This is a genomic window from Leucobacter weissii, assembly GCF_017565745.1.
Taxonomy (GTDB): Bacteria; Actinomycetota; Actinomycetes; order Actinomycetales; family Microbacteriaceae; genus Leucobacter; species Leucobacter weissii.
Genome location: NZ_JAGDYM010000009.1, coordinates 112,671 through 168,833, shown reverse-complemented (window position 1 = coordinate 168,833; position 56,163 = coordinate 112,671). Strand labels below are relative to the sequence as shown.

The following is a 56,163-nucleotide window of genomic DNA, read 5'->3' as shown; positions in this document are numbered from 1 at the left end:
GACTCGTCGCCAAGCACCTCGGACGGCTCGCCGCGCCGGGCGACGCGGTCGTCGTCGACGGGATCGAGCTCACCGCCCTCGAGACCGAGCGGCGGCGGCAGCGGCTCGTCGTGGTGGGCGCGCGCTGGGTGGGCGGGGAGACCGGCGATGAGGAGGAGGAGCGATGACGGACACGCCGTTCCGCGCGGGGTTCGTGTCGTTCGTCGGACGGCCGAACGCGGGCAAGTCGACGCTGACCAACGCGCTGGTCGGCGAGAAGATCGCCATCACGAGTCCCAAGCCGCAGACGACCAGACGCACCATCCGCGGCGTGGTGCATCGGACGGACGGCCAGCTCGTCATCGTCGATACGCCGGGCATCCATCGGCCGCGCACCCTCCTCGGCGAGCGGCTCAACGCGCTGGTCGAGGCGACGCTCGGCGACGTCGACGTGATCGGATTCTGCGTCCCGGCGAACGAGAAGCTCGGACCCGGCGATCGCTTCATCAACGAGCGGCTCGACGACTTCCCCCGTGCGAAGAAGGTCGCGATCCTCACCAAGACCGATGAGGCCTCCAAGAACGAGATCATCGAGCAGCTGACCCAGCTCGGCGCGCTGCGGGAATGGGACTCGGTCATCCCGATCTCCGCGGTGACGCGCGACCAGCTCGATCTGCTCGCGGACGAGCTGCTCCGCCTGATGCCCGAGTCGCCCCCGCTGTACGACGCCGGCACGCGAACGGAGGAGCGCGAGGACGACCGGATCGCCGAGCTGATCCGCGAGGCCGCGCTCGAGGGCGCTCGCGAGGAGTTGCCGCACTCGCTCGCGGTGACCGTCGACGATCGCGAGGAGCGGGAAGGGCTGCTCGAGATCTACGCCAGCGTCTACGTCGAACGCGACAGCCAGAAGGGCATCGTGATCGGCAGGGGAGGCTCCTATCTGCGCGATCTCGGCGAGCGCGCGCGCCGCGAGATCGAGGGTCTGCTCGGGCGCCGCGTCTACCTCTCGCTGCGGGTGAAGGTGGCGAAGGACTGGCAGCGGGATCCGAAGGCGCTCGGCCGTTTCGGGTTCTGAGCGACCGGGCGACGCCATCGGGTGCGAGCCTGCCCTGAAATTGCTATGTACGTCGTGTGATCCGGTGCGTATGCTTGAACGCATGGACTACAACGAATCGCTCACCGCCCTGTACTCCGGAACGACCTCGATCTTCTACCTCGTCTTCTACGTGATCTGGGTCATCGCGGCCTGGAAGGTGTTCACGAAGGCCGGCTACCCCGGCTGGCTGGCCATCATCCCCATCGTCAACGTCGTCGTCATCGTCAAGATCGCCGGCTACTCGGGCTGGCTGACGCTGCTCTACCTCATCCCGATCGTGAACATCGTGTTCGCGATCCTCGTGGCGATCCGTCTCGGCGAGCGCTTCGGCAAGGGAGGGGTCTTCTCGTTCTTCCTGCTCTGGCTGTTCCAGTTCATCGGCTTCTTCATCATCGGCTTCGGCGACGCGAAGTACACGCGCCGAGCCTGAGTTCAGCGGCCGCCGCTGAACCCGCCGCCGCCTCCGCCGCCGCTGAACCCGCCGCCGCCGGAACCGCCGGAACTGCTCGACGTGTAGCTGGCCGAGGACTGCAGCGAACTCGTGAACTGCGAGATCGTGCTGTCGAAGGCACCGATGCCGTGGGCCGCGACGGCCGGGTACCAGAGCGGCACGTAGCCGCCGTGCTCCGCGTACTTCACCTCGAGCACCTTGCCCCACTGCTTCTCGAGTTTGAACAGGATCGCGTAGGGCAGCAGCTTCTCGTAGACGTGGATCACGTCCACGGTGCCGTCGCTCTTCCGTTCGGCCCCTTCGTAGGACTGGAGCATCCGCAGACGGTCCGCCTCGGCGACCCGGATGAACTCGCGCACGCCCTCCAGGTACTCGCGGGCCTCGGCGCCCTGGCGGGTGTGCACCCGGTGCTTCCAGACGCCGCCGAAGGCGAACAGCAGCGCCAGTGCCGCCAGAACGATGCCGATCGCGGGAGTCATCGTCTCGCGGGAGGCGAGCACGAAGGCGATCACGATCCCGGACAGCACGACGAGCCCGAGCGAGACGAAGCCGAGGATCCGCGCCACCGGGCTGTACTCCCGTTCGAAGTAGCCGCGATCCTGTGCCGCCTTCTTCCCGGCCTCGGCCAGCGCGCCCATCTGCTCTGCGAACTTCTCGCTCTGCCCGGGCACGGTGAACTGGGCACCCGCCTCGCCGGACGCGAAGAGCGCGTCGACCATCTGCGCGTCGAGCTGATCCGCCGCCAGCGTGGGGTCGAGCAGGCGAAGCCGGGGCCTGCCGGCCTTCGTGCTGAGGAGAGTCCGCTCGGGTTCGCCCTCCTCGATCCTGAGCGCTCCGTTGACCGCGAGGTGCACGATCTGGGCGGAGACGGCGGGGCCCGGCGCGCCCGCGATGGGCGCGGCGAGCAGCGGGGGCAGCGAAGACGGTACGTCGTACTGCGCGACGATCGTGCCGCGGCCGACTCTGCGCTTGCGCCGCATCGATCCCGCGACGGCCGCGGAGGCCACCGCCGTCGCAGCAGCCGCTCCGCCCAGGGCGAGGGGGAGCCCGTCGAGCACGCCGCCGTGCTCGCGGGCGAAGGGCTGGGCGACGCTTCCGGGCTCGAGCCCGATCGCCACCGTGACCCCCTCGAAACGGCTCAACGGGATCGGCGGAATCGTGTAGGACGCCTCGTCTCCGGCCCGCGCGATGGAGCACTCGTCGCGGGAATTCGCCGTGCCGGAGTAGCAGCGCGCGTTGCCGTCGAGCTTCGCCGCGAGCTCGGAGGAGAAGCGGATCTCAGCGGTGAAGGCGGCAATCGACTGCTGATGCTCGAAGTCGGTGAGATCCCAGTAGAACTCATCGGCGGTGCCGTCGTCGCGCGCGAGGATCACATCGCTCAGCGTGTAGCTGATGACGTAGGTCTGCACCCCGTGCACGTAGTCGTCGTCGCCGGTGAGCACCGCGATGAAGCCGCCGTCCTTCTCGGTCCAGAACGGCACCGCCCTGCCGTTCTCGTCGGTCACCCGAAAATCACGGGGATCGGTCGAGGTGCCCTGGTAGTCGAGCGGCAGACCGCGCACGAGGCCCTTGTTCTGGTCGAAGTCGGGGAAGCGCGCGACCAGGGTCTCGGTGACGTGCGCGAGCGCACGTCCGCTCTCGTCGACGCCGACCTCGTATTCCACGTGCCAGCTGTCGTAGCTGAAGTCCTGCACGTCGGCCCGGGCGGGCGCGGCGGCGCCCAGCGCCGCCCCCGTCCAGACGACGGCGAGTGCGAGCAGCAACGTCGACCAGATTCTCCGCATGCGTCCAGCGTACTTCGCCGGGCCCCGAGTGTGGGCCCGAACGGCCCGTTGCGATCCGACGGAAGGGCGGCTCGCGTCCACGGGCGCGGGGAGGGCTCGCGTGGGGGAGCCCCGGCTCCTGCTATAGTGAGATCGTGCTGTGCGGATCGCTTCTCCTTAGCCGCCGCGACGAGTCCTAATCCTCAGGCCTCCCTCGTCGCGGTGTTTGTGCTGGCCGATAGATAGCTCAGGCGAGAGAAGACGAGACCATGAAGAACAATCAACAGCCCTCCGCGATGCCGATCCACAAGTATCGGCCGTATCAGGAGATCATCGGCGTCGATCTGCCGGATCGCACCTGGCCGGCGCAGCGCATCACCGAGGCGCCGCGCTGGTGCGCGGTCGATCTGCGCGACGGCAACCAGGCGCTCATCGACCCGATGAGCCCGGAGCGCAAGCGCATCATGTTCGACCTGCTGGTGCGGATGGGCTACAAGGAGATCGAGGTCGGGTTCCCGAGCGCGAGCCAGACGGATTTCGATTTCGTGCGTCAGCTGATCGAAGAGGACGCGATTCCCGACGACGTCACGATCCAGGTGCTCACCCAGGCGCGCGAGCACCTGATCACGCGGACCTACGAGTCGCTGATCGGCGCGAAGCAGGCGATCGTGCACCTCTACAACTCCACGAGCGTGCTGCAGCGCGATGTGGTGTTCCGGGAGGACAGGGAAGGGATCAAGCGGATCGCTACCGAGGGGGCGAAGCTGTGCGTCGCCAGCGAGCCCATCTGCGAGGGCACGCAGGTCTACTACGAGTACTCGCCGGAATCGTACACCGGGACCGAGCTGGAGTACGCCGTCGAGGTCTGCAACGCCGTGCTCGACATCCTCGAGCCGACCCCCGAGCGCAAGGTCATCATCAACCTGCCCGCGACGGTCGAGATGGCCACGCCGAACGTCTACGCCGATTCGATCGAGTGGATGGGCCGCCACCTGAACCATCGGGAGAACGTCATCCTCTCCCTGCATCCGCACAACGACCGCGGCACCGCGGTCGCCGCGGCGGAACTCGGCTATCTGGCGGGCGCCGATCGCATCGAGGGATGCCTCTTCGGCAACGGCGAGCGCACGGGCAACGTCGACCTGGTCGCGCTCGGGATCAACCTGTTCACGCAGGGCATCGATCCGCAGATCGACTTCTCCCGCCTGGACGAGGTGCGGCGCACCGCCGAGTACTGCAACCAGCTGCGGGTGCACGAGCGCAGCCCCTGGGCGGGCGACCTGGTCTACACGGCGTTCTCCGGCTCCCACCAGGACGCCATCAAGAAGGGCTTCGAGCGGATGGCGGCCGACGCCGAGGCGGCCGGCGTCTCCGTGGACGAGCTGGAGTGGGCGGTGCCCTACCTGCCGGTCGATCCGAAGGATCTGGGCCGCTCCTACGAGGCGGTCATCCGGGTGAACTCGCAGTCCGGCAAGGGCGGCGTCGCCTACCTGCTCAAGTCGGATCACTCGCTCGATCTGCCGCGGCGCCTGCAGATCGAGTTCAGCGCGGTGGTGCAGGCGCTGACCGACAGCGAGGGCGGCGAGGTGTCGAGCGATGAGATCTGGCGGATCTTCCAGGACGAGTACCTGCCGACGACCGATTCCTCCTTCGACCAGTGGGGCCGCTACGAGCTGTTCCGCACCGCGTCGACGAGCGCCGGCGACGGGGTGACCGAGCTCACCGTCGACTACCGGGTCGGCGACGAGCGCGCGCAGATCACGGCGAGGGGCAACGGCCCGGTCGACGCGTTCCTGGTCGCGCTCAACGAGAGCGGCCACGAGGTGACCCTCTTCGACTACGTCGAGCACGCGATGAGCGCCGGAGGCGACGCCGTGGCCGCGTCCTACGTCGATCTCGAGGTCGACGGGCAGCGGCTGTGGGGCGTGGGCATCGACCCCGACACCACCCGCGCCACGCTCAAGGCGATCGTCTCCTCCGTCAACCGCTCGGTGCGCGCGGGGGATCAGCGCGTCCCGGAGGTCGTCGGCGCCTGAGTTGTCGGCGCCTGGAGCGATCGCGAGGACGCGGGGATCGCGGTCTCATCCCTCCGGAGCGTCTTCGCGGCGTGGCTGACAAGCATGCCACGCCGCTCAGCCGCTCATGTGACGAAACCGCGATCCCCGCGCCCTCGCTGCGTTTCGAGAACTTCTCGAGCGTCTTCGTGGGGATCGGCCCGCTGCCGCGCCGGTCCCGGGCCCGCAGATCTTAGAACATATCTTCGAACGCCCGGCGTGGCGCAGGGCGCGATGTCTGGGCTCGGCTCTAGGGTGATCGTGTGATTGCTTCTGTGCGCGGTGAGGTGCTGTCGGCCGGGGCCGGCTGGGTCGTGGTCGGCGTCGGCGGTGTCGGTCTGCGCGTCGAGGTGCCCGGCAGAATCCCGGGACTGCATCCCGGAGAGCCGGTGGCTCTGCACACGCAGCTGGTGGTGCGCGAGGATTCGCTGACGCTGTTCGGCTTCGCGAGCGAGTCGGAGCTCGAGGTGTTCGGCATCCTGCTCGGCGTCTCGGGCGTCGGTCCGCGCAGCGCGCTCGGCGTGCTCACCGAGCTGACGCCCGCGCAGATCGCCGCGGCGGCGGCGCAGGAGGACGAGAAGCCCTTCCGCAAGGTGTCCGGTATCGGGCCGAAGACGGCGAAGCTGATCGCCGTCCAGCTCGGCGGAAAACTGGATCCGCGGCGGTTCGCGAACGAGGGTCTCGGCCCGGAGGCGGACGCCGACGGGAAGGCGGGATCCGAGGATCTCGTCACCCGGGTGCTGGTGACCCAGGGGCTCATCGGGCTGGGCTACGCGGAAGCGCAGGCCGAGACGGCCGTGCAGGACGCCGTCGACGCCGGAGCGCCCGCGGATCAGGCGGGGCTGCTGCGCTCCGCTCTCGCGCTCCTCCAGGCGCCGCGCGGCGGGGCCCGGGCGCCGGGCGCCGGCGGGGCCTCGGGGGGGCGGCGATGACCGACGAGCTCTCGCCGCGGGTCTCGCCGAACGAGCTCGGCTTCGAGGGGGCGCTCCGACCGGCCTCGCTCGAGGAGTTCGTGGGCCAGACCAAGGTGCGCGGTCAGTTGCGTCTGCTGCTCGACGCCGCGACGATGCAGCAGCGCACTCCCGATCACATCCTGCTGGCCGGCCCGCCCGGGCTCGGCAAGACCACGCTGTCGATGATCGTCGCGACGGAGCTCGGCAAGCCGCTGCACCAGACCTCCGGCCCGGCGATCCAGCACGCCGGGGATCTGGCCGCGGTGCTCTCCGCGCTGACGCCGGGGGAGGTGCTGTTCATCGACGAGATCCACCGGATGGCCCGCAGCGCCGAGGAGATGCTCTACCTCGCGATGGAGGACTTCCGGATCGACATCATGGTCGGCAAGGGGGCCGGGGCGACCTCGATCCCGCTCGAGCTCGCCCCCTTCACCCTGGTCGGGGCCACGACGCGATCCGGCCTGCTGCCGAACCCGCTGCGCGATCGCTTCGGCTTCACCGCGCATCTCGAGTTCTACGACGACGGCGAGCTCGCCCAGGTGGTGAGCCGCGCCGCGGCGCTGATCGATTTCGGCATCGCCGCGGCCGGCGTCTCCGAGATCGCGAGCCGCTCCCGCGGCACTCCGCGCATCGCGAACCGCCTGCTTCGGCGGGTGCGCGACTACAGCCTCGTCCACGGCGTGCCGGGCGACGAGGACACGGTGCATCGGGCGCTCAGTCTCTACGACGTCGACGCCCACGGGCTGGACCGTCTCGATCGAGAGGTCCTGCGGGCGGTGGTGGAGCGCTTCGGCGGCGGTCCGGTCGGCCTGTCGACGCTGGCGGTCTCCGTGGGGGAGGAGGCCGAGACCATCGAGGCGGTGGTCGAACCGTTCCTGGTGCGCACCGGTCTGCTCAGCCGCACGCCGCGCGGCAGAGTGGCGACGAGGCGTGGCTGGGAATACACCGGGATTCCCCTGCCCGATGCCCTATAGTCGTAGGGGTTGTGCGCGCACGGCGCACTCGAGTTCTCTCCTGTGAAAGGATCGTCCCACCCTTATGGATCCGATGACGCTCATCATGTTCGGCCTGATCGCGGTGTTGATCATCTTCATGATCCGCAACGGCAAGAAGCGGCAGCAGGCGCAGCAGGAGATGCAGAGCAATCTGGTTCCGGGTGCCGAGGTGATGCTCCAGTCCGGCATCTTCGGCACGGTCGAAGAGGTGGACGAGGAGGACAACCGCGTCACCGTGCGCAGCGGGACGTCGACGATCGTCGTGCACCGGAACGCGGTCGGCCAGATCATCGCCCCGGTCGAGAGCGATGCGTCCGACGACGAGGTCGCCCCCGACGACGACCCGGAGTTCGGAGAGCGCGTGGGCGAGGGCGACTCGACCGCCCAGGGCGAGGCCGAGTCGGCCGCACAGCCGGAGTCCGACGACGAGGGCAAGCCCGAAAAAGCCTGAAGTGCGTCGACGGGGCTCGGCCCCGCGACATGTGATCATCCTGAGCAGTAGAAAGAAGTCGATCCGTGGCGTCCACACCCGCAGTGAAGCAAGCCAGGCGCGCGCTCATCGCACTCCTCATCATCGTCGCGGTGTTCGCGGGCATTCTCGCCATCGGCATCAGCCGTGGCGAGGCGAGCCTGGCGCCGAAGCTCGCTCTCGATCTGCAGGGCGGCACCCAGATCACGTTGGCCGCGCAGCAGACCGACGGCGAAGCCGTGAGCGGAGAGCAGCTGCAGCAGGCCGTTTCGATCATCCGCCAGCGTGTCGATGCCTCAGGCCTCGCCGAGGCCGAGATCACGACCGAGGGCGCGCAGAACATCTCGGTTTCCATTCCCGGACCCGCCGATGACGCGACGCGACAGCGGATCGAGGCCTCGGCGAAGCTGGACTTCCGGCCTGTGCTCAGCGTCGCCCCGGGGGTTGCCGGGACCGACGAGGAGGGCGTCGAGTCGGACGCCGCGGTGGTCGAGGGCGAAGACGATACCGACGCAGCCGAGGATGTCGATGCTGCGGAGGGCGCCGAGTCGGAGGGGGCGGAGGGCGACGCCGCTGCCGATGATGCCGAGAACACCGGCCAGGCCGAGGAAGGCGATTCGGACCGTTCCGACGTGGATCCGGATCCCATCCCGGATACGGCCTACGACGAGGCCTGGCTCACCGAGGGGCTGCTCGCCGAGTTCGACGCCTTCGAGTGCACGCTGGAGTCGGTCGCCGATCTGGGCGATGCACCGGCCGACCGCCCCTTCATCACCTGCGATGAGGGCGGCTACAAGTACATCCTCGGCCCGGTGGAGCTCAGCGGCGAGTCCATCGACGATGCGGTCGCCGAGATGGTCACCACCCAGACCGGTGCGACCACTGGCGAGTGGGCCGTGCAGATGAGACTGGACGACGCGGGCACCAAGACCTTCGGTGAAATCAGCACGCGCATGTACGGCGCCGAGTCGCCGCTCGATCAGTTCGCCTTCGTGCTCGACGGCAGGGTGCTCTCCGCTCCGGCGATGCAGGGGCAGATCCTCGACGGTCGCCCCTCGATCACCGGCGGCTTCACCCAGGAGAGTGCGAAAGCGCTCGCCGATCAGCTCAAGTTCGGCGCGCTGCCGATCGGCTTCACGGTGGTGAGTTCGAACTCGATCTCCGCGACCCTCGGTTCTCAGCAGTTGCAGATCGGCCTGATCGCGGGCCTGATCGGTCTCGTGCTCGTCGCCGTGTACTCGCTCATCGTCTACCGTGTTCTCGGCTTCGTCATCATCGCCTCGCTGGCGGTGATGGGCGTTCTGACCTACCTCGCGCTCTGCATCCTGGCCTGGCGCATGGGTTTCAGTCTCTCGCTCGCGGGTGTCGCGGGACTCATCGTCACGGTCGGATTCACGGCGGACTCCTTCATCGTCTACTTCGAGCGAATACGCGACGAACTGCGCGAGGGCAAGACCATCGAAGGCGCCGTGAAGAAGGGCTGGGAGAGGGCTCGGCGCACGATCTTCATCTCCAAGTCGATCAACGTCCTCGCGGCGGTGGTGCTCTACATCCTCGCCGATTCGACCGTCAAGGGGTTCGCGTTCACGCTCGGTCTCACCACAGTGCTCGACGTGCTGATCTTCGTCGTGTTCACCCACCCGGTGATGCAGCTCCTCGCCAGGACCCGATTCTTCGGTTCCGGGCATCCGCTCTCGGGCCTCGACCCGCAGGCGCTCGGCGCCGTGTACCAGGGGCGTGCTCAGTTCCGAACTCCAGTGCTCGCGACGGGCGGCTCGACGGCTCGGCGCGCTCAGCGTTCTCGGGGAGAGGCGGAGCGGCGGCAGACGCTGGCAGAACGCAAACGCGACGGCTTGACTGTCTCTACGGATGATGGGAACGATTGATGGGTGCGATGAGTAGCTTCGGCAATGACCTGTACACCGGGAAGCTCTCCTTTCCGTTCGTCGGGCGTCGTCGGCTGTGGTTCCTGATCGCGGCGATCCTGGTCGTCGGCTCGGTGCTCGTGCCCTTCTTCCGGCCGATCCAGTTCTCGGTCGAGTTCACCGGCGGTTCCCAGTTCACGGTCTCGCAGGAGACGACGGGTGATCAGGCGCTCGCGACGTCGACGGTGCAATCCGTGGTCGAGGGCGCGGCGACGAAGGTGGTGACGGTCGGCGACGGCACGCTCCGAGTGCAGACCAATCAGCTCACCGACCAGCAGAGCCGCGATGTCACCGCCGCCCTCGCAGAGGCCTTCCAGGTGAGCGAGACGGACGTCAGCGCCTCGTTCATCGGGCCGAGCTGGGGCGCGGACGTGACCAGGCAGTCGCTCTGGGGCCTGGCGATCTTCCTCGCGCTGACCTTCTTGATCCTCGCCCTGTACTTCCGAACCTGGAAGATGTCGGTCGCCGCGATCATCGGGGTGATCGACGTGCTGGTGATCACGGTGGGTATCTACGCGGTGTTCGGCTTCGAGATATCGCCTGCGGCGATGATCGGCTTCCTCACCGTCCTGGGCTACTCGCTCTACGACACCACGGTCGTCTTCGACAAGATACGCGAGAACACGGCCGTACCGGGTGAAGCGAGCGGGCGAACCTTCGGCGAATCGGTGAATCTCGCGGTCAACCAGACTCTGGTTCGCTCGATCAACACGACCGTCGTGGCCGTCCTGCCGACCGGTGCGATCCTCTTCATCGGCGCACTGTGGCTCGGGGCCCAGACCCTCACCGACATCTCGCTGTCGATCTTCGTCGGCACCATCGTCGCCGCCTATTCCACGGTTTTCGTGGCCGCACCCGTGTACGTGCAGCTGCGTCAGCACGAGGACGAGATCAAGAAGAGCGACGCCCGGGTGCTGAAGCTCCGGGAGCGAGCTGAGAGCGAGAGCGGCGCGGAGGAGCCCGACGAAGCGGTAGTGTAGCCTCAGCAAAATGCTGAGGGAGGTGAAGCGGATGTCGACCAACGACGTCGGAGCGCCTGCCGCGGGCTCGCTGCGCCGCCTCGTGCCGCGCATCTTCTCGCGCAGCACGGTTCCCGGCGCGGTGGAGCAGTTGAAGCGCACCGTCCGCACCGGCTGGCCGAAGGCCGATCTCACCATCATCGACCGCGCCTACCGCACGGCCGCGGAGGCGCACAGCGAGCAGAAGCGCCGCAGCGGCGAGCCGTACATCACGCACCCGGTCGCCGTCGCGCAGATCCTCGCCGACCTGGGGGTGGCCCCGGTGGTCATCGCCGCGGCGCTGCTGCACGACACGGTCGAGGACACGGACTACTCGCTCGAGCAGCTCGGCGCCGACTTCGGCGAGGAGATCGCGATGCTCGTCGACGGGGTGACCAAGCTCGACAAGGTCAAGTACGGCGACTCCGCCCAGGCCGAGACGGTGCGCAAGATGATCGTGGCCATGTCGCGCGACATCAGGGTCATCGTGATCAAGCTCGCGGACCGTCTCCACAACGCCCGCACCTGGGGATTCATGCCGGAGGCCTCGGCGAAGCGCAAGGCGCAGGAGACGCTGGAGATCTACGCCCCGCTCGCGCACCGGCTGGGCATCCAGTCGATCAAGACCGAGCTCGAGGATCTCTCCTTCGCGGTGCTGAAGCCCAAGCTCTACACCGAGATCGAGAACCTGGTCACGCAGCGGAACCCCCAGCGCGAGGAGCTGGTGGGGCTCGTCATCGGCGCCATCAACGAGGATCTGCGCGAGGCGCGGATCCGGGGCGAGGTGACCGGTCGGCCCAAGGAGCTCTACTCGATCTACCAGAAGATGATCGTGCGCGGACGCGACTTCGACGACATCTACGACCTCGTCGGCATCCGGGTGCTCGTGCACTCCATCCGCGACTGCTATGCGGTGCTCGGTGCGGTGCACGCGCGCTGGACCCCGATCCCCGGCCGGTTCAAGGATTACATCGCAACGCCGAAGTTCAACCTCTACCAGTCGCTGCACACCACCGTGATCGGTCCGGACGGACGGGCCGTCGAGATCCAGATCCGCACCCACGAGATGCACCAGCGGGCCGAGTACGGCGTGGCGGCGCACTGGAAGTACAAGCAGAAGCAGCAGGGCGGTCCGTCCTCGGACGACATGGCGTGGCTCGCGCACATCTCGGACTGGCAGGCGGAGACCGAGGATCCGAGCGAGTTCCTCGACGCCCTGCGTTTCGAGATCGGCGCGAAGGAGGTGTACGTCTTCACGCCGAAGGGCCGGGTCATCGGACTCCCGGCCGGCGGGACACCGGTCGACTTCGCGTACGCCGTGCACACGGAGATCGGTCACCGCACCATGGGAGCCCGGGTCAACGGCCGTCTGATGCCGCTCGAGACCGTCCTCCAGAACGGCGACGTGGTCGAGGTGTTCACCTCGAAGGCGCAGAACGCCGGTCCCAACAAGGACTGGCTGAACTTCGTCGCGAGCAAGCGGGCGCAGAACAAGATCCGCCAGTGGTTCACCAAGGAGCGCCGTGAGGAGGCTGCGGAACTCGGCAAGGACGAGCTGACGAAGGCACTGCGCAGACTGGGACTGCCGCTGCACCGGATCATGAACTCCGAGGCCATCCAGCAGGTGGCCCTGCAGCAGGGCTATGTCGATGTCGCCGGTCTGTTCGCCGGGATCGGGGAGCACCACGTCTCCGTGCAGTCGGTGATCGAGAAGGTGACGGCGCTCGTCGAGAGCGACGTCTCCGACGTCGAGCCCGCCGCCACCTCGGTGCCGGCGTCGGCCCCGGCCCGGACCGGCAAGCGGGAGGCCACCGCGGGCGTGGTGGTCAAGGGCGCGGCCGACGTGCTCGTCAAGCTCGCCAAATGCTGCACGCCGGTGCCCGGCGACGAGATCCGAGGGTTCATCACCAAGGGACAGGGCGTCTCGGTGCACCGCACCGACTGCGCCAACTTCATCGCGCTGCAGAACCAGCCCGAGCGCCTGGTCGACGTCGAATGGGCGCCCACCAGCAAGAGCGTCTTCCTGGTGCAGATCCAGGTCGAGGCGCTCGACCGCTCAGGGCTGCTCTCCGATGTCACCCGCGTGCTGTCCGAGCACCATGTGAACATCCTCTCGGCCTCCGTGCAGACCTCCTCGTCGCGGCTCGCCATCAGCCGTTTCCTCTTCGAGATGGCCAGCACCACGCACCTCGACCACGTGCTCGGGGCTGTGCGCAGGATCGAGGGCGTCTACGACGCCTATCGCATGAACGGCGCGTGAGGGGCGCCTCCGGGGCGGTCCTCCGTGACGCCGAGGAGACCGGCGAAGCGCTCCCGCGCGCGTCGCAGGTGCGGACGCGTGCGCCGGGCGAGGCTGTGCGCCACGGTCGCCGACCCGCCCTCGATCGTCGTCAGAAGCAGTCGGCAGGCCACGCGCTCCGGCAGATCGAACGATTCCTGCGCGTGCAGCAGGTCGAGCACGGTTCTCAACGGGGTCGTCACGCGGAATCCGCAGAGCCCCAGCGTCTCGGAGTCGGGGCATCGCATGGCGTGGATGCGCAACCAGTCGGTGCTGATGCGCGCGCTGCGGCGCCTCTCCCTGGTCGTGACGCGCAGGGGACGGCCGGGAGCGCGCGCGGCGCCCCAGATCCAGGCCGCGGTGAGGCGGACGGCCACGCAGTCGTCGCCGAGCCATTCGGCGAGCGCGGCCGCGCGGACCGACGGCGTCTCCGGCCAGCCGACGCCGCGCAGGCCCGGCCCGCACGGAACGAGCGTGCCTCGGAGTCGTTCGGCCGACCGCAGGGCGACGGGCCAGAGGTCCAGTCTCGGCGGTGCGGGAGGAAGCGGGGTGGGCATCCCCACAGTCTGCCCGCTCGAGCCGTCGAGCGTGGGCCGTCCGGCGATACCTGTGGATAACCGGCGGCCCGGATCCCCGGAGCGCCGTCAGTCCCCGAGAGCTGCGAGCCAGGACTGCTGAGTGGCGAGCTTCTGCTCGGCCTCTGCCTTGGCCTTGGGGCTCGCGGCGGCGGCGATCTCCGCGGTCAGCTGCTCGATCGAGGCCTCGAGCTGACCGCGGAGGCCTTCGCTGCGCGCCTTGGTCTCGGGGTTGGTCTTCCGCCAGTGCTCGTCCTCGAGCGACTTCACGTGATCCTCGATCTTCTTCAGCCGGCCCTCGACGTCGCGGAGCGCTTCGCGGGGCACCCGGCCGATCTCGTCCCAGCGCAGCTGGAACGCGGTGAGCCGCTTGCGGGCCGCGACGCGATCGGTCTCCTGGAGCAGCGGCTCGGCCTCAGCGAGCAGCGCCTCCTTCGCCTGAAGGTTGCCCGCGTACTCCTCGTCCTGCAGGGCGACCTCCGCCGCCTTCGCCTGGTAGAGCACATCTCCTGCGGCCTTGAAGCGCGCCCACAGCTGGTCGTCGAGCTTGCGGCTGGCGCGTCCGGCCGCCTTCCACTCGTCGAGCAGTCCGCGGTAGGCGGGGATGCCCTCGACCCCGCGCGAGGCGAGCGCCTCGGCGCGGGCGATGATGCGCTCCTTGACGTCCTTGACCTCTTTGTTGGCGGCGTCGACGCGGGCGAAGTGCGCGCGGCGCGCGGTGTCGAAGCTCTGCCGTGCCTTGCGGAACCGCTTCCAGAGCGCGTCCGCCTGGGCCTTCGGCACGCTGACGCCGCCGCGCTGCGCGCTCTGCCAGTCGTTGAACAGCTCCTCGAAGGCGGCACCCGTCTCCTTCCAGCGGACGGACTCCTCCGGCTGAGCCGCGAGCCGCTCCGCCTCGACCACGATGCTCTCCCGCTTCGCGAGGGCTTCGGCGCGGGCGGCCTCGCGCTCGGCGCGCTGCTTCTCCCCGAGCTCGCCGGCCTTGCCCGCCAGCTTCTCGACCCGGCTGCGCAGCGACTCGAGGTCGCCGACCGCGGCCGGCTCGCGGAGCTGCTCCTGGAGATGGCCCACCGCCTCCGAGGCGTCGCCACCGGCGAGCTCGCGGGCGATGCGGGCCTCGAGCAGGGTCACCTGGCCCTTCAGATCCTCGTACTTGCGCTCGAAATAGGCGAGCGCCTCCTCGGGGGTGCCGTCGGGGAACTGCCCCACCTCCCGCTCGGTCTCGCCGTCGCGAACGTAGACCGTCCGATTCTCGTCGACTCGTCCCCAAGGATGTTCGTTCTGGCTCACGGTGCTCACCCGTCGTTCGTCGATGCCGGCGCGTCGGCCGACCGTGCAGTGCTCCTCCACTATGCCATACGGAGCGCCCCGCTCACACGGGAGGGGCGGACAGGGCTGGGATAGCATCGACGCATGGATTCCCCGAGCGGGCCGAGCACGATGAGCGGGCCGAGCACCCCACTCGCGGTGCGGATGCGCCCCCGCACCCTCGACGAGGTCGTGGGACAGCAGCACCTGCTGCGCGCCGGAGCCCCGCTCCGAGTCCTCGCCGAGGCGGAGGGCGCCGCCGGCGCGGTCTCGGTGATCCTCTGGGGGCCGCCGGGAACGGGGAAGACCACGATCGCCCAGGCCATCGCGGGATCGAGCGGACGGCGCTTCGTCGAGCTCTCGGCGGTGACCGCCGGCATCAAGGATGTGCGGACCGTCATGCAGCGCGCGCTCGACGATCGCGATCTCTACGGGGTGTCGACCGTGCTGTTCCTCGACGAGATCCACCGCTTCACCAAGGCGCAGCAGGACGCCCTGCTGCCGGGCGTCGAGAACGGCTGGGTCACGCTCGTCGCGGCGACCACCGAGAACCCCTCGTTCTCCGTGATCAGCCCGCTCCTCTCGCGATCGCTGCTGCTCACCCTCGAGCCGCTCGCCGACGAGGATCTCACCAGGCTGATCGGCCGCGCCGTGCAGGACCCGCGCGGGCTCGGCGGCTCGGTCGAGGTGGAGGACGAGGCGGTTGCGGCTCTGGTGCAGGTGGCCTCGGGCGACGCCCGGCGGGCGCTGACCGGGCTGGAGGCCGCGGCGGCCTCCGTGCTGGCCCGTCCGGCCGCGGCGGAGGAGGGGGCGGAGGGGGCCGACGCGCCGCCTCCGGTCGTCACCGCCGAGGTCGTCGCGGCCTCCATCGACCGCGCCCTGCTGCGCTACGATCGCCAGGGCGACGAGCACTACGACGTGATCAGCGCCTTCATCAAGTCGATCCGGGGCTCCGACCCCGATGCCGCCATCCACTATCTGGCGCGGATGATCGAGGCGGGGGAGGATCCGCGGTTCATCGCGCGCAGGCTCATGGTGCACGCGGCGGAGGACATCGGGCTGGCCGATCCTCAGGCCCTGCCGATCGCGGTGGCCGCTGCGGAGGCCACCCAGCTGATCGGTCTGCCGGAGGCGCGCATCCCGCTGGCCGAGGCCACGCTCTACCTCGCGACGGCGCCGAAGTCCAACGCCGTGATCGTCGCGATCGACGGTGCGATCGCCGATGTGCGCGCGGGGGGATTCGGGCGCGTGCCGAAGCCGCTGCGCGACGGCCACTATCCGGGCGCCAAGCGGCTCGGCCACGGCAAGGGCTACCGGTACCCGCACGACGACCCGCGCGGCGTGGTGACGCAGCAGCACCTGCCCGACGAGCTCCGTGATCGGGTGTACTACCGGCCGAGCGAGCACGGCAACGAGCGCGCGGTCGCCGAGCGGCTGGAGAGGATCCGGCGGATCACGCGGGGAAGTGGCCCTAAGCTGGACGGGTGACGGCCCAGCGCATCAACCCCAGCATCCTCTCGGCGGACTTCGTGAACCTGCAGGCGGAGCTCGAGCGCATCGCGAGCGCCGACCTCGTGCATGTGGACGTGATGGACAACCACTTCGTCCCCAACCTCACGATGGGGCCGCCGATCGTCGAGCGGATCCAGGCGGTCTCCCCGGTGCCCCTCGACGTGCACCTGATGATCGCCGACGCCGATCGCTGGGCTCCGGGCTACGCCGAGCTGGGCGCGTTCTCCGTCACCTTCCACGCGGAAGCCGCGGCGGATCCGGTCCGTCTCGCCCGCCGACTGCGCGAGATCGGCGCCCGTGCCGGGATCGCGCTGAAGCCGGGCACCGATCCCGAGCCCTACCTGGAGCTCCTGCCGGAATTCGACCAGGTGCTCGTGATGACCGTCGAACCCGGCTTCGGCGGGCAGTCCTTCATGTCCGAGACGATGCCGAAACTGCGCCGCTTCGCCGCGGCCAGGGAGGCGCACGGCCTCGACGTCTGGCTGCAGGTCGACGGCGGCATCACGGTCGACACCATCGGGATCGCCGCGGAGGCGGGGGCCGACACCTTCGTGGCGGGATCCGCGGTCTACGGCGGCGTGCCCGAGGAGCGCATCGCCGAGCTCCGCGCCGCCGCCGCGGACCACCGGCACACGGCGCTAGGATAGGTGATCGTGAAAACATTCGATGCGCTGTTCGCCGAGCTCAGCGAGAAGGCCGAGACCCGGCCGGAGGGCAGCGACACGGTCGCGCGTCTCGATGCGGGCGTGCACAGCATCGGCAAGAAGATCGTGGAGGAGGCGGCCGAGGTCTGGATGGCCGCCGAGCACGAGGGCGACGAGGCCTGCGCCGAAGAGATCAGCCAGCTGCTCTACCATCTGCAGGTGCTCATGCTCGCCAAGGGGCTCAGCCTGCAGGACGTCTACCGTCACCTCTGATCCGTCAGTCCCGATCCGCCACCTCTGAAGAAAGACCGAGATATGCTCCGCGTCGCGGTTCCCAACAAGGGCTCGCTGTCCGAGATCGCTGCCGAGATGCTCGCGGAAGCCGGCTACAGCGGCCGACGCGACGCCCGCAAGCTCGTGCATCGCGATGCGCGCAACGACGTCGAGTTCTTCTACCTCCGGCCGCGGGACATCGCGACCTACGTCGGCTCCGGGGCGCTCGACGTCGGGATCACCGGGCGCGACCTGCTGCTCGACTCCGGTTCCGAGGCCGTCGAGATCTCTGCCCTCGACTTCGCCGACTCGACCTTCCGCTTCGCGGCACCGGCCGAGGGCGAGATCCGCGAGATCGCGCATCTCGACGGCAGGCGCGTCGCGACCAGCTATCCCAAGCTCGTCGACGATTTCCTGCGGGAGCGGGGCGTCGAGGCGGTGACGGTGAAACTCGACGGGGCCGTCGAGTCCGCGGTCGAGCTGGGCGTCGCGGACGCCGTGGCTGATGTCGTCTCGACCGGCGCGACGCTGCGGGCCGCCGGGCTCGAGATCTTCGGGCCGGTGATCCTCGAGTCGACCGCGCTGCTGATCGGCGGACCGGAGCGCCGCGAGGGCACCGATCGGCTCCTGCGCCGCCTGCAGGGCGTGCTCGTGGCCCGCAAGTACGTGATCCTGGAGTACGATCTGCCCGACTCGTTGATCGAGGCGGCGACGGAGATCGCGAGCGGCATCGAGTCGCCCACGGTGTCCCCCCTCAACAAGGACGGCTGGGTGGCCGTGCGGGTGATGGTGCACCGCGACGACGCCAACGAGGTGATGGACCGCCTGCACGATCTCGGGGCGAAGGGCATCTTCGTCACCCAAGTGCACGCCGCGCGGTTCTGAGGAGGCCCAGGACGATGAGCGTAGCCGTGCGTGTGATCCCCTGCCTCGACGTCGCCGCCGGCCGGGTGGTCAAGGGCGTCAACTTCCTGAACCTGCGCGACGCGGGCGATCCCGTGGAGCTCGCCGCGCGCTACGCGGACCAGGGCGCGGACGAGCTCACCTTCCTCGACGTCACCGCGACCGTGGACGACCGCAGCACCACCTACGACGTCGTGCGGCGCACCGCCGAGCAGGTCTTCATCCCGCTCACGGTGGGCGGAGGGGTGCGCAGCGCCGAGGACGTCGCCCGGCTGCTCGCCGTCGGCGCGGACAAGGTCGGGGTCAACAGCGCGGCGATCGCCAGGCCCGAGCTGATCGGCGAGATCGCGGATCGCTTCGGGTCCCAGGTGCTCGTGCTGTCGCTCGACGCGAAGCGCTCGCCGCGCACGCCGAGCGGCTTCGTCGTGACCACGCACGGCGGGAGCCGGGAGACCGAGCTCGACGCCCTGCAGTGGGCCGCGGAGGGCGTCTCCCGCGGCGCCGGGGAGCTGCTGGTCAACAGCATGGACGCGGACGGCACGCTGGCGGGCTTCGACCTGGAGCTGACCCGGCGGGTGCGCGAGATCGCCTCGGTGCCGGTGATCGCCTCGGGCGGCGCCGGGCGCCTGGAGCACTTCGCGCCGGCGGTCGATGCCGGCGCCGACGCGGTGCTCGCGGCGTCGGTGTTCCACGACGGGGTCTTCACCATCGGCGAGGTGAAGGACGCGATCGCGGCATCCGGATACCCGGTGCGGAGTGCGACGCGATGAGCGGCGACGTCGCGGACGCGCTCGACGCCCTCGTGTTCGGCCGGGACGGCCTGCTGCCCGCGATCGTGCAGGACGACGAGTCGGGCGAGGTGCTGATGCTCGCCTGGATGGACCGGGAGGCGGTGCGCCGCACGCTGACGGAGGGGCGGGTCACCTTCTGGTCGCGCTCGCGCGGCGAGTACTGGCGGAAGGGCGACACCTCGGGACACCTGCAGTACGTGCGCGGCGTCTCGATGGACTGCGACGGGGATACCCTGCTCGTGCGCGTGATCCAGGTGGGCGCGGCCTGCCACACCGGCACGCGGAGCTGCTTCACCGACCGCGAGCTGCCCGCGGCCCGCTCCGCGCCCTGAACCCGCTCGGCGGGTTTCAGCGCACTCCGCCGATCGCGTCGCGCAGCGCGTCGGCCGAGCGGCCGAAGAGCTCGAGCTCGTTCGCGGAGAACCAGGTCTCGCGCACCGGCGATGCTCCCGCCGCCGTGATGAGCGACGGCACGGAGAGGGCGATCCCGTCGACGCCGTGGAAGCCCTCGAGCACGGTGGAGACCGGGAGCACCGCCTGCTCGTCGCGCAGGACGGCCTCGACGATGCGGGTCGAGGAGAGCCCGATGGCGTAGTTCGTCGCGCCCTTGCCCCGGATCACCTGATAGGCCGCGTCGCGCACGTCGACCGCGATGCGATCCAGTTCCCCGACCGTCAGGCGACCCCCGTCGGGCGTGGCCCACTCCAGGACCGGGACGGTCCCGATCATGGCGCTCGACCAGAGCGGGAACTCGGTGTCGCCGTGCTCTCCGATGATGTAGGCGTGCACGTTGGCCGCCGAGACGCCGGCGCGACGTCCGAGCAGCCAGCGCAGCCGGGCGGTGTCGAGCACCGTGCCGGAGGAGAACACGCGCTCGGCGGGCAGTCCGCTGACCTCCCGAGCGATGACGGTGAGCACGTCGCAGGGGTTCGTGACGATGACGTAGATCGCGCGGGGGGCCACGGCGAGCAGCTGGGGCATCAGCGTCCTGATGATGCCCGCGTTGACCTCCGCGAGCTCCATGCGGCTCTGGCCCGGCTTCTGCTTGGCTCCCGCGGTGATGACGACCACATGCGAGCCCTCGGCGGCCCCGATGTCGCTGCCCCCGACGATGTCCCCCGAGCCGGCGAACAGGGTGCCGTGCGCGAGGTCGAGCACCTCCGCCTCGACCTTGGCGGTGTCGATGTCGTAGAGGACGATGTGCCGTGCCGAGCCCCGGATCAGCGCGGCATAGGCGACCGAGGAGCCGACGGAACCGGCGCCGACGATGGTGATCTTCGAGTTCTCGATGACGGCCATGCGACCATCGTCCCAGAGCCCGGCCGTCTGCGACCAGTGAACATTCGGTGTCGCGGCCGGAGCCGTCTCCCGGGAGGGTGCGCGCGGTAGGGTGATGGGGTGAGTCTTACCACCAGCCGAGACGCCTTCGAGGCGGCGAGAACCACCCATCGCGTGATCCCGGTCTGCCGTGAGATCTTCGCCGACGCCGATACGCCGGTGAGCATCTATCGCAAGGTCGCGGCCGACCGCCCGGGCACCTTCCTGCTCGAGAGCGCCGAGCAGGGCGGCGTCTGGACCCGGTTCAGCTTCGTCGGCGCGGGCAGCTTCGGCGTGCTGGGCGAGCATGACGGTCGAGCCCGCTGGCGCCCCGATCCGCGGAACGGGCTCGAGGAGCTGCGGCTCCTGCCCGGCGGCGTGCGGGGGCTCGCACCGGTCGAGGCGCTCCGCGCCGTCTACGAACGCTGGCGGCAGGCCCCCGACCCCGCGTTGCCGCCTCTCGCGAGCGGATTCGTCGGCTATCTCGGGTGGGACACGGTCCGGCAGTTCGAGCATCTGCCCGCGCAGCCGCCGACCGGCCCGGGGCTGCCGACGCAGAGTCTCAGCTTCGTCTCCGAGCTGGTGGTGATCGACCACCGCGAGGGCAGCATCGTGCTGCTCGCGAACGTGCTGAACGACGAACAGGCCGGCGGCGCCGACGAGCAGTGGGCGGAGGCGCAGCAGCGGCTCGATGACCTCCAGGAGGCCCTCGCCGCGCCCCTGGCCTCACCCCTGGGAACGCTCGACCGCGAAGCGCTGCCCGCCGCCGAACGGCTCACCGACGAGGCCGACTATCTCGCTTCCGTCGAGGCGTCGAAGCGCCACATCGTCGACGGAGACGTCTTCCAGGTCGTGATCTCGCAGCGATTCGACCAGCCGTGCACGGCGGCCCCCCTCGACGTGTATCGCGTGCTCCGCCACCTCAATCCGAGCCCCTACCTCTACCTGCTGCAGCTCGAGGACGACACGGGCCGGCCGTTCTCGGTGGTCGGCTCGAGTCCCGAAGCGCTCGTCACGGTGCAGGACACGGGCCACGTGATGACCCATCCCATCGCCGGATCCCGGCCGCGCGGCGCGACCGTCGACGAGGACCTGCAGCACGAGCGAGAACTGCTCGCCGACGAGAAGGAGCGGGCCGAGCATCTGATGCTCGTCGACCTCGCCCGCAACGACCTGCTCCGGGTCTGCGATCCGACCAGCGTCGAGGTGACCGAGTTCATGCGGATCGAGCGCTTCAGCCACATCATGCACATCGTCTCCACGGTGGAGGGCTGGCTGCGAGAGGATCAGAACCCGGTCGACGCGCTCCGCGCCACCTTCCCCGCGGGCACGCTCAGCGGGGCGCCGAAGCCGCGCGCCCTGCAGATCATCGACGAGCTCGAGCCCGTGCAGCGCGGCGTGTACGGGGGAGTGGTGGGCTACTTCGGCCTGGGCGGTGCCGCGGATCTCGCGATCGCCATACGCACGGCGACCATCCGGGGCGGCGTCGCGATGGTGCAGGCCGGCGGCGGCATCGTCGCCGATTCGGTGCCGGAGCTCGAGGACCAGGAGTCGCGCAACAAGGCCGCGGCCCCGCTTCGTGCGGTCGCCATCGCGAACACGCTGGCCGAGTTCCGGGGGACCGAGCGTGCGTAGCAAAGCCGTCCTGCTCCTCGCCATCGCGCTCGCCGCCGCGCTCGCGCTCGCGGCGGCGACGCAGCCCTGGGTCGTCGTCTCCTTCACCGAGGGCTCCGCGGCGTTCGACTGGCTGGAGCTCACCGGGCAGCAGCTGAACCCCTCGCTCTCGCCGATCGCTCTCGCCGGGCTCGCCGCCGCCCTCGCGCTCACCATCGCCGGCCCGGTCTTCCGCCGGGTGCTCGGCGCGCTCGTCCTGCTGCTCGGGGCGGGGCTCGCGGCTCTGGGCGTCTTCAGCCTCATCGATCCGCGCGGCGGCGTGAGCTGGTCGGTCAGCGAGGTCACCGGCATCACCGGCGATGCGCAGTACGGGGTCATCCGCGACGTCACCGCCACGAGCTGGCCGTCCGCCGCCGTCGCGGCGGGCGCGGTGATCGCGCTGCTCGGCGTGGCGGTGCTCCTGCTCGGGGGACGATGGAAGGCCGGCGGACGCAGATTCCGTTCGGACGAGCGCCCCCCGGCGCCGGAATCCGGGAGAGAACCGGATCGCATCTCGGACTGGGACGCGCTGAGCGGGGGCGACGACCCGACCCGGTCGCAGGAATGAGCCCGCAGAAGGTAGAGTGAGTACGAACGGTTCTGCTTCGAGGAGATTCATGAGCACCCAGCACGGAGACCCTGGCCACGGCGACTCGCCCGCTGCATGGACGGCGGTGATCGTCATGCTGCTCGGTATCGCGGCCGGCACGGTGGCATTCTTCCTGCATCAGGCGTGGCTGGTGTGGGTCTGCGTCGGCATCGTCGTCGTCGGCGCTCTGCTCGGATTCATCCTCTCGAAGGCCGGTTACGGCGTGAACGGGCCGCGGTTCAAGCCGAAGGCGCACGACTCAGGTGCTTGAGCAACTGCTCGCCGGCTCCCTCGAGGACTCGCGGGCGAGGCGTCAGCTCAAACCGGTCTCCGTGGTCGAGGCCGAGGCGCTGGACAGGCCTCCCGCGATCGACGCGCTCGAGGCACTGGCGCCGTCCGAGACCATCAGGGTGATCGCCGAGGTGAAGCGGGCCAGCCCGTCGCGGGGCGATCTCGCGGAGATCGCCGAGCCGCAGACGCTCGCCGCGAAGTACGAGGCGGGCGGTGCGAGCGCGGTCAGCGTGCTCACCGAGGAGCGTCGCTTCAAGGGCTCGCTCGCCGATCTCGAGGCCGTGCGCAAGGCGGTGAGCATTCCCGTCCTGCGCAAGGAGTTCATCGGCGAGGAGTATCAGATCCTCGAGGCCCGAGCCGCGGGCGCCGATCTCGTCCTGCTGATCGTCGCGGCTCTGCAACAGGAGCTGCTGGAGCGGCTGTACGCCTTCACCAGGGAACTCGGCATGACCGCGCTGGTAGAGGCGCACAGCGACGAGGAGGTCACCCGTGCGGTCGATCTCGGGGCTCAGCTGATCGGAGTGAACGCGCGCGACCTGCGCACCTTCGAGCTCGATCGCGAGCTGTTCGGCCGGGTCGCCGATCAGATCCCGGCCGGCGTCATCCGGGTCGCCGAGTCCGCCGTGCTCGATGTGAGCGACGTGATCCGATATCGGGAGGCTGGAGCCGACGCGGTGCTGGTCGGCGAGGCGCTCGTCACCGGCGATCCGCTCGCAACGCTGCAGAGCTATCTCGGCGTATGACCGGGGAATCGTCTCAGGCGTGAGCGGAATGTCGTCTCATCGCGGAAGCGGAATGTCACAGACAGGCGGAGGGCCGATGGCAGAGGGTACCCATTCCGGGGCGTCGTTGCGGGAGCAGCGGGGCCCGTTCTTCGGCGACTTCGGCGGCAGGTTCATGCCCGAGTCCCTGATCGCGGCGATCGACGAACTGACGGAGGCCTACGAGCGCGCGAGACGCGACCCCGAGTTCCTCGCCGAGCTGGCCGGCCTTCTGCGCGACTACGCCGGGCGTCCGTCCCCGGTCACCGAGGTGCCGCGCTTCGCGGAGCAGGCGGGCGGGGCCAGGGTCTTCCTGAAGCGCGAGGACCTGAACCATACGGGATCGCACAAGATCAACAACGTGCTCGGCCAGGCGCTGCTCACCCGGCGGCTCGGCAAGAGCCGGGTGATCGCCGAGACCGGCGCCGGCCAGCACGGCGTGGCGACCGCCACGGCAGCCGCGCTGTTCGGCCTCGAGTGCACCGTCTACATGGGCGAGGTGGACACGGAGCGGCAGGCGCTCAACGTCGCCAGGATGCGCCTGCTCGGCGCCGAGGTGGTGCCCGTGACCACGGGCTCGCGCACGCTCAAGGACGCCATCAATGAGGCCTATCGCGACTGGGTGGCGAGCGTCGAACGGACGAACTACATCTTCGGCACCGCTGCGGGGCCGCACCCGTTCCCTGCGATGGTGCGCGATTTCCAGCGCGTGATCTCGGAGGAGGCCCGGGCGCAGCTGCTGGAGCGGATCGACCGTCTGCCGGACGCGGTCATCGCCTGCGTCGGCGGCGGATCCAACGCGATCGGCATGTTCGACGCGTTCCTCGACGATCCCGGGGTGCGCCTGTACGGCGTCGAGGCCGCCGGCGCCGGCGTCGACACGGAGCAGCACGCCGCCTCGATCGAGCGCGGACGGCCGGGGATCCTGCACGGCGCCCGCAGCTACGTGCTGCAGGACGAGGACGGCCAGACGATCGAATCGCACTCCATCTCGGCGGGTCTGGACTACCCCGGGGTGGGACCCCAGCACGCCTGGCTGGCCGACATCGGCCGCGCGGAGTACATCCCCGCGACCGACGACGAGGCGATGCAGGCGCTGCGCCTGCTCAGCAGCAGCGAGGGGATCATCCCGGCGATCGAGTCGGCGCACGCGCTGGCGGGCGCGATCCGCGTGGGCCGCGAGCTGGGGCCCGACGCCGTGATCGCGGTGAGCCTCTCCGGTCGCGGCGACAAGGACATGGAGACCGCAGCCCGCTACTTCGGCCTGATCGATGAGAGCGGGACGGGATCGTGAGCGCCCGCGACTCCGCGGTATCCGCAGCGATCCGCGCCGCGAAGGATCAGCGCCGGGGCGCGCTCGTCGCCTATCTCCCGATCGGTTTCCCCGATCTCGACACCGGCGTGGAGGCCGCGATCGCGGTCGCTCGGAACGGCGCCGATGTGATCGAGCTCGGCGTGCCCTACAGCGACCCGGTGATGGACGGCGTCGTGATCCAGGAGGCCACCCGTGCCGCGCTCGAAGCGGGTTTCCGGGTGGGCGACGTGTTCGAGGCGGTGCGACGGGTGCGCTCAGCGGTCGACACCCCGGTGCTCGTGATGACCTACTGGAACCCGGTGCTCCAGTACGGGGTGGATCGCTTCGCGGCCGATCTGGCCGCCGCGGGCGGGGCCGGGCTGATCACGCCCGACATCACCCCGGATTCCGCGGCCGAGTGGATGGAGGTGAGCGAGCGCCACGGCCTCGATCGCGTGTTCCTCGCGGCGCCGAGCTCGAGCGATGAGCGTCTGGAACTGGTCGCCCGCAGCAGCACGGGCTTCGTCTACACCGTCTCGACCATGGGCATCACCGGCGAGCGCGCGCAGCTCGACGCCGCGGCCCGGCGGCTGACGGGGCGCCTGCGCGAGCACGGCGCGGATCTCGCCTGCGTCGGGATCGGCATCTCGAGCGCCGAGCAGGTCGCCGACGCGCTGGGCTATGCGGACGGCGCGATCGTCGGCACGGCCTTCGTGCGCGCGCTGCGCGACGGCGGGGTCGACGGTCTGGCCGAGGAGGTCCGCGCGATCGCCGCGGGCACCGCCCCGAGCAGGGGAACACCCCGCTAGACTGGGGTCTTGTGCGTCCGCGCACATGCCCCACGCGAGCACGCCGAAGCGAGAAAGCCGAGCATGATTCTTCCGCTGAGTATTCCCAGTCCCGACGTGCAGTTCCTGCAGATCGGTCCGCTGCGGATCTATTTCTACGCGCTCTGCATCCTCACCGGGATCGTGCTCGCCATGGTCTGGACCGGTCGGCGCCTCACGCGTCGCGGCGGCGAGCGGGGGGCCGTGATCGATTTCGCGGTGTGGGCCGTGGTGCTCGGCATCGTCGGTGCGCGTCTCTACCACGTGGTCACCCACTGGGGCGACTTCTTCGGCGAGGGGAAGAACCCGCTCGAGATCTTCGCCTTCTGGAACGGCGGGATCGCCATCTTCGGCGCGCTGCTCGGCGGTGCGATCGGCGTGCTGGTGGCGTCGCGGATCACGGGGATCCGTTTCTGGTCCTTCGCCGACGCGCTCGTGCCGGGCATGCTGCTGGCGCAGGCCGCGGGGCGTCTGGGCAACTGGTTCAATCACGAGCTCTTCGGCGGCCCGACCACGCTCCCCTGGGGGCTCGAGATCGAGAGCACGAACGCGGCGTTCCCGGTGGGGCTTCCGACGGATACGCTCTTCCACCCCACGTTCCTCTACGAGATCCTCTGGAATCTTCTCGGCATCGTCGTGCTCCTCGCGATCGAGCGCAAGTGGCGACCGCGCTGGGGCATCTTCTTCGGCGCCTATCTGGTCTGGTACGGCGTCGGACGCTTCGTCATCGAGGGGATCCGCGTGGATCCGAGCTTCATCCTCCTCGGTCTCCGCACCAATCAGCTCACCGCGCTGATCGCCGTGCTCCTCGGAGTGATCATCATCGTCGTGCGACGCTGGCGCCACGTGGGGATCGAGACCTCGGTCTACCTGCCCGGGCGCAGCAATCCGAGGGACTCCGTCGACGAGGCGACCGCCGATCCCGACGAGTACTATCACGTGCTCGGAGACTCCGCAGCGGTCGAGCCGGCGGCCGAGGAACCGAGGATCGAGGACCCCGACGCGGACGAGACCGCGGCAGCGCCCCCGTCGGCGCCGTCGGAAACCGCCGCTGGGCCGGACGCCCCCGAAACCGAGACCGCCAAGAGCTGAGTCCCGCGCACGGCACCCCGACACGAAAGGCTGAAATCATGCGTCACGCGAAGATCGTCGCCACCTGGGGGCCAGCGGTTTCGAGCTACGACCACACGCTCGACCTGATCCGCGCGGGAGTGAACGTCGCCCGGCTGAACATGTCGCACGGCACGTACAACGTGCACGAGGGCATCTATCGGAACATCCGGCGTGCCGAGAACGAGGTGGGTCGTCCGATCGCGGTGCTCGCGGATCTGCAGGGCCCGAAGATCCGGCTCGCCACCTTCGCAGACGGCCCCTATCAACTCGAGGCGGGGGACGAGTTCGCGATCACCACGAGGGACGTCGTCGGCGATCGCACGATCTGCGGGACCACGCACGCGGGACTCCCGGGGGACGTGGCTCCCGGGGACCCGCTGCTGATCGACGACGGCAAGGTGGCGCTGCGAGCGGTGCGCGTGACCGAGGACACGGTCCACACCGTGGTCGAGATCCCGGGCACGGTGTCGAACAGCAAGGGCATCAACCTGCCGGGGGTCGCGGTGAACGTCCCCGCGCTCTCGGAGAAGGACGAGGACGATCTGCGCTGGGCGCTGGGCCTCGGAGTCGACTACATCGCGCTGTCCTTCGTGCGCGATGCCGCAGATGTGGTGCGCGTGCACGAGATCATGGCGGAGGAGGGCGTCTCGCTGCCCGTCATCGCGAAGATCGAGAAGCCGCAGGCGGTGGACTGTCTCGAGGACATCGTGAAGGCCTTCGACGGCATCATGGTGGCGCGGGGCGACCTGGGCGTGGAGCTGCCGCTCGAGCAGGTTCCGCTCGTGCAGGCCGAGGCCGTCGCGCTGGCGCGTCGCAATGCGAAGCCGGTGATCGTCGCCACGCAGGTGCTCGAGTCGATGATCGAGAACCCGAGACCGACCCGGGCCGAGGCGAGCGACTGCGCCAATGCGGTGCTGGACGGCGCCGACGCGGTGATGCTGTCCGGCGAGACGAGCGTGGGCGCCTACCCGGTGCAGGCGGTGCAGACGATGGCGCGGATCATCGCCGCCACCGAGGAGCATGCGCTCGACCGCATCGAGCCGCTCGGCACGAGCCCGCAGACGCAGGGCGGAGCGCTCACCCTCGCCGCGGCCGAGGTCGCCGAGTTCGTCGGTGCGAAGTACATCTGCGTCTTCACCGAGTCCGGCGACACGGTGCGTCGCATGTCGCGGCTGCGCAAGCCGATCCCGATCATCGGCTTCACCCCCCGCCGGGGAACCAGGCGCCGGATGGAGCTCACCTGGGGCGCGCGGAGCTACGAAGTGGACCGGGTGGGCTCGACCGACGAGATGTTCGAGCAGGTGGACGAGATCCTGCTCGGACACGGCCGTGCCGAAGTCGGGGACAAGGTGCTGATCGTCGCCGGTTCGCCTCCCAACGTGGTCGGCACGACGAACACGCTCCGCATCCACCGCATGGGCGAATCGACCGGTCGACTGGCCGAGGCGGGCCCGCGCAAGCACACGGTCGGGCGCGGCCGAATCTTCGCCTGATCCCACGTCGGTCACGATCCGAACCGGATCCCCGTTTCGGCGATGCGTTCGGTCGGCGCGGGGGCGGCGCCCCGCTCGTCCGGCGAGGACGCCACCGCCGCCCGGTGAAGACCCCGCTCAGCGTCGTTTCACGATGATCCGCTGCTGGGCGGTCGCCTTGGCGTAGTTCTTGTCACCGACGAAGACGGCCTTCACCCGGGAGGACGAGCGCAGCGTCTTCAGGCGCACGGTGAAGGTCTTCGAGTTGCCGATGACCCGCTTCGTGGCGACGCGCTTGCCCTTCTGGTACAGATTCACCGTTCCGCGAAGCGCGGCGCCTCCGGCCACGCGCTTCACGGCGATCCTGACCGTCGCGCGGCTTCCCGGCCTGACCGATTTCTTCGCAGTGAGCCTCAGCCCCGGCTTGGACTTCGCGACCCGTAGACTGCGCGCGGCCGACCTCGATTCCGCCCACTGCGGGTCGGCGGGTGCATAGACGGCCCGCAGGGCGTGGCCGCCGGCGGCCAGGGATCGACTCAGCGGGATCCGTGCGCTCGAGGAGTCGCCGCTCGCGGGGCTCAGCGTCGCGGTCCCCAGGATCGCGCTGCCTCGGCGCAGTTGGACACGGCCCTCGGGAACCGAGCCGCTGGAGGTCACCCGGATCGTCGCGGTGACGGGGGAGCCGTGCCTGCTGCTCGTGCGCGAGAGCGAGAGACTGGTGCGCGTCTCCGCGGCAACCGTCCCGTCTCCGTCGTCCGTCTCGCCGCCCGCTGCCCGCGCCGCCGACACTCTGGTGCCGAGCCCGTGGGCGTCGAGGAAGACGAGCCCGGTGGCAACCGTCAGACCGGTCCGGTCCGTCTCGATGCGTCCGAGCGTCGCCGTCGCCGTGCCGCCGGGCACGGTGAAGACGGTGTCCGGCTCGATCGCCCCTGCCTCGACCGCGATACCGAACACCGTGCCGCCGTCGCTCGTGACCGTGGCCTTCCCGTCGACGACCTCGGTCGTGAGGTTCGTGAGATCGATGGCGAGATCGGTGTTCGGGAAGAGTCGCAGACGGCTCACCGACGATGCCGCGCCGTGCTCGTTCAGCGCGACGTCGAGCCCGCTCGCCGAGATCTGATCGGCGCCGCCGTCTCCGACGGTCTCCGCATTGCGGCTGAGCATCGTGCCGCCCTGTTCGCTCGCGACCACGGGCGCGGCCGTCACCCGGGAGGCGCCGGTGGCTTCGACTCCGAAGGCGTGCCACTTGCCTGAGAAGTCGGTGCCGTCGGGGATCTCTCCGGGACCCGGGCCGGGATCCGGCTCCCCCTGGTGGGGCGGGATCGTGATCTGGCCGAGAACCACCGAGGGCCAGGCGCCCGTGAGATCGACGTAGCGCAGAGCGTTGACGGTGACACTGCCGTCAGCCCCGGTGATCCGCTCGTTGACGTAGACCTGGAGCACGGGCTCCTGCCGATCGTCCACCTTGGTGTAGATCACGCCGTTCTGGGCGTTGATCCAGCGGGCATCGACGAAGACCGCCGAGCTCGGGTCGGCGAAGCTCACTGAGGAGTTGCCCTCGGCATCGACCGAGAGGCTCAGCCCGTAGACGCGCAGCGCGCTCGCGCGGTACTCCGGGAACGACTCGACGGTCGCGAACTGCTCGAACGCATCGATCGACAACTGCGCCGAGCCGTCCGCCGCGGTCGCCAGCACGACGTTCGAGGCACTGGCGCGCACGCCGTCCGCCTGCAGAGCCCGAGCGCTGGCGGAGGCGGCGCCAGGGGTGTCGATCGTCGGGGCGGTATCGAGCAGGCGCGTCCCGTCGGCGGGATCGGTGATCTGCACGCCTGCGGCACGGAACGGCGCGGACTCCTGCTGAGCGAACGCGGTGGTGCTGACCTGACCGAGCCGCAGGGTCGACACCTCGTACTGGTAGCTGTCGTCCGAGATCGTGAGGCCCGTGAGCGTGGTCGTGCCGTTCGAGTGCGCCGTGGAGTTCAGGCGGAGCACGGTGTTGGTCGTGCGCCCCCCGCTGTCGGGCACCCGGTAGCTGAAGTCCTGCCTGCCCCTCGCCTGTCCGGTGATGTCCTCGTCGCCGACCTTGAGCGAGTCGAAGGAGACGAAGGAGCGCCCGTTGGGGGCGATGCTCACGCGGAGCCCGGTGACCGTGACCGGAACCCGGCCCCGAAGGCCGAGCACGGCGTCTTCCACCTCGGTGGTCGCGCCGGTCCCTCCCGCGCGGGTCTCGGTGTTCGCGACGCGGATGTCGTAGCCGTTCTTGATGCCGTCGACCGTCGTGTTGTCGTAGTGCGCGAGGGTCGCCCGCTCCGTCTCGCCCGAGTTCCAGGTGACGGCTGCGGTCGGCGCCGTGACGGTGCCGCCGTCGATGTCCCGGATCGCGATGCCGGACGCGGCGGTCTGCGGTGCGGCGGGTTGGTCGGCGGCCGCCGGGGTGCTCGCCGTCGGGGAGAGTCCCGCCGCGAGGCCGCTCATGAGGAGCGCTCCGCTGAGCGCGAGCGCCAGGGTTCGTCTGAGTGACATGGGTGTCGCTTCCTGCTTTCTATCGTTGGGTTTCGCCGAAGAGTTCGAAGAACGCCGCTCCGCGGGGCACGCCCAGACCGGTGACCTCGTCCCAGCCGACGCCGGTGCGGAGGGATTGCGGGCTCGCGTCCCACGCGTAGATCGTCTCGGGCCACAGCTGTCCCCGTCTGGAGGGGAGGTTCGACCACACGGCGGCGTCCTGATGTCGGATGTCGCGGATCGCCGCGGTGCCCTGCAGCCGATAGAGCCAGGGCGTCGCGAGGCCGATCCGCAGCCCTTTCTCGGCTTTGGCCATGGACACCATGGAGGCGACGATCGGCGTCGCGAGGCTCGTGCCGCCGATGGAGCGGTACGCCGTGCCCTCGCCCGTGGTCGTGTACACGGTGAATCCGCTCGTCGGGTCCGCGAGTGCGGCGACGTCGGGCGTGTGCCGGTAGCTGGAACCGCTGTCGAGGCCCGATGCGGCATCCTGCCAAGACGGTGCGCGGTAGCTGGAGGACGAACCCCCGCCGCTGCCGCTGTCGAAGCCGGGCGGGATGAGGCCGCCGGTGCGGGCGAAGAACGGCTTCGAGGCCCAGCCGGTCATCACGGCGAGCGAACCGTCCCTGCGCAGCCCCGCGCTCACCCCGCCGACCGCCGTGACGTAGGGGCTGGAGGCCGGGGAGGTGACGTCGAGTTCCGGGTGGTCGCCCTCGTGGGTGTAGTCGCCGTCGTTCCCCGACGCGGCGAACACCGACACCCCGTTCGCCGCGGCCTGGACGAGTGCGCGGTTCAGCAGCTCGCGGTCGTCGGCCGTGTCCGACTTCTCGCGCGAGCCGAACGACAGGGAGAGGACGTCGACGGTCTGCGATCCCGCCGCCTCGAGAATGGTGGAGAAGAGATCCAGCGAGCGGCAGCTGTTCGCCCCCCAGTAGACGATCCGGGCGTCCGGGGCTATGGCATGCGCCGCCTGCACGTCGAGGTGCTGCTCATCCGTCCAATTGGCCACGCCGCCGCACACGCTTTCGTCCGGATCGTCGGGTGCGTGCACGACGTACTGGCCGGGGCGCAGGGGTTGGGCGCCCGCAGTCGTGAAGTACTCGTTCGTGTTCGCCTCGACCGCGGGGTCGTCGTAGGCGGCGATGATGCCGATTCTGGCGCCGGTCCCGGTGATGGAGTCCGGAACGCCGTGGATGATCCGCAGGTCGCGCGGAGCGTACCCGCAGAGCCAGTTCGAGCGGAGCTCGTAGGCGGCGTTCGCCGGCCAGGACGCCGTCAGCCGCTCACCCCAGTAGCGCGAGCAGGCGTCGGATGTTCTGGGCGTTCCGGCCGCCGACGAGGGGCTGCGCCGCGATTCCGCGTCGGGAGACCTCGGCTCGGGCGTCGGGAGCAGATCCGTCGCCGTGCTCTCGGCCTCGTCGTCCGGCTGCTCGTGGGCGCCCGTGTTGAGCGGTTGATAGTGGTCGGCCTGGACGGAGCCGGCGACGCCGCGGATGTCTTCCGCCAGCGCCCGGGGGATCGACGGGGTGGTGCGGGGGTGCACGATCTGCGAGCCGCGATGGTCGACCCTGACGAGCGGCGTCCCGAAGGCGCGTTCGAAGCCGGCGGCGTCCCCGCTCACCGGAAGGGTGCCGGCTGCGGAGGTCCCGGGTTCGAAGCGGAGTCCGGCTGCCCGGAGCCAGGAGGCGATCGTGTGCGGCACGACGTCCTCGGCGGCATCCTCCGGCAGCAGCAGACGGAGCGACACCGGGTGATCGTCCGCGACGCCGACGGACGCCGTGGTGTCGGGACCGGACTCGAGAACGGCTCCGGAGAGCGCCACCCGATTCGATGCGCCGTCCGCCGATTCGAAGGAGGAGAGGGGGATGCCCGACGAGCCGAGGGCGAGTGCGGCGATGAGGCCGCCGCACAGCAGCGCGGCGCCGATCCTGGAGGAGAGCACGGACGATCCGATCCTTGGTGACTGCAATTATGATAATGAGAACAAATATCAATAATACCGAATTCTCGTTTCCCGTCCAATCCGGGTGGGCGCGCACGGTGCGTTAGGCTGTCTGTTTAGGCCGGATTGGCGGAATTGGCAGACGCGGCGCACTCAAAATGCGTTGCCTTCGGGCGTGGGGGTTCAAGTCCCCCATCCGGCACGGGCGATTGAGCCGAGTGGAAAGCAAGCTCGCTTGCTTAACCGAGGCGATTGAAGCCCGTTGATTGAGCGGTAGCGAAGAGCACGGACGATTGAGCCGAGTGGAAAGCAAGCTTGCTCGCTTGACCGAGGCGATTGAAGTCCGTTGGTTGAGCGGTAGCGAGGAACACGCGCGGGCTCCCGGCCTGACGCGCGATATATATGACTCAGGAGTAGACTGGACAGCATGACCGAGCAGAACACCGAGCCGGCGCGGCGTGTCGTCGTCGCAGAGGATGAGTCGCTGATCCGTCTCGATATCGTGGAGACGCTCCGCGACAACGGATTCGACGTGGTCGGCGAAGCCGGCGACGGGGAGGAAGCCGTTCGTCTCGTCGAGGAGCTCCGACCCGATCTGGTGGTCATGGACGTGAAGATGCCCAAGCTCGACGGCATCTCCGCGGCCGAGCAGATCAACAAGGAGAACATCGCCCCGGTGGTGCTCCTCACCGCTTTCAGCCAGCGCGAGCTGGTGGAACGGGCCGGCGAGGCCGGGGCGCTCGCCTACGTGGTGAAGCCCTTCACTCCTGCGGACTTGATCCCCGCCATCGAGATAGCGCTGTCGCGGTTCCAGCAGATCGTCACCCTCGAGAACGAGGTCGCGGATCTCGCGGAGCGCTTCGAGACCCGAAAGCTCGTGGACCGGGCGAAGGGCATCCTGAACGAGAAGATGGGGCTGACCGAGCCCGAGGCCTTCCGCTGGATTCAGAAGGCGTCGATGGACCGCCGGCTCACGATGCAGGACGTCGCCAAGACGATCATCGATCAGCTCGGACCGAAGAAAGCCGAGTGAACCCGCATCAGGCGGCCGCGCCGCTGTGATCGGGTTCACTCGGCTCTGCGCGAGCGGAGCGGGTCGCAGGGCCTGCCCGGAGGCCTACCTGCAATCGTTGCGGGGCGCGGAGATTCTGCGACTGTGTCCGCTCCGCTCACTCCGCGCAGAACGACGAGAAGCGCACACTGCGACGAGAATGATGCTCCGCCCCTGTCGCGGAGGGTGCCTCTCGTGCCGGGGTGCCATTCTCGCAGCAGGGCACGCGGCCCCGCGCGCCGAAGCGACACGGACGGGACGGGACGGGGTGTCGCTCGCCGGCTCGCGAACCCATGGACCGATCACGACGGCGTGAAAGTCTTGTAGAAGTTCGTGATCCGGATCGTTGAGCAGCGGCTACCGCGCTCGTCGGTGACCGCGATCTCGTGAACGGTGAGCGATCTGCCGACGTGTATCGGTCGGCAGACGCCCGTCACGACCCCCTCCGTAGCGGAGCCCGTGTGCGTGGCGTTGATGTCGACGCCGACGGCCACATGGCCCTCCGGCGCGAGGTAGTTGGCGTGCATGGAGCCGAGTGATTCGGCCAGCACCACATAGGCGCCCCCGTGCAGGAGTCCGATCGGCTGGGTGTTGCCCTCCACCGGCATCGTGGCTACGGCGTGCTCGCGATCGAACTCGGTGATGACGATGCCCATGCGGTCGGCGAGCGCGCCGACGCCCCGGCTCGCGATCCAATCGAGCCCGGCATCGGCGTCGGAGGGGGGCTGGGTATCGCGGAGCTCGCTCATCCCCCCAGCCTACTTCGCAACGCCGTCCGGCACCCCCCTCGTGCGGATCCGGTTCGGACGAAAGCCGCGTCCGGCTTGTAGGCTGGGCCTGTGTCGAATACCTCGCAGCCCACGCTGATGCTCATCGACGGCCACTCGCTGGCCTTCCGGGCCTTCTACGCGCTCCCGGTGGACAGTTTCCAGACGCACAGCGGGCAGCATACGAATGCGATCCACGGCTTCATCGCGATGCTCATCAACCTGCTCGGCAACGAGAAGCCCGACGCCATCGCAGTGGCCTTCGACATCTCGCGGCACTCGTTCCGCACCGAGGAGTACCCGGAGTACAAGGGCACCCGCGGCGAGACCCCTCCCGAGTTCAAGGGACAGGTGCCCCTGCTCCAGGAGGCGCTGCACGCCATGGGGATCCGCACGCTCGAGAAGGAGAACTACGAGGCCGACGACATCCTCGCCACCCTGGCGACGCGCGGGGCGGAGAGCGGATACCGCGTGCTCGTCGTCAGCGGGGACCGGGACACGATCCAGCTCGTGGACGACCGGATCACCCTGCTCTACCCGTCGAAGCAGGGGGTGAGCGAGCTCACCCGCTACGACGCCGAGCGCGTGATGGAGCGCTACGGCGTCCGGCCGGAGCAGTATCCGGAGATCGCAGCGCTGGTCGGCGAGACCAGCGACAATCTGCCCGGCATCCCGCGGGTGGGAGAGAAGACGGCCGTCAAGTGGATCAACCAGTTCGGCTCGCTCGAGGAGATCCTCCGGAGGCAGGACGAGATCGGCGGCAAGGTCGGCGAGAGTCTGCGTGAGAACGCCCACCACGCGATCCGCAACCGACGGCTCAACCGGCTGGTGCGGGATGTCGAACTCGCGGTGTCGCTCGACGAGCTGGACCGCGGTGAGGTCGACATGGCCGCGGTGCAACGGGTGTTCTCGAAGCTCGAGTTCCGCACGCTGCTGCAGCGGGTCGGCAAGCTGGCGGGCGCGGACGTCCCGACGGGCTCCGACGGCGACGCCCCGGGCGCGGCGCTGGCGCCCGCGCTGCCGGAGACGAGGCGGCTGCTCGACGAGGAGCTGGGCGACTGGCTGGCGAAGGCCGATGCTCCGGCGGTGCATCTCGCCCAGGGGTACGACGGTCTCGAGGTGGGCATCGCGACGCCGGACTCCACGGTGCTGCTCGACTGGAAGCCGGGCGGACGGGATTACGCGCCCTTCGAGGAATGGCTCGCCTCGGACGCGCCCAAGGTGTTCTTCGACGCCAAGGCGCAGACGCGGCTCGCCGCCGAGGCGGGGGCCTCGGTCGGCGGCATCGATACGGTCGGAGGCATCGCCGGCGACGGGCTGATCGCGGCCTGGCTGATCCGCCCCTCGACCCCGGAGAAGACGCTCGCGCAGGCCGTGCAGCGCTTCCTCGGCGAAGAAGTACCGGAGCCCGACCCCAACCAGCTGCTGCCGGAGGAAGACGACCGCGCCGGAGCCGATGCGCTCGCGTGGTACATCGTCAGGGTGCACGCGGAGATGCTGGCCCGCTTCGAGGGCGGCACCGCGGGGATCTACCGCGACATCGAAGTGCCGCTCGTCCCCGTGCTCACCGCGCTGGAGAACCGCGGCGTCCAGATCGACGTCCCGCTGCTGCGCGCGCACGAGGCCGAGCTGCGCGATCGCGTGCGCGAACACGAGCGCGCGGCCTTCGACGCCATCGGCCGAGAGGTCAACCTCTCCTCCCCGAAACAGCTGCAGGAGGTGCTCTTCGACGAACTCGACATGCCGAAGACGCGCAAGACCCAGCGGGGATACACCACGGATGCCGCCGCGCTCGCCGAGCTGCAGGAGAAGCAGCCGCATCCGTTCCTCGACGCGCTGCTCGCCCACCGCGACGTCAACAAGCTCCGTCAGATCGTCGAGACGCTGATCAAATCGGTGCGGGACGACGGCCGCATCCACACGACGCTGCTCCAGAACGGCGCGAGCACCGGCCGTCTCGCCTCCGCCGACCCGAACCTCCAGAACATCCCCGTGCGCAGCGAGGAGGGCCGTCGCATCCGCGAGGCCTTCATCCACGCCCCGGAGTACGAGACCCTCATGACCGCCGACTACTCGCAGATCGAGATGCGGATCATGGCGCATCTCTCCGGCGACGCGGGCCTGATCGAGGCGTTCATCGAGGGGGAGGACCTGCACCGCTTCGTGGGGGCGCGGATCTTCGGCGTGCCCCCGGAGGAGGTGACGAGCGAGATGCGGGCGAAGGTGAAGGCGATGTCGTACGGCCTCGCCTACGGGCTCTCGGCCTTCGGACTGTCCAAGCAGCTCGGCATCAGCCGTGGCGAGGCCGAGCAGCTGATGAACGACTACTTCGCGCGATTCGGCGGCGTGCGCGACTATCTGCGCTCCGTCGTCGAGCAGGCCAAGCGCGACACGTACACCGAGACGATCTTCGGGCGGAGGCGTCCGTTCCCCGACCTGGCGAGCCCGAACCGCGCACTGCGCGCGAACGCCGAGCGCGCGGCGCTCAACGCGCCGATTCAGGGCACCGCGGCCGACATCATCAAGATCGCGATGGCGCGGATCGAGCGGCGGATCCAGGACGCCGGGCTCGGGTCCCGGATGCTGCTCCAGATCCACGACGAGCTGATGTTCGAGGTCGTCTCGGGGGAGTGGGAGCCGCTCGAGGGCATCGTGCGCGAGGAGATGGGCTCGGCCGCGGAGCTCTCGGTGCCGCTCGAGGTGCAGCTGGGCTCCGGGCCGAACTGGAACTCCGCCGCCCACTGAGGTGCGCGACGGCGTGCCCCGCGGATCACGTCGCACGAACGGCCGTGTGATGCGGGCGGGGACGACCGTTCGTGCGACGTCGAACGGCGGGATCCGGCGCTCGGTGGTCGGCATCCGTCTTTTGGATGAAGTTCACGCGATCGGCTGGATGCATCGGAGGACGTTTTCCTAGTGTGGTCTCATGACCGTACGGAGATCGAATGCATCGGACCGGCTCTTCCGCTGGACGAGGTGGGCGGCCCCGCTCGGGGGGATCGTGTTCGTCGTGCTGTGGTGGCTCGGCGAGGCCGGCCGATGGCGGCTGGAGGATCGGCCGTTCGCGTTCGTGCTCATCGGTGCGGCGATCGCCCTCGCACCGTTCTTGCCGCGCGTCTCGCTCGCCTCCCTCGTGGTGGTCCCCGCGCTGCAGGCACTGGGGCTGATCGCCGGGCCGACGTCGAATGACTGGCCGGTCTACCTCGGCTTCGGGTTGGTCCTCGTCGTGGTCGCGATGCACGACGAGCGGAGGCTCCGGCTGCGTGCGGCGATCACGGGCGTGTTCTGCTCCGTCGCCGTGAGCGCGCTGATGGTGGCGCCGGATCGGGTGGCGGCCCTTCTCGGCGTCGGCGGGGCGCCCGACACGGCGCACGGGTGGGCGTCCTGGGCGGGAGGGATTCCCGCGGGCGGGATCCCGGCGTCGGTCGAGGTCGTGCTCGCAGCACTGATCCTGCTCGTCGGCAGCTGGGGACTCGGCGCCGCGCTGCGATACTGGCGGCGCGAGCAGCAGGCTCGCGAGGTGCTCGCCGCCGCCGAGCGGGAGCTCGCCGCGAGCGAGACGGCCCGTCTGCTGACCGCGCAGCGCCAGACCATCGCCGATGACGTGCACGACGTGCTGGCGCACTCGCTGACGGTGATCATCGCGCAACTCGACGGGGCGATCGCCAGCGGGGCGGACCACCCGGTGCTGGAGCGCGTCAGCACGATCGCTCGTGAGTCGCTCGTCGATGTGCGCGCGCTGATCGAGCGGCTGGACCAGGGCGAATCGAGCGGGGAGGCGGCCCCTTCGCTCGAAGATCTCGACGTCATGATCGACCGCTTCGCCGCCGCCGGCCTTCGGATCGAGCTGCGGGAGTCCGGTCCGCGCCCGGAACTCGCGGACGGACTGCAGCTGACGGTGCGGCGCATTCTGCAGGAGTCGCTCACCAACGCGCTCAAGCATCAGGGACGCGGGGCCCGAGTCGGCATCGGTCTCGATTGGCGCGGCGATCAGCTGGCGCTCCGCGTGTTCTCGGCGGGAGGCCTCTCGAGCGCGGAGATCGACGCGCCCGAACCGGCGCAGGGCGCCGATGCGGTTGCGGAGTCGCGAACCGGCATCGGCATCGGCAGCATGCAGACCCGAGCGCGCATGGCGGGCGGTTGGCTCACGGCCGAGGCGGACGGCGACGAGTTCATGGTCACGGCCGTGCTCCCGCAGCGTGTCGTCGCCGAGACGGTGCTGCGATGAGCGGGCCGATCCGGGTGCTGCTGACCGACGACCAGCCGCTGTTCACCTCGGGCCTCCGGCTCGTCATCGACGCCTGGCCCGGGCTGCGCTGCGTGGGCGAGGTGGCCGACGGCGCGGAAGTGATGCCCGCGCTCGCGGCCGAGACCGCCGATGTGCTCCTGCTCGACCTGCGCATGCCGCGTCTGAACGGCCTGCAGGTGCTGCGTCGCATGCCGCCGGAGACCGGCACTCGCACGATCGTGCTGACCACCATCCGCGACCGGCGCGCCCTGCTCGAAGCGCTCCGGCTGGGAGCGAGTTCCTACCTCACCAAGGACGCGCGGCCCGAGGTGCTGCTCGACACGATACGCCGGGTGCACGAGGGGGAGACCGCGGTCGGGTCGGCGGATCTCCTGGAACTGCTGGAGACCGAGCAGGATCGGCATCGGCTGGCCGAGCCCGTGCTGCCCGGTCTGACTCCGCGGGAGCGGGAGGTGTTCCTGCTCTGCGCCCGCGGGCTCAGCAACGCCGAGATCGCCGCGGAGCTCACGGTGGCCGAGGCGACGGCGAAGAGCCAGCTGCGGAGCGTCATGCAGAAGCTGGGGCTCCGCAGCCGCGTGCAGGTGGCGATCCACGCCTACGAGCACGGCATCGCCCGCCCGGCGGTGCGCGCGGATCGAGGATGATGAGGATCAGGAGGGCGTCCGGAGCGCAGACCCGTGCCTCGCGCGGCGTGACGAGCGCGGGTCTCCGCGCCACGGCCCTTCGCGGTCACCTCGCACGGCTTCGACGAGCAGCTCATGACGGTCCTCTGCGCTGCCGCGCGGAGCCCGTTCTCCGCCGCTTCGGAGCCCGGTGAGTGCGGTCGGAGCGCCTATCGTATGAACTTCAGGTGAAATCGAACTGCATCCGCCTTGGTCTTCCGCGTCCGATCAGGGTAGGCTGGAGCGTCACATGTGTGACGAATTCACTATGTCCACGCGCGGGACGAGGGATCCGGCGTCGGAACGTCGACAGCCGGTACTCGCGTGCCCCGCCTGATTCCCTGTCCATTCTGGAGACCAATTTCATGACGAACGCAACGACCGAGCAGGCAAGCAAGCAGGTCGCTATCAACGACATCGGCTCTGCCGAAGACTTCCTTGCCGCGGTCGAGGAGACCCTGAAGTTCTTCAACGACGGCGACCTCATCGAGGGCACCGTGGTGAAGATCGACCGCGACGAGGTGCTGCTCGACGTCGGTTACAAGACCGAGGGCGTCATCCCCTCGCGCGAGCTGTCCATCAAGCACGACGTCGACCCGGGCGAGGTCGTCGAGGTCGGCGACGCGGTCGAGGCGCTGGTTCTCCAGAAGGAGGACAAGGAAGGCCGCCTGATCCTCTCGAAGAAGCGCGCGCAGTACGAGCGCGCCTGGGGCGATGTGGAGCGGATCAAGGAGACCGAGGGCGTCGTCACCGGCACCGTCATCGAGGTCGTCAAGGGAGGTCTCATCGTCGACATCGGCCTGCGCGGCTTCCTCCCGGCGTCGCTCATCGAGCTGCGGCGCGTGCGCGACCTCTCCCCGTACCTGGGCCAGGAGATCGAGGCGAAGATCCTCGAACTCGACAAGAACCGCAACAACGTCGTGCTGTCGCGCCGGGCGCTCCTCGAGGAGACCCAGTCCGCGAGCCGCTCGTCCTTCCTCGCCGAGCTCAAGCCCGGCCAGGTGCGCAAGGGCGTCATCTCCTCCATCGTCAACTTCGGCGCCTTCGTCGACCTCGGCGGCGTCGACGGCCTGGTTCACGTCTCCGAGCTCTCCTGGAAGCACATCGACCACGCCTCCGACGTGGTCGAGGTCGGCCAGGAGGTCACCGTCGAGGTGCTCTCGGTCGAGCTGGACCGCGAGCGCGTCTCGCTGTCGCTCAAGGCCACCCAGGAGGACCCGTGGCAGGTCTTCGCCCGCACCCACGCGATCGGTCAGATCGCCCCGGGCGTCGTCACCAAGCTCGTGCCCTTCGGCGCGTTCGTGCGCGTCGCGGACGGCATCGAGGGCCTGGTGCACATCTCCGAGCTCTCCGACCAGCACGTCGAGCTCGCGGAGCAGGTCGTGCAGGCGAACCAGGAGGTCTTCGTCAAGATCATCGACATCGACCTGGAGCGCCGCCGCATCTCGCTCAGCCTCAAGCAGGCCAACGAGGGCGTCGATCCCGAGGGCACCGAGTTCGACCCGGCGCTCTACGGCATGACCGCCGAGTACGACGAGAACGGCGAGTACAAGTACCCCGAGGGCTTCGATCCCGAGACCCAGGAGTGGAAGGAAGGCTTCGAGACCCAGCGCGAGCAGTGGGAGCAGGAGTACGCCGCCGCTCAGGAGCGCTGGGAGGCGCACAAGAAGCAGGTCGGCGAGACGCTCGCCGCTCCTGCCGCAGCCGCGCAGGGCGGCGGGGACGACAGCTCCTCGGACTTCTCGGGAGACGTCTCCTCCTCCGGCGCGCTCGCCGACGATGAGGCGCTCGCCGCGCTCAAGGCGCAGCTCGAAGGCAACTGATCCGCTGAGCGCCTTCGTGGTTCGGGCCCGGCTTCTTCACGGAAGCCGGGCCCGAACCCGTTCCGTACGCCCGCGAGCTCCGCTAGGTCGCGGTCCCCGCCCCGGCCCGGGACGCGCGGTCCCGCCGCGCAGCGAGCCCTCGCCTCAGACGGCGGATGAGGAGCACGATCAGCGCGACGGCGCAGACCAGTGCGAGGAGCGGGACGATCACCGCGAGGATCGTGAGGAGCGCCGCTCCGAGATCCTCCAGCGCGCTCGAGACGGCCGCCCCGGCCCCCGCGGTGAGCACGTTGAGCACCGGTCGTGCGACGGCCTTGAGCAGGTGGGGGATCAGCGCCACGACGGCGCCGAGCACGAACGGCCAGAACTGGGACGAGCCGACGAAGGCGGCGGGGTCGGCGACCGCGACCGTCTCGCTGGAGGATCCGGCCGAGAAGACGAGCCCGCCCGACGCCGGGCGCACCACGGTCTGCAGCACGTCGTTGACGCTGTCGAGGGCCGGCACTTTGTCGACGATCAGCTCGACGAGCAACAGCACGCCGATCACGCCGAGCGCCCAGTCGTTCTCGAGCCAGGCCCACCCCTCGGGCAGCTGCACCATCTCCGTGAAGCGCGACAGGAGGCCGATCCCGAGCAGCGGGATGTAGGCGTTGAGTCCGGCCGCGCTCGCGAGGACGGTTCCCGTGATGATCTCGAGCATGCGTCTCCTCTCGGGGGGAAGTTTAGCCCGTCGGGCCGGACGCTCGGACCGAGCCGCTAACCTGAGAACCATGAAGCTGGTAGCGCTGAGCGGGGGCATCGCCTCGGGCAAGTCGACCATCGCCGCGAGGCTCGCGGAGCTCGGGGCGGCGCACATCGACGCCGACGGGCTCGCGCGCGAGGTGGTCGAGCCCGGAACGCCCGCCCTCGCCCGGCTGCGCGAGCGGTTCGGCGAAGAGGTGATCCGCTCCGAGGGCTCGCTCGACCGCGCGGCGCTCGCGAGGCGGGTGTTCGGGGATCCCGGAGCTCTGGCGGAGCTGAACGGGATCGTCCATCCGGCGGTGCGAGCGCTGGCCGCCCGCCGGATCGCGGAGATCGGGACCGCGCGGCCCGACGCGATCGTGATCTACGACGTGCCGCTGCTCGTGGAGGGCCGGGTCGATCAGGACTGGGATCTCATCGTGATCGCGGAGGCGCCGGACGATCTGCGTCTCAGGCGCCTGGTGGAGCTGCGCGGGCTTCCGGAGGACGAGGCGCGGAAGCGCATCGCGAGCCAGGCGAGCAACGAGGAGCGCCGCGCCGTGGCCGATGTCGTGATCGATACGGGCGGCAGCCTGGAGCAGACGCTCGACCAGGTGGACGCGCTCTGGGAGCGTCTGAGCGTCTGAGCGCGCGATCGCCCGGAGGGTCAGAGGACCGGGGCGCCGCCGTGCCGACGGCTCAGATCCTCGAGAACTCGGCCAGCCAGTCGAGTTGGAACTGCGCGACCGCGGCGATGACGAGGTAGTTCACGACCACGATCACCCAGACCCAGCCGTGAGCGGCCTGTGCGAAGCGGCGTCCGCGCTCGCCGATCGGGATGTCTCCGACGGCGAAGGGCCGGACGAGGCCGTTCCACCACAACGGGATCATCACCGCCCAGATCACCATGCACCAGGGGCAGAGCGTGAAGATCTCGAAGATGCTCTGGTACTGGAGCCAGCTCACCAGCACGAAGCCGCCGAGCAGGCCGATCTGGTAGACCCCCCAGAACCAGGGGGCGAAGCGGGCTCCCGCGAGCGTCGCCACACCGACCGCGATGGGGGCCACGAACGCGCTGACCCCGATGATGGTGTTGCTGAACCCGAGCACCGAGCCCTGCCACGAGCCCATGTTGGGGCCGCAGGTGACGAGGAGGCTGACCGCGCAATTGGGGATGTAGTCGGGTTCCTGGAGCGTCTTCAGATACTCCGTGAGCAACTCGAACGACGCGAACCAGCCGATCAGCCCGAGCAGGATCGAGAAGATGGCGAAGCCGCGACTGCGCGCGGCTACCGGGTGGTTCTCTGCCGATACGGAAGGAGCGCTCATGCCGCGATCCTACTGGCCCTGTCTGAACGTGCCATAATGGTGAGCGATGCCCGACACCGAAGCGTGTCGGGCACGAAGCAGTCTTTCGGTCGCGCGATGCGACCAGCGGTCATGGACATGGCCGGGCGCCTGGCACCAGCCGGCGCGCAGATGAAGTGCAGCGGCGGAGACGCCGCCAGAACGGTTTCCGGGCGACGCGCAGTCGAGCCGGGCTATAAGGAGTACACCAGCGATGGTGAATGATTCAGAATATGACGAGACGACCACGGCCGAGGCGGACCATGCGGCATCCGCGATCGACGAGGGGGCGATCGCTCCCTCCGAGCCGGGGGCGCCGGCCGAAGCGGGTTCCGATGAGCAGGGGCGCGTGGCGGAGACGGAGCGCACGGAGCCAGCCGGGGCCGAGGCCGCTCCCGCCGCCGCGGGGGAGGAGACGACCGAACCGGAACCGGTGGTCGCCGAGGACGGCCGGGCTCTGGTGGTCTCGCTGGCGGAGCTGACGCCCGAGGAGCGGTTCCGGGCGACCGCTCGACTGGTGTTCCTCGCCCCGGATGTTCCCCCGGTGCAGCCGCGCCAGCGCCGCAGCGCGCTGCGGCAGCTCGACGATCTGCTGGATCAGCGCTTCATCGAGGATCCTCAGGACGCGGCGGAGGAGCGCGGTCGCGCGGAGGAGCGCGAGGGCGGGCAGAGCCGCCGCCGCGGGCGGCGGCGCACGAGTCAGGCCGGCGATGACGACGCGCCGCCCGTGAAGCAGAAGCGCCAGGCCCCGCAGGTCACCGAGCCGCAGAAGGTGAAGGGGTCGACGCGGCTCGAGGCGAAGAAGCAGCGCCGCCGCGAGGGCCGCGACGCCGGGCGTCGCCGGCGCCTGGTGATCACGGAGTCGGAGTTCCTGGCGCGTCGCGAGGCCGTCGAGCGCGAGATGATCGTGCGCACCACCGCCGGTCGCATTCAGATCGGCGTGCTCGAGGACGGCGTGCTCGTGGAGCACTACGTCGCCCGCTCCGCGGAGACCTCGATGATCGGCAACGTCTACCTCGGCCGGGTGCAGAACGTCCTGCCGAGCATGGAGGCCGCGTTCGTCGACATCGGTCGCGGACGGAACGCGGTGCTCTACTCCGGCGAGGTCGACTGGTCCGAGTTCGAGGGGACCAACAGCGCGCGTCGGATCGAGAACGCGCTCAAGCCCGGCGACCAGGTGCTCGTGCAGGTGACGAAGGATCCGGTCGGTCACAAGGGTGCCAGGCTGACCAGCCAGATCTCGCTTCCCGGCAGATTCCTGGTGTACGTGCCCGGGGGCGCCATGAACGGCATCTCGCGGAAGCTTCCCGACACCGAGCGGGCCCGCCTCAAGAAGATCCTCAAGGAGGTGCTCCCGAGCGGTGCGGGCGTGATCGTGCGCACGGCGGCCGAGGGCGCCACCGAGGAGCAGCTCACTCACGACGTGCAGAGGCTGACCAAGCAGTGGGAGTCGATCCAGAAGCGCGTCGAGCGGGGCGGGGGACCGGTGCTGCTGCACTCGGAGCCCGACATGCTGATCAAGATCGTGCGGGACGTGTTCAACGAGGACTTCCACCGTCTCGTCATCTCGGGCGAGGAGACCTACCGGACCATCGAGGACTATCTCTCGCAGGTCGCACCGGAGCTGCTGGAGCGCGTCGAGGCCTACACGGGCGAGCGCGACGTCTTCGGCGAATACCGCATCTCCGAGCAGATCGCGAAGGCGCTGGATCGGAAGGTCTGGCTGCCCTCCGGCGGCTCGCTGGTCATCGACCGCACCGAGGCGATGACGGTGGTGGACGTCAACACCGGCAAGTTCGTCGGCTCCGGCGGAAACCTCGAGGAGACCGTCACGAAGAACAACCTCGAGGCCGCGGAGGAGATCGTGCGCCAGTTGCGACTGCGCGACATCGGCGGCATCATCGTGGTCGACTTCATCGACATGGTGCTCGAGTCGAACCGGGATCTGGTGCTGCGGAGGCTCGTCGAGTGCCTGAGCCGGGACCGCACCAAGCATCAGGTCGCGGAGGTCACCTCGCTCGGTCTCGTGCAGATGACCCGGAAGAAGCTCGGGCTCGGGCTGCTGGAGTCGTTCAGCGAACCCTGCGAAGTGTGCGCGGGCCGCGGCATCATCGTGCACCACGAGCCGATCGCCAAGCACCGTTCCGAGAACGGCTCGCGGGGGAAGCGGAAGGGGGGCTCGGGCTCCCAGCCCTCGGGCTCGGTCGGGCAGACCCACGCGATCACCGATGAATCCCGCACCATGCTCGCCAAGATCGCCGCGAGCACGATCACGGGCGCCGCGGACCACGGTGGGTCGCCGGCCGAGGCGGACCCGGCCGGCGACGAGACGAAGGCTGCTGCGGAGGCGCAGACCGGGAAGCAGAGCCGGAGGCGCCGGGCTCCGAAGCAGGAGACCGCGGCGAAGGAGTCGGAGCCCGCCGAGGTCGTCCGGCCGCGGGAGCAGCCGGTCTCGCCCGACGATCTCCTCGGATCGGTGCTCGATGCGCTGCCGCCGGCCCCGGCGCCGGGAAAGCGCCGCCGGGCGGGGCGCCGGGCGAGCTCTCTGCCGCTCGTGACCCCCGGCTCGGACGCGGACCCCGCCTCGGACGATGACGGCGCGTCGCTCATTTGACCGGTCGCGGTCTGTGCGGTAGAGTTGGACGCTGGTGCTGCCCGTTTACGGGTGGCGGATCCCGGGCCCGGGTGCTCGGATCGTGTTCGCGGTGAGCAGGTGCGCGAACGTGTGGAATCGTACTTTCGAAGAAAAAGGTGAGACGTGGTTTACGCAGTAGTGCGCACGAGCGGTCGGCAGGAGAAGGTCGAGGTCGGATCGATCATCACCGTCAACCGCGTTTCCGGTGACGACAAGGGCAAGCTCCAGCTCCCGGCCGTGCTGCTCGTCGACGGCGATCAGGTCACGACCGATCCGGCAGCGCTCGCGAAGGTCAAGGTGACCGCCGAGGTGCTCGACGATCTCCGCGGACCGAAGATCGTCATCCAGCACTACAAGAACAAGACCGGCTACAAGCGCCGCCAGGGTCACCGTCAGGACCTGACCCGCATCAAGGTCACCGGCATCAAGTAGCCGATACTCACGAACGATTCGAAGGAGCTAGAGAGACATGGCATCTAAGAAGGGCGTCGGCTCGAGCAAGAACGGCCGCGACTCGAACGCGCAGCGCCTCGGCGTGAAGCGCTTCGGCGGCCAGCAGGTGAACGCCGGCGAGATCATCGTCCGCCAGCGCGGCACGCGCTTCCACCCCGGCTCGAACGTCGGCCGTGGCGGCGACGACACGCTGTTCGCGCTCGCCGGCGGCGTGGTGGAGTTCGGCGCGAAGGGCGGCCGCAAGGTCGTCAACATCGTCGCCTCCGTCTGAGCGGGGCGATCATCAGCGAGGCGGGCTTCGGCTCGCCTCTTGCTGTATCCGAGGGAAGAACACGACTATGGTGACCTTCGTCGACCATGTGCAGGTGCATGTGGCGGCCGGGCGCGGCGGAAACGGCTGCGTCTCGGTCAAGCGCGAGAAGTTCAAGCCCCTCGCCGGCCCCGACGGCGGCAACGGCGGGCACGGCGGCGACATCGTCTTTCTCGCCGATCCGCAGGTGACCACGCTGCTCGAATACCACCGCCGACCGCATCGCAGTGCGGACAACGGCGGATTCGGCATGGGCGATTTCCGCTCCGGGATCAACGGCGGCGAGCTCGTGCTGCCCGTGCCGATCGGCACGGTGATCAAGGACGAGTCGGGCGAGACGCTCATGGACCTCGCGGAGGCCGGAGACCGCTTCGTCGCGGCCCAGGGCGGCATCGGCGGGCTCGGCAACGCGGCCATAGCGAGCGCCAAGCGGAAGGCCCCCGGCTTCGCCCTCCTGGGGACCGAGGGCGGCTCCGGAACCGTCACGCTCGAGCTGAAGACGATCGCCGATGTGGCGCTCGTCGGCTACCCGTCCGCAGGCAAGTCGAGCCTCATCGCCGCGCTGAGCGCGGCCAGGCCGAAGATCGCCGACTACCCGTTCACCACGCTGCACCCCAACCTCGGCGTCGTCCAGATCGCCGAGCACCGGTTCACCATCGCCGACGTTCCCGGTCTGATCGAGGGAGCGAGCGAGGGCCGCGGTCTCGGCCTCGACTTCCTGCGCCACGTCGAGCGCTGCAGCGCCCTGCTGCACATCCTCGACTGCGCCACGCTCGAGCCGGGGCGGGATCCCCTGTCGGACCTCGACGTGATCCTGGGGGAGCTCGGGGCCTACCCGGTTCCCGAGGGGCAGACGCCGCTGCTCGAGCGGCCCCAGCTGGTCGCGCTGAACAAGATCGACGTCCCGGAGGCGGCAGAGCTGGCCGCGTTCGTGCGGCCCGATCTCGAGGCGCGCGGCTACCGCGTGTTCGAGATCTCCACGGTGTCGCATCGCGGTCTGCGCGAGCTGAGCTTCGCGCTCGCCGAGCTCGTGGAAGCGGAGCGCGCCCGCATCCGCTCCGAGGTCGAGGAGCGGCCCAGAGTCGTCCTGCGTCCGCGAGCGGTCGACGAGAGCGGTTTCCGCGTCGTGGTCGAGGGCGGGAGCCACGGCAAGATCTACCGCGTGCTCGGCGCCAAGCCGGAACGGTGGGTGGAGCAGACCGACTTCGCGAACGATGAGGCGGTCGGCTACCTCGCCGATCGCCTGCAGAAGATCGGCATCGAGGACGCTCTCGTCAAGGCCGGCGCGACGGCGGGCTCCACCGTGGTGATCGGGCCGGGCGCCGGAGTGGTGTTCGACTGGGAGCCCTCCGTGACGAGCGCGGCGGAGGTGCAGATGGGCGCCCGCGGCTCGGATCTGCGCGTCGACGCCTCCCCGCGCCGCACCAACAAGGAGCGTCGCGACGAATACCACGAGCTCATGGATGCGAAGGCCGAGGCGCGCGCCGAGCTCGAGCGCGAGAGGGAGGCCGGCATGTGGAGCGAGGAGTCGTGAGCGAGGGGATCGAGCCCGGGGGAACGGCACCGCGCTTCGCTGCACGACGGGTCGTCGTGAAGGTCGGCTCGTCCTCGGTGAGCGGAGAGAACGCCGCGCAGATCCCGACGCTCGTCGATCAGCTGGCCCGTCTCCACCGGTCCGGGGGCGAAGTCATCCTGGTGTCGAGCGGAGCTATCGCGACCGGGGTGCCCTTCATGAGACTGGACGGGCGTCCCGACGATCTCGCGACCCAGCAGGCGGCGGCAGCGGTCGGGCAGAACATCCTCGTCAATCGCTATCAACGCGCGCTGAGCGTCCACGACATCGTGGCCGGTCAGGTGCTGCTCACCGCGAACGACATCGAGAATCCGACGCACCGGGGCAACGCGAAGCGCGCGATCGAGCGTCTGCTCCAGCTCGGCATCATGCCGATCATCAACGAGAACGACACGGTCGCGACGCACGAGATCCGCTTCGGCGACAATGATCGCCTGGCCGCGCTGGTGGCGCGGCTGATCGGCGCCGATCAGCTCGTGCTGCTGTCGGACGTGGACGCGCTCTACACCGCGCCCCCCACGACGACGGGGGCGATCCCGATCGCGCACGTCGCCCACGGCGACGAACTCGCCGGTGTGGAGATCGGCGCGGCGAGATCCGGCTGGGGCACGGGAGGCGCGGCGACGAAGGTGCAGGCGGCGCGGCTCGCGGCCGACGCGGGCACCGAGGTGCTGCTCACCGAGACCCGGCTGTTCGCGGCGGTGCTCGACGGCGAGCAGCACGGCACCACGTTCGAGGCGGCGAATAGGTAGAGTAAAGGGATGAGCAACGATCCCTTCCTCGACCGTCTCTCTCGCGCGCGAGAGGCCGCGCGTCGCCTGGCCACCGCGACGGCCGCGCAGAAGAATGCGGCGCTCGAGGCGATCGCCGCTGGAATCGAGGGCTCGGTCCCTCGGGTCGTCGCGGCGAATCGTCTCGATCTGGAACGCGGCCGCGAATCGGGGCTCACCGAGGGGCTGCTCGACCGCCTGACCCTCGACGAGTCGCGGTTGCACGGGCTCGCCTCCGCGGTGCGCGAGGTGATCGCGCTGCCGGATCCGGTGGGGCAGATCCTGCGGGGGAGCACCCTCGCCAACGGCATCCAGATCAGTCAGGTGCGCGTGCCCTTCGGCGTGGTCGGCGCGATCTACGAGGCCCGGCCGAATGTGACCGTCGACATCGCCGCGCTCGCGCTGAAGAGCGGCAACGGCGCGGTGCTCCGCGGCGGCACTGCGGCAGAGCAGTCGAACCGCGTGCTCGTGGAGCTCATCCAGGAGGCGATCTCGGGCGTCGGGCTCGACGGCGACGCGGTGCAGACCGTCGACGAGTTCGGGCGGGAGGGCGCCACGCGGCTCATGCGCGCCCGGGGGTACGTGGACGTGCTGATCCCGCGGGGCTCCGCCGGATTGATCTCGACGGTGGTGCAGGAATCGACCGTTCCGGTGATCGAGACCGGTTCGGGTATCGTCCACGTGTTCGTCGACGCGAGCGCGGACGCCGATACGGCGGTGGCGATCGTGGAGAACGCGAAGACGCACCGCCCGAGCGTCTGCAACGCCGCCGAGACCCTGCTCGTGCACCGCGACGCAGCCGATCGCCTGCTGCCGCGGCTCGCGAAGACGCTCCTCGACCGCGGCGTGGCGCTCTACGGGGACGAGCGCACCCGCGGGCTCGCCGACGGGCTCTCCCCGGCGGAAGAGTCCACCTGGGAGACCGAGCATCTCGCCCTCGAGATGGGCGTGCGGGTCGTGGACTCCCTCGACGAGGCTCTCGCGCACATCGAGCGGTACTCGACCCGGCACACCGAGGCCATCGTCACCGAGGACTACGAGAACGCCCAGCGCTTCCTCGCCGAGGTCGACTCCGCTGTCGTCATGGTCAACGCCTCGACCAGGTTCACCGACGGCGGCGAGTTCGGGTTCGGCGCGGAGGTGGGCATCTCCACGCAGAAGCTGCACGCCCGCGGTCCCATGGGACTGCAGGAGCTGACCAGCACGAAGTGGCTCGTCCGGGGCAGCGGGCAGATCCGCTGATACTCCGACGGAGATCGGTGCGCGGGGTGCGCAACGAGAAGCTCCCGAGCCGGTACACTTGGTGCAAAAGATCAACGATCACCGTAGGAATGCCGGAGTACTGATGTCTATTCTCGCCACTGCCGTTCTCGCCGCCGAGGAGGGCCATCACGTCGTCAACGAGCTCTGGTTCCCCGCTCCGCTGTTCGGCGTCATCATGTTCATCCTGTTCGTCGCCATGGCGGCGGTGACCTTCAGCTTCCGAGACGTCGCGAACCGTCACGCGGAGAAGGCCGAGGCCTATGCGCGTGAGCACGGCGGCGAGGGAGAGCACCACTAGAGGCGCGATGACGCGCCGTCGCCGGATCGGTGTCATGGGCGGCACCTTCGATCCGATCCATCACGGTCACCTCGTCGCCGCGAGCGAGGTCGCCCACAGCTTCGAACTCGACCAGGTGATGTTCGTCCCCACCGGCGAGCCCTGGCAGAAGACCGGAGTGACCGATAGCGAGCATCGCTACCTGATGACGGTCATCGCGACCGCGTCGAACCCGAGGTTCACCGTCAGCCGGATCGAGATCGACCGTGCCGGCCCCACCTACACCGTGGACACGCTGCGCGATCTGCGGGCGGCCATGCCCGACGTGGAGCTCTTCTTCATCTCGGGCGCCGACGCTGTGGCGCAGATCATCAGCTGGAAGGACGTGGAGGAGCTCTGGCCGCTCGCCCACTTCATCGCGGTGTCGCGGCCCGGCCACGAGCTCTCGCTTTCTGGATTATCTGATGAACACGTAAGCTTGTTGGAAGTGCCTGCTTTGGCGATCTCATCGACCGACTGCCGCAGCCGTGTCGCCCGCGGCTATCCAGTCTGGTATCTCGTGCCCGATGGAGTGGTGCAGTACATCGCCAAGCACGACCTGTATGCGGAAGAAAGTGACGACAGCGAATGAGTGAGCAAGAAGCGGATCGGCCGCTGACGCGGCGCGAGCGCCGCCTGCGCGGATTAGGCGTGGAGGCGGAGACCGCCCCTCCGGTGGCCGAGCAGCAGCCGACGGCGGAGGCGGCCGCAGCGGCGGCGCCCGGTCCGGGCGATGACGCCGGGATCGAGATCTCGCCGCTCGACGAGCACGGTCGCCCCCGGACCCGACGGGAGATCCGGCAGCTGCGCGAGCAGTTGCTGGCCGAGCGCGGCGCGGCCGCGCCGCCGGCTCAGGAGGCCCCCACTCAGGCGGCCGAGGCGGAGCAAGGGCCAGAGTCCGTCGCTGACGAGTTCGATCCGCGGCTCGCCGAGACCCAGGCGTTCACGGTGCAGGAGTCTCGGGAGGCGGAGGCGGCCGCGCCGCCTGCCGCAAAGCCGACTGCGGATGATCCCTCCGCCGGGCCGCTGCCGGCTCCGTCCGAGCCCCCCCAGGACTCGCCTGCGACGGCGGCAGAGCCGCCGGTCGGGGAACCGCCCGCGCAGCCGGTCGACGGTGCTGCGCAGGCCGATGACGGGACGGTGCGGCCCGATGGCGCTCCGAAGCAGGAGCGGGGATACTCGTTCCCGGACATCGCCCCGCTCGAGGAGAACGTCTCGGTGTTCGACGATCCCGGCGGGCGCGCCGCTGCCGCCGGGGGCGCCGAGAGCCCGGGGGCCTTCGACGATCTGATCTCGCGCGCGGTCGCGCAGGAGGGTGCCGCGGCATCGACCAACAGCTCGGCGCTCATCCTGCCGAATCTGCCGGAGACCACGGGGCTCTCCGGCCCGCTCGGCGAGACCGGGGAGCTGTTCGTCACCGGATCGATCGAGCTGCCCAAGTCTCTCGGCGAGACCGGCGGTCATACGGCGTTGCATGACTCCGTCGAGCTGCATCCCGACTCCGACGACGATGAGGCAGAGGTGGTTCCCGCCGGTGGGATCGCGCCGGTGTCGGCTGCGCGGGCGGTGAGCGCCCGCGTGACGGAGGGGCAGGTCGTGGCGAAGACGACCAAGGAGAAGAGCAAGGTGCCGCTTGCGCTGATCCTCACCGGAGGCGGTCTCGTGCTCGGCGTGGGTGCCCTGCTCGCGTGGGCGGCGAGCAGCGGCCTGTTCGGATGAGCGCGATGCCGTCGACTCCGGACGTGCGCGCGCAGCTCGAAGCGGCTGTTCGCGCTGCCGATGGGAAGGGCGCCACGGCGCCGGTGGCCCTCGAGGTGGGCGATCTCTTCCCGCTCGCGGACGTCTTCCTCCTGCTCAGCGGAGGCGTCGAGCGCAACGTCCAGGCCATCGCCGAGAGCATCGAGGATCGGCTGGCCGGGCTCGGTATCGACGCGCTCCGACGCGAGGGCCGCGAAGGCGGCCGGTGGGTGCTCCTCGATTTCGGTGATCTCATCGTGCACGTGTTCCACCAGGAGGAGCGGGACTTCTACCAGCTCGAGCGGCTGTGGAAGGACTGCCCCGCCATCGACGTGTCTCCGTACCTCGGCGGCGCAGCCGATTTGCAGGAGCAACCCCCACCTGGTGTAGAGTAGGAGAGTTGTCGGGTGAGCATTCGCCCGACTTCCCGGGTCTGTGGCGCAGCTGGTAGCGCACCTGCATGGCATGCAGGGGGTCAGGGGTTCGAGTCCCCTCAGATCCACTCGCTCCGCTCGCGGCTCTTCGTTCGGACTCGCCACGGAATCCGGTGAAAGCGATGCTTTCGCCTTTGGGGATTCCGTGCCCCCCCCCCCAGGTCCACCAGGGTCTCGCAAGTCGAATCTTGCCGCTGATGAAGACCGCTTGGCGGCGGGTCGGAGGCGAGTTCGAGGCTGTCGCCGTGGTCGTGTGAGGTGACCGCGTTCACGGCCGGCGAGGCTTCGAAAGTGACGTTCTCCTCGTCGTCGATGATGGTTCTGGTGAAGAGCGCGTGGTCGAGGATGCGCCGTTCGGCGGGTTCGCGTTCTGGTCAGAGGTCGTCTCGCCGCCGGTGAGGACCTCTAGGAGCTTGTGCAGCCCGTTCTAGGCGTCGGCGTAGCGCTCGTGGAGCCGGTCGAGTCGTGCGCCGATCTCAGCGATGGCGTCGTGCATCCGGTCCTGTCCGCTTTTGCGCAGGTCGACGGGGATCGCGTCGGCGTCGTGGGCGTGGACGCGTTTGAGCCGTTCCGCTTCGAGGGTGAGCCGGACAGGAGAGGAACACTCCCGGAAGATGGCCGCCTCGAAGTAAGGGCCGGTCCTCACTCGTGCGGAATAGAGACCGATCGCCGCAGGTTGCGAGGTGGTGACGACGGTCGAGATGAGGAGGGTTCGGAATGCTGGCATGGACGACGACTCCCGGCGCACCCGGCGGGCTGACGCTGAGCGAGGTCGCAGAGCCCTCTCCGCTTCCGCACGAGGTGCTGGTTCGCGTCGAGGCGTTCGCTCCGAATCCCGGCGATCTCGCCGCCCTCCCCGGCGCTCCGACCGGGTCGGTCCCCGGCTGGGACGGAGCCGGCATCGTGCTCGCGGCCGCCGCCGACGGCGCAGGACCGCGCGTTGGCGATCGTGTGCTCTTCCTCGGGCTCGGCGCCCGCGGTTGGGCGCAGCGCCGCGCCGTGCCTCACGCGACCACCGCCACCGCCCCGCCCGCCGCGGAATCGGAACGCCTCGCCACGCTCCCGGTCCCTGCGACCAGCGCCCTGCGCGCCCTGCGGAGACTCGGGTCGATCCTCGGGCGACGCGTCTTGATCGTGGGCGCCACGAGCGCGGTCGGGCGGATCGCCGTGCAACTCGCCGCCCGCTCCGGCGCGCACGTCGTCGCCGTCGCACGCGACGCACGCCGGCACGCCGCCCTGCGTCGCCTCGGTGCGCAGGAGACGCACACCACCCTCTCCTCGGTGGCATCTCGCGTCCACGGCACCATCGACATGCTCGGCGGGCAGCACCTCGTCGACGCCTACGCCCTCCTCGAGCCAGGCGGCACCGTCATCGCACTCGGCCACTCAGCCGGTGCGGAGGAGCACTTCCCCTCCGGCGCGTTCGTCGCCGATCCCACCACATCCGGGCGTTCGATCACGAGCTTCTTCCTCGGGTCGGAACCCGACCTCGCCGCTGAGATGGCCTCCCTCGCGGCGGACGAGCAACTCGAGGTCGGCGACGTCGACCCCCGCGCATGGACCGAACTCGCGAACTGGATCGAACAGGGGGCGCCTCGACCGTCCGGAAGGGTGGTCTTCCGCGTGGCCCACCCCGATGCTCCCAGCTGACCCCTCCGAACGAGCTTCGTCAGCGCCCGAGGCCGGTGCGCATCGAACTCGGGCGGTGTCGGTCATGCGTGTGCTCCTGTGGCGGTGAGCGGGGTGAGGAGGATCCCCGCGAGGGCGAGTGCTGCGGTCAGGAGCAGACCGGTGGTGAGGGTCTGGTCGGTGATCGGCGCATCGTGTGCGGCGGCGGCGACGATCGCGGCGATGATCTGAGTGGCGAGGATGCCGCCGATGCTGCGGGCGATGCTGTTGAATCCGTTCGCAGCGCCGGTGCGCGTGACCGGGACGTGGGTGGCGATGAGGCGGGGCTGGGAGCCGAACACGAAGCCGGTGCCGAGCCCGACCAGGGCGTAGCAGACGACGTGCTGCCAGATCTGGGCGTGCCAGAGCGTCAGTGCGAGGGTGGCGAGCAGGATGAGGCCGGCGAGGGTGATCGTGCCGCCGAACCCCACTGATCCCGCGTCGGTCTGCACCGTCGGTGCCTGCGCCCAGAGCGGGAGGAGGAGGTAGAAGGGGAAGGAGATCGCCCCGATCAGCAGTCCCGAGACAGACTGCTGGCGGTGCGGCGATATGCTGCGCCTGACGATCGCGAACGACAGAGGCAGGATGCCGAGGGAGACGCCCTGCACGATCCGCGCCGCGATCAGCACGATCGTGCTCGGCGCGATCATGGCCGCGATCCCGCCCAGTGCTGCGAGCAACAGTGCGGCGAGCAGGCCGCGGCGCGGCCCGTGCGTGTCGCCGAGCGCGCCGAGGACCGGGCTCAGGATCGTACCGGAGAGCAGGAACCCCGACACGATCCAGGCGCCCACCGCCGGGGTCGCGCCGAGATCCGTCTGGATGGTCGACAGCGCTGGGAACACCAGCGTCTGCGCCAGCGCGTACCCGAAGACGGCGAGGGTGAGTGCTGCCGAGACCGCGCTGTCGCGTGCGGCTATCGGGGGCGCGGTTTCGGCTTGCGTTCTGCTCATGCCAGTACGGTAGGCAAGAGGCTTACCATGGGGAAGTACGCACTTTGCGCTCACGGCCCGACCCCGAGGTAAGGACGGCGGCAGACCATGGCCAGCATCACCGCGATCGATCCGTCGACGAACGCCTTCGACGGCGACTGCACCGGCCGCATCGTGCTCGACCAGCTCACGAGCAGGTGGGGATTCCTCATCCTCGTCGCCCTGCGCGACGGCGAGCATCGCTTCTTCGAACTGCGCAACCGCATCCACGGGGTCAGCGAGAAGATGCTCTCGCAAACCCTCCGGGGCCTCACCGGGAGCGGCCTGGTCGAACGCCACGTGATCCCGACCGTCCCGCCCGCCGTCAGCTACACCCTCACCGATCTCGGCCGCAGCGCCGCAGAACCCCTCGCGGGCGTCTTCGACTGGCTCAGCGACCACGCCGCCGAAATCGCCGAGCACCAGCAATAGCGGAAGCAGGCCCGCACGATCCCGCGGAGCCCGGGTTGAGCTCGCACGCGTCTTGCAAACGAGGACTCAGCACATCGTGAGAGCCTTGATGCATGGCCTCTCCCCAGACACTCGACGACGCCGATCGGCGTCTCGTCGCCCTGTGGGCGGCTGACTGCGCCGAGCGGGTTCTGCCGCTGTTCGAGGCTGAGGCTCCGGACGACGACCGGGCACGAGACGGCATCGAGCGGACACGCGCGTATGGGCGCGGTGAACTC

Annotated in this window: 54 protein-coding genes and 2 tRNA genes (2 of these 56 running past the window's edge); 45 read left to right on the top strand and 11 right to left on the bottom strand. The window is 69.6% G+C overall.

Annotation, left to right across the window (positions count from 1 at the left end):
* The 3 genes from J4H92_RS08415 to J4H92_RS08405 form a co-directional block, all read left to right on the top strand.
* Positions 1-167, top strand: partial view of a hemolysin family protein gene (locus J4H92_RS08415; RefSeq protein ID WP_208097729.1) — the 3' end only. The gene continues 1,132 nt to the left of window position 1, outside the view; the window shows 167 of its 1,299 coding nt (coding positions 1,133-1,299); its start codon lies beyond the left edge, outside the window; the stop codon is at positions 165-167.
* A complete protein-coding gene (gene era / locus J4H92_RS08410; RefSeq protein WP_208097728.1) occupies positions 164-1,054 on the top strand; it encodes a GTPase Era in 891 nt (296 codons plus the stop codon). The genes J4H92_RS08415 and era overlap by 4 nt, the downstream gene beginning before the upstream one ends.
* Positions 1,055-1,136: 82 nt before the next feature.
* On the top strand, positions 1,137-1,505 hold the full coding sequence (locus tag J4H92_RS08405) for a DUF5684 domain-containing protein (RefSeq protein WP_208097727.1): 369 nt from the start codon (positions 1,137-1,139) through the stop codon (positions 1,503-1,505).
* A 2-nt stretch (positions 1,506-1,507) separates the two neighbouring features.
* On the opposite strand, the gene J4H92_RS08400 is transcribed toward J4H92_RS08405, so the two are convergent.
* On the bottom strand, positions 1,508-3,310 hold the full coding sequence (locus tag J4H92_RS08400; protein ID WP_208097726.1) for a DUF2207 domain-containing protein: 1,803 nt from the start codon (positions 3,308-3,310) through the stop codon (positions 1,508-1,510).
* Between the two features lie 248 nt (positions 3,311-3,558).
* On the opposite strand from J4H92_RS08400, the gene leuA reads away from it, so the two are divergent.
* From leuA to J4H92_RS08365, 7 genes are all read left to right on the top strand, one after another.
* A complete protein-coding gene (gene leuA / locus J4H92_RS08395) occupies positions 3,559-5,325 on the top strand; it encodes a 2-isopropylmalate synthase (protein WP_208097725.1) in 1,767 nt (588 codons plus the stop codon).
* Positions 5,326-5,606: 281 nt separating this feature from the next.
* A complete protein-coding gene (ruvA, locus tag J4H92_RS08390) occupies positions 5,607-6,275 on the top strand; it encodes a Holliday junction branch migration protein RuvA (RefSeq protein ID WP_208097724.1) in 669 nt (222 codons plus the stop codon).
* Entirely contained in the window at positions 6,272-7,270 is a 999-nt protein-coding gene (gene ruvB / locus J4H92_RS08385; RefSeq protein ID WP_208097723.1) for a Holliday junction branch migration DNA helicase RuvB, read from the top strand. The genes ruvA and ruvB overlap by 4 nt, the downstream gene beginning before the upstream one ends.
* A 64-nt stretch (positions 7,271-7,334) precedes the next feature.
* On the top strand, positions 7,335-7,742 hold the full coding sequence (gene yajC / locus J4H92_RS08380) for a preprotein translocase subunit YajC (protein ID WP_208097722.1): 408 nt from the start codon (positions 7,335-7,337) through the stop codon (positions 7,740-7,742).
* Positions 7,743-7,807: 65 nt separating this feature from the next.
* Positions 7,808-9,646, top strand: coding sequence for a protein translocase subunit SecD (gene secD / locus J4H92_RS08375; RefSeq protein ID WP_208097721.1), 1,839 nt, complete (start codon positions 7,808-7,810; stop codon positions 9,644-9,646).
* Positions 9,646-10,665: a protein translocase subunit SecF gene (secF, locus tag J4H92_RS08370; RefSeq protein ID WP_208097720.1), complete on the top strand. Its 1,020-nt coding sequence runs from the start codon at positions 9,646-9,648 to the stop codon at positions 10,663-10,665. The genes secD and secF overlap by 1 nt, the downstream gene beginning before the upstream one ends.
* A gap of 31 nt (positions 10,666-10,696) precedes the next feature.
* Complete coding sequence (locus J4H92_RS08365) at positions 10,697-12,943, top strand: RelA/SpoT family protein (protein WP_208097801.1); 2,247 nt, start codon at positions 10,697-10,699, stop codon at positions 12,941-12,943.
* On the opposite strand, the gene J4H92_RS08360 is transcribed toward J4H92_RS08365, so the two are convergent.
* Together J4H92_RS08360 and J4H92_RS08355 are read right to left on the bottom strand one after the other, a co-directional pair.
* Entirely contained in the window at positions 12,922-13,518 is a 597-nt protein-coding gene (locus J4H92_RS08360; RefSeq protein ID WP_208097719.1) for a hypothetical protein, read from the bottom strand. The two genes, J4H92_RS08365 and J4H92_RS08360, sit on opposite strands and share 22 nt — an antisense overlap.
* A gap of 87 nt (positions 13,519-13,605) precedes the next feature.
* Positions 13,606-14,826, bottom strand: a complete 1,221-nt coding sequence (locus J4H92_RS08355) for a DUF349 domain-containing protein (protein ID WP_341783041.1) — start codon at positions 14,824-14,826, stop codon at positions 13,606-13,608.
* 123 nt (positions 14,827-14,949) lie between these two features.
* On the opposite strand from J4H92_RS08355, the gene J4H92_RS08350 reads away from it, so the two are divergent.
* Genes J4H92_RS08350 through hisI form a run of 6 tightly spaced genes read left to right on the top strand, consistent with a single transcriptional unit; the run spans position 14,950 to position 19,299 of the window.
* Positions 14,950-16,332, top strand: a complete 1,383-nt coding sequence (locus J4H92_RS08350; protein WP_243752146.1) for a replication-associated recombination protein A — start codon at positions 14,950-14,952, stop codon at positions 16,330-16,332.
* A complete protein-coding gene (rpe, locus tag J4H92_RS08345; RefSeq protein ID WP_208097717.1) occupies positions 16,329-17,003 on the top strand; it encodes a ribulose-phosphate 3-epimerase in 675 nt (224 codons plus the stop codon). Before J4H92_RS08350 ends, rpe begins: the two co-directional genes overlap by 4 nt.
* Before the next feature lie 6 nt (positions 17,004-17,009).
* Entirely contained in the window at positions 17,010-17,273 is a 264-nt protein-coding gene (locus J4H92_RS08340) for a phosphoribosyl-ATP diphosphatase (RefSeq protein WP_208097716.1), read from the top strand.
* Positions 17,274-17,315: 42 nt separating this feature from the next.
* Positions 17,316-18,158, top strand: coding sequence for an ATP phosphoribosyltransferase (gene hisG / locus J4H92_RS08335; RefSeq protein ID WP_208097715.1), 843 nt, complete (start codon positions 17,316-17,318; stop codon positions 18,156-18,158).
* A 14-nt stretch (positions 18,159-18,172) separates the two neighbouring features.
* Positions 18,173-18,946 carry an imidazole glycerol phosphate synthase subunit HisF gene (hisF, locus tag J4H92_RS08330; protein WP_208097714.1) on the top strand — a complete coding sequence of 258 codons (774 nt, stop codon included), beginning with the start codon at positions 18,173-18,175 and terminating at the stop codon, positions 18,944-18,946.
* A complete protein-coding gene (hisI, locus tag J4H92_RS08325) occupies positions 18,943-19,299 on the top strand; it encodes a phosphoribosyl-AMP cyclohydrolase (protein ID WP_208097713.1) in 357 nt (118 codons plus the stop codon). Before hisF ends, hisI begins: the two co-directional genes overlap by 4 nt.
* 16 nt (positions 19,300-19,315) lie before the next feature.
* Here the strand turns inward: hisI and J4H92_RS08320 are convergent, their stop codons facing one another.
* Positions 19,316-20,266, bottom strand: a complete 951-nt coding sequence (locus J4H92_RS08320) for an L-lactate dehydrogenase (RefSeq protein ID WP_208097712.1) — start codon at positions 20,264-20,266, stop codon at positions 19,316-19,318.
* 99 nt (positions 20,267-20,365) lie between these two features.
* On the opposite strand from J4H92_RS08320, the gene J4H92_RS08315 reads away from it, so the two are divergent.
* The 8 genes from J4H92_RS08315 to pyk all read left to right on the top strand — a co-directional run bounded on the left by J4H92_RS08315 (position 20,366) and on the right by pyk (position 28,305).
* Complete coding sequence (locus tag J4H92_RS08315; protein ID WP_208097711.1) at positions 20,366-21,919, top strand: anthranilate synthase component I; 1,554 nt, start codon at positions 20,366-20,368, stop codon at positions 21,917-21,919.
* Complete coding sequence (locus J4H92_RS08310) at positions 21,912-22,505, top strand: Trp biosynthesis-associated membrane protein (RefSeq protein ID WP_208097710.1); 594 nt, start codon at positions 21,912-21,914, stop codon at positions 22,503-22,505. Before J4H92_RS08315 ends, J4H92_RS08310 begins: the two co-directional genes overlap by 8 nt.
* 49 nt (positions 22,506-22,554) lie before the next feature.
* On the top strand, positions 22,555-22,797 hold the full coding sequence (locus J4H92_RS08305) for an HGxxPAAW family protein (RefSeq protein ID WP_208097709.1): 243 nt from the start codon (positions 22,555-22,557) through the stop codon (positions 22,795-22,797).
* On the top strand, positions 22,790-23,560 hold the full coding sequence (trpC, locus tag J4H92_RS08300; RefSeq protein ID WP_208097708.1) for an indole-3-glycerol phosphate synthase TrpC: 771 nt from the start codon (positions 22,790-22,792) through the stop codon (positions 23,558-23,560). The genes J4H92_RS08305 and trpC overlap by 8 nt, the downstream gene beginning before the upstream one ends.
* Positions 23,561-23,636: 76 nt before the next feature.
* A complete protein-coding gene (gene trpB / locus J4H92_RS08295) occupies positions 23,637-24,872 on the top strand; it encodes a tryptophan synthase subunit beta (protein ID WP_243752145.1) in 1,236 nt (411 codons plus the stop codon).
* Positions 24,869-25,681, top strand: a complete 813-nt coding sequence (gene trpA, locus J4H92_RS08290; RefSeq protein WP_208097706.1) for a tryptophan synthase subunit alpha — start codon at positions 24,869-24,871, stop codon at positions 25,679-25,681. Before trpB ends, trpA begins: the two co-directional genes overlap by 4 nt.
* Positions 25,682-25,744: 63 nt before the next feature.
* Positions 25,745-26,791 carry a prolipoprotein diacylglyceryl transferase gene (lgt, locus tag J4H92_RS08285; protein ID WP_208097705.1) on the top strand — a complete coding sequence of 349 codons (1,047 nt, stop codon included), beginning with the start codon at positions 25,745-25,747 and terminating at the stop codon, positions 26,789-26,791.
* A gap of 38 nt (positions 26,792-26,829) precedes the next feature.
* Entirely contained in the window at positions 26,830-28,305 is a 1,476-nt protein-coding gene (pyk, locus tag J4H92_RS08280; RefSeq protein ID WP_208097704.1) for a pyruvate kinase, read from the top strand.
* Between the two features lie 117 nt (positions 28,306-28,422).
* Here the strand turns inward: pyk and J4H92_RS08275 are convergent, their stop codons facing one another.
* A complete protein-coding gene (locus J4H92_RS08275) occupies positions 28,423-30,807 on the bottom strand; it encodes an Ig-like domain-containing protein (protein ID WP_208097703.1) in 2,385 nt (794 codons plus the stop codon).
* Positions 30,808-30,826: 19 nt separating this feature from the next.
* Positions 30,827-32,728 carry a S8 family serine peptidase gene (locus J4H92_RS08270; protein ID WP_208097702.1) on the bottom strand — a complete coding sequence of 634 codons (1,902 nt, stop codon included), beginning with the start codon at positions 32,726-32,728 and terminating at the stop codon, positions 30,827-30,829.
* 120 nt (positions 32,729-32,848) lie between these two features.
* On the opposite strand from J4H92_RS08270, the gene J4H92_RS08265 reads away from it, so the two are divergent.
* Both J4H92_RS08265 and J4H92_RS08260 read left to right on the top strand, forming a co-directional pair.
* Positions 32,849-32,930: transfer RNA gene (locus J4H92_RS08265), tRNA-Leu, on the top strand.
* A gap of 225 nt (positions 32,931-33,155) precedes the next feature.
* The gene (locus J4H92_RS08260) at positions 33,156-33,761 is read left to right on the top strand and encodes an ANTAR domain-containing response regulator (protein WP_208097701.1); all 606 of its coding nucleotides are present in this window, start codon (positions 33,156-33,158) and stop codon (positions 33,759-33,761) included.
* A gap of 320 nt (positions 33,762-34,081) precedes the next feature.
* Here J4H92_RS08260 and J4H92_RS08255 read toward each other — a convergent pair whose 3' ends face one another.
* Positions 34,082-34,528: a hotdog fold thioesterase gene (locus J4H92_RS08255; protein WP_208097700.1), complete on the bottom strand. Its 447-nt coding sequence runs from the start codon at positions 34,526-34,528 to the stop codon at positions 34,082-34,084.
* A 117-nt stretch (positions 34,529-34,645) separates the two neighbouring features.
* On the opposite strand from J4H92_RS08255, the gene polA reads away from it, so the two are divergent.
* The 4 genes from polA to rpsA all read left to right on the top strand — a co-directional run bounded on the left by polA (position 34,646) and on the right by rpsA (position 41,280).
* The gene (gene polA, locus J4H92_RS08250; protein ID WP_208097799.1) at positions 34,646-37,291 is read left to right on the top strand and encodes a DNA polymerase I; all 2,646 of its coding nucleotides are present in this window, start codon (positions 34,646-34,648) and stop codon (positions 37,289-37,291) included.
* Positions 37,292-37,472: 181 nt separating this feature from the next.
* A complete protein-coding gene (locus tag J4H92_RS08245; RefSeq protein WP_208097699.1) occupies positions 37,473-38,774 on the top strand; it encodes a sensor histidine kinase in 1,302 nt (433 codons plus the stop codon).
* The gene (locus J4H92_RS08240; RefSeq protein WP_208097698.1) at positions 38,771-39,439 is read left to right on the top strand and encodes a response regulator; all 669 of its coding nucleotides are present in this window, start codon (positions 38,771-38,773) and stop codon (positions 39,437-39,439) included. The genes J4H92_RS08245 and J4H92_RS08240 overlap by 4 nt, the downstream gene beginning before the upstream one ends.
* Positions 39,440-39,822: 383 nt before the next feature.
* The gene (gene rpsA / locus J4H92_RS08235; RefSeq protein WP_208097697.1) at positions 39,823-41,280 is read left to right on the top strand and encodes a 30S ribosomal protein S1; all 1,458 of its coding nucleotides are present in this window, start codon (positions 39,823-39,825) and stop codon (positions 41,278-41,280) included.
* 82 nt (positions 41,281-41,362) lie between these two features.
* Here rpsA and J4H92_RS08230 read toward each other — a convergent pair whose 3' ends face one another.
* The gene (locus tag J4H92_RS08230; RefSeq protein WP_208097696.1) at positions 41,363-41,980 is read right to left on the bottom strand and encodes a DUF4126 domain-containing protein; all 618 of its coding nucleotides are present in this window, start codon (positions 41,978-41,980) and stop codon (positions 41,363-41,365) included.
* A 70-nt stretch (positions 41,981-42,050) separates the two neighbouring features.
* On the opposite strand from J4H92_RS08230, the gene coaE reads away from it, so the two are divergent.
* On the top strand, positions 42,051-42,647 hold the full coding sequence (gene coaE, locus J4H92_RS08225; RefSeq protein WP_208097695.1) for a dephospho-CoA kinase: 597 nt from the start codon (positions 42,051-42,053) through the stop codon (positions 42,645-42,647).
* 52 nt (positions 42,648-42,699) lie between these two features.
* Here coaE and J4H92_RS08220 read toward each other — a convergent pair whose 3' ends face one another.
* Positions 42,700-43,329, bottom strand: coding sequence for a vitamin K epoxide reductase family protein (locus tag J4H92_RS08220; protein WP_208097694.1), 630 nt, complete (start codon positions 43,327-43,329; stop codon positions 42,700-42,702).
* 232 nt (positions 43,330-43,561) lie between these two features.
* On the opposite strand from J4H92_RS08220, the gene J4H92_RS08215 reads away from it, so the two are divergent.
* The 11 genes from J4H92_RS08215 (at position 43,562) to J4H92_RS08165 (ending at position 52,906) form a co-directional block, all read left to right on the top strand.
* Positions 43,562-45,961, top strand: a complete 2,400-nt coding sequence (locus J4H92_RS08215) for an Rne/Rng family ribonuclease (RefSeq protein ID WP_208097693.1) — start codon at positions 43,562-43,564, stop codon at positions 45,959-45,961.
* A 144-nt stretch (positions 45,962-46,105) separates the two neighbouring features.
* Positions 46,106-46,414, top strand: coding sequence for a 50S ribosomal protein L21 (gene rplU / locus J4H92_RS08210; protein ID WP_208097692.1), 309 nt, complete (start codon positions 46,106-46,108; stop codon positions 46,412-46,414).
* A gap of 37 nt (positions 46,415-46,451) precedes the next feature.
* On the top strand, positions 46,452-46,706 hold the full coding sequence (gene rpmA, locus J4H92_RS08205; RefSeq protein WP_208097691.1) for a 50S ribosomal protein L27: 255 nt from the start codon (positions 46,452-46,454) through the stop codon (positions 46,704-46,706).
* Between the two features lie 67 nt (positions 46,707-46,773).
* On the top strand, positions 46,774-48,279 hold the full coding sequence (obgE, locus tag J4H92_RS08200; protein WP_208097690.1) for a GTPase ObgE: 1,506 nt from the start codon (positions 46,774-46,776) through the stop codon (positions 48,277-48,279).
* Positions 48,276-49,070 carry a glutamate 5-kinase gene (gene proB / locus J4H92_RS08195; protein ID WP_424960864.1) on the top strand — a complete coding sequence of 265 codons (795 nt, stop codon included), beginning with the start codon at positions 48,276-48,278 and terminating at the stop codon, positions 49,068-49,070. The genes obgE and proB overlap by 4 nt, the downstream gene beginning before the upstream one ends.
* Positions 49,071-49,079: 9 nt before the next feature.
* A complete protein-coding gene (locus tag J4H92_RS08190; RefSeq protein ID WP_208097689.1) occupies positions 49,080-50,330 on the top strand; it encodes a glutamate-5-semialdehyde dehydrogenase in 1,251 nt (416 codons plus the stop codon).
* A gap of 103 nt (positions 50,331-50,433) precedes the next feature.
* Positions 50,434-50,649 carry a hypothetical protein gene (locus J4H92_RS08185; protein WP_208097688.1) on the top strand — a complete coding sequence of 72 codons (216 nt, stop codon included), beginning with the start codon at positions 50,434-50,436 and terminating at the stop codon, positions 50,647-50,649.
* A gap of 7 nt (positions 50,650-50,656) precedes the next feature.
* Positions 50,657-51,259 (top strand): nicotinate-nucleotide adenylyltransferase, encoded by a 603-nt coding sequence (nadD, locus tag J4H92_RS08180; RefSeq protein ID WP_208097687.1) that lies wholly within the window; start codon positions 50,657-50,659, stop codon positions 51,257-51,259.
* Positions 51,256-52,386 (top strand): hypothetical protein, encoded by a 1,131-nt coding sequence (locus tag J4H92_RS08175; RefSeq protein ID WP_208097686.1) that lies wholly within the window; start codon positions 51,256-51,258, stop codon positions 52,384-52,386. Before nadD ends, J4H92_RS08175 begins: the two co-directional genes overlap by 4 nt.
* 5 nt (positions 52,387-52,391) lie before the next feature.
* Complete coding sequence (rsfS, locus tag J4H92_RS08170) at positions 52,392-52,799, top strand: ribosome silencing factor (RefSeq protein WP_208097685.1); 408 nt, start codon at positions 52,392-52,394, stop codon at positions 52,797-52,799.
* A 34-nt stretch (positions 52,800-52,833) separates the two neighbouring features.
* A tRNA-Ala gene (locus J4H92_RS08165) sits at positions 52,834-52,906 on the top strand.
* Positions 52,907-53,265: 359 nt separating this feature from the next.
* On the opposite strand, the gene J4H92_RS08160 is transcribed toward J4H92_RS08165, so the two are convergent.
* On the bottom strand, positions 53,266-53,565 hold the full coding sequence (locus J4H92_RS08160) for a hypothetical protein (RefSeq protein ID WP_208097684.1): 300 nt from the start codon (positions 53,563-53,565) through the stop codon (positions 53,266-53,268).
* Between J4H92_RS08160 and J4H92_RS08155 the strand changes: the two genes are divergently transcribed.
* Complete coding sequence (locus J4H92_RS08155) at positions 53,556-54,488, top strand: zinc-binding dehydrogenase (protein WP_208097683.1); 933 nt, start codon at positions 53,556-53,558, stop codon at positions 54,486-54,488. The two genes, J4H92_RS08160 and J4H92_RS08155, sit on opposite strands and share 10 nt — an antisense overlap.
* Positions 54,489-54,550: 62 nt before the next feature.
* Here the strand turns inward: J4H92_RS08155 and J4H92_RS08150 are convergent, their stop codons facing one another.
* Positions 54,551-55,456, bottom strand: coding sequence for an MFS transporter (locus J4H92_RS08150; RefSeq protein ID WP_208097682.1), 906 nt, complete (start codon positions 55,454-55,456; stop codon positions 54,551-54,553).
* 87 nt (positions 55,457-55,543) lie between these two features.
* Between J4H92_RS08150 and J4H92_RS08145 the strand changes: the two genes are divergently transcribed.
* Positions 55,544-55,906, top strand: a complete 363-nt coding sequence (locus J4H92_RS08145) for a winged helix-turn-helix transcriptional regulator (protein WP_208097681.1) — start codon at positions 55,544-55,546, stop codon at positions 55,904-55,906.
* Between the two features lie 92 nt (positions 55,907-55,998).
* Positions 55,999-56,163, top strand: partial view of a putative immunity protein gene (locus J4H92_RS08140; RefSeq protein ID WP_208097680.1) — the 5' end (the start) only. It continues 375 nt past the right edge of the window; the window shows 165 of its 540 coding nt (coding positions 1-165); it begins with the start codon at positions 55,999-56,001; the stop codon falls past the right edge of the window.

Coding starts and splice junctions, on each gene's coding strand:
- J4H92_RS08185 (WP_208097688.1), top strand. CDS start 50,434: ATGTCTATTCTCGCCACTGCCGTTCTCGCCGCCGAGGAGGGCCATCAC.
- J4H92_RS08360 (WP_208097719.1), bottom strand. CDS start 13,518: ATGCCCACCCCGCTTCCTCCCGCACCGCCGAGACTGGACCTCTGGCCC.
- J4H92_RS08365 (WP_208097801.1), top strand. CDS start 10,697: ATGTCGACCAACGACGTCGGAGCGCCTGCCGCGGGCTCGCTGCGCCGC.
- yajC (WP_208097722.1), top strand. CDS start 7,335: ATGGATCCGATGACGCTCATCATGTTCGGCCTGATCGCGGTGTTGATC.
- rpsA (WP_208097697.1), top strand. CDS start 39,823: ATGACGAACGCAACGACCGAGCAGGCAAGCAAGCAGGTCGCTATCAAC.
- J4H92_RS08145 (WP_208097681.1), top strand. CDS start 55,544: ATGGCCAGCATCACCGCGATCGATCCGTCGACGAACGCCTTCGACGGC.
- ruvB (WP_208097723.1), top strand. CDS start 6,272: ATGACCGACGAGCTCTCGCCGCGGGTCTCGCCGAACGAGCTCGGCTTC.
- nadD (WP_208097687.1), top strand. CDS start 50,657: ATGACGCGCCGTCGCCGGATCGGTGTCATGGGCGGCACCTTCGATCCG.
- coaE (WP_208097695.1), top strand. CDS start 42,051: ATGAAGCTGGTAGCGCTGAGCGGGGGCATCGCCTCGGGCAAGTCGACC.
- hisF (WP_208097714.1), top strand. CDS start 18,173: ATGAGCGTAGCCGTGCGTGTGATCCCCTGCCTCGACGTCGCCGCCGGC.
- hisI (WP_208097713.1), top strand. CDS start 18,943: ATGAGCGGCGACGTCGCGGACGCGCTCGACGCCCTCGTGTTCGGCCGG.
- J4H92_RS08275 (WP_208097703.1), bottom strand. CDS start 30,807: ATGTCACTCAGACGAACCCTGGCGCTCGCGCTCAGCGGAGCGCTCCTC.
- rpmA (WP_208097691.1), top strand. CDS start 46,452: ATGGCATCTAAGAAGGGCGTCGGCTCGAGCAAGAACGGCCGCGACTCG.
- obgE (WP_208097690.1), top strand. CDS start 46,774: ATGGTGACCTTCGTCGACCATGTGCAGGTGCATGTGGCGGCCGGGCGC.
- J4H92_RS08215 (WP_208097693.1), top strand. CDS start 43,562: ATGGTGAATGATTCAGAATATGACGAGACGACCACGGCCGAGGCGGAC.
- J4H92_RS08260 (WP_208097701.1), top strand. CDS start 33,156: ATGACCGAGCAGAACACCGAGCCGGCGCGGCGTGTCGTCGTCGCAGAG.
- leuA (WP_208097725.1), top strand. CDS start 3,559: ATGAAGAACAATCAACAGCCCTCCGCGATGCCGATCCACAAGTATCGG.
- J4H92_RS08305 (WP_208097709.1), top strand. CDS start 22,555: ATGAGCACCCAGCACGGAGACCCTGGCCACGGCGACTCGCCCGCTGCA.
- J4H92_RS08320 (WP_208097712.1), bottom strand. CDS start 20,266: ATGGCCGTCATCGAGAACTCGAAGATCACCATCGTCGGCGCCGGTTCC.
- J4H92_RS08240 (WP_208097698.1), top strand. CDS start 38,771: ATGAGCGGGCCGATCCGGGTGCTGCTGACCGACGACCAGCCGCTGTTC.
- polA (WP_208097799.1), top strand. CDS start 34,646: ATGCTCATCGACGGCCACTCGCTGGCCTTCCGGGCCTTCTACGCGCTC.
- J4H92_RS08155 (WP_208097683.1), top strand. CDS start 53,556: ATGCTGGCATGGACGACGACTCCCGGCGCACCCGGCGGGCTGACGCTG.
- J4H92_RS08190 (WP_208097689.1), top strand. CDS start 49,080: ATGAGCAACGATCCCTTCCTCGACCGTCTCTCTCGCGCGCGAGAGGCC.
- J4H92_RS08230 (WP_208097696.1), bottom strand. CDS start 41,980: ATGCTCGAGATCATCACGGGAACCGTCCTCGCGAGCGCGGCCGGACTC.
- J4H92_RS08150 (WP_208097682.1), bottom strand. CDS start 55,456: ATGAGCAGAACGCAAGCCGAAACCGCGCCCCCGATAGCCGCACGCGAC.
- rsfS (WP_208097685.1), top strand. CDS start 52,392: ATGCCGTCGACTCCGGACGTGCGCGCGCAGCTCGAAGCGGCTGTTCGC.
- trpB (WP_243752145.1), top strand. CDS start 23,637: ATGGCAGAGGGTACCCATTCCGGGGCGTCGTTGCGGGAGCAGCGGGGC.
- secF (WP_208097720.1), top strand. CDS start 9,646: ATGGGTGCGATGAGTAGCTTCGGCAATGACCTGTACACCGGGAAGCTC.
- J4H92_RS08400 (WP_208097726.1), bottom strand. CDS start 3,310: ATGCGGAGAATCTGGTCGACGTTGCTGCTCGCACTCGCCGTCGTCTGG.
- era (WP_208097728.1), top strand. CDS start 164: ATGACGGACACGCCGTTCCGCGCGGGGTTCGTGTCGTTCGTCGGACGG.
- hisG (WP_208097715.1), top strand. CDS start 17,316: ATGCTCCGCGTCGCGGTTCCCAACAAGGGCTCGCTGTCCGAGATCGCT.
- J4H92_RS08175 (WP_208097686.1), top strand. CDS start 51,256: ATGAGTGAGCAAGAAGCGGATCGGCCGCTGACGCGGCGCGAGCGCCGC.
- J4H92_RS08405 (WP_208097727.1), top strand. CDS start 1,137: ATGGACTACAACGAATCGCTCACCGCCCTGTACTCCGGAACGACCTCG.
- J4H92_RS08160 (WP_208097684.1), bottom strand. CDS start 53,565: ATGCCAGCATTCCGAACCCTCCTCATCTCGACCGTCGTCACCACCTCG.
- J4H92_RS08245 (WP_208097699.1), top strand. CDS start 37,473: ATGACCGTACGGAGATCGAATGCATCGGACCGGCTCTTCCGCTGGACG.
- J4H92_RS08255 (WP_208097700.1), bottom strand. CDS start 34,528: ATGAGCGAGCTCCGCGATACCCAGCCCCCCTCCGACGCCGATGCCGGG.
- J4H92_RS08350 (WP_243752146.1), top strand. CDS start 14,950: ATGGATTCCCCGAGCGGGCCGAGCACGATGAGCGGGCCGAGCACCCCA.
- pyk (WP_208097704.1), top strand. CDS start 26,830: ATGCGTCACGCGAAGATCGTCGCCACCTGGGGGCCAGCGGTTTCGAGC.
- J4H92_RS08220 (WP_208097694.1), bottom strand. CDS start 43,329: ATGAGCGCTCCTTCCGTATCGGCAGAGAACCACCCGGTAGCCGCGCGC.
- lgt (WP_208097705.1), top strand. CDS start 25,745: ATGATTCTTCCGCTGAGTATTCCCAGTCCCGACGTGCAGTTCCTGCAG.